The following is a 57671-nucleotide window of genomic DNA, read 5'->3' on the forward strand; positions in this document are numbered from 1 at the left end:
TGCGCGAGGACCGGCTCGCCCGGCGAGCCGGGCTGCAGGAGCGGCTGCTGCCGCTGGTCGACGTCACCGCGGACGGGGACCGGGGCGCCGACGGTGCGGTCGAGGTCGACGACGCGCTGACCTCGGCCGAGGCCTTCGGAGTGCTGCAGCAGCGGGCGCGGCACTGGTTGTCGACCGCCGGCGCGGAGCTGGAGCGGCTGACCACCGAGCGCGACGAGGTGCTGCGCAGGGGCTTCCCGCTGAGCGAGCGGCAGAGCGAGCTGAGGCGCGAGCGCGCCTCGCTCGAGGGCCGTGCCGGTCGGATGCCCTCCCGGATGCACGAGCTGCGGGCCGAGGTGGCCGCGGCCAGCGGCGTGGACGTCGACGACCTCCCGTTCGTCGCCGAGCTGCTCGACGTGGCCCCGCACGAGGCGCGCTGGCGCACGGCGGTCGAGACGGTCCTGGGTGCCTCCGCGCGCGTGATGCTGGTGCCGCTCGAGCGGCTCGAGGCGTTCTCCGCGGCCATCGACGGGTTGCGGCTGCGCGGTCGGCTGACCTTCGAGGGCGTGCCGCTCGACCTGCCCGAGCGCCCGACGGGGGACCCCGATCGGATCGCCGGCAAGCTGCTCTTCAAGCCCGGTCCCTTCACGGGGTGGGTCCAGGCCCACGTCGAGGAGCCCGCCCGCAACGCGCTGTGCGTCGAGGACGCCGCCGGGCTGCGCGGCGACGGGCTGCGGGTCACCTCGGCGGGTCAGACCCGCAGCGGGCGCCGCGGTACGCACGGTCGCAACGACGCCCGCGACATCATCGGCTTCTCCAACGAGGACGCCGTCGCCGACCTCGACCTCGAGCTCGCGTCGGTGGCCGATGCCCTCGACGCGCTCGAGGGCGAGCGCCGTGAGGTCGACCGCCGCCGCGCCGTGCACGAGCGGCTGCGCGGCTGCTACGACACCCTGGCCACCGTCCGCTTCGAGGACGTCGACGTCGCCAGCAGCGAGCGCCGGATCGCCGAGCTCGAGGCCCGCCGCGAGGCGATCCTGGCCGCTGACGACCGGCTGCAGGTGCTCCAGGCCCAGATCGACGACCTGTCGGCCCAGCTCGGCGAGGCGCAGCGGCGCCGCTTCGAGCTCGACCGCCGCCGACGCGAGCTCAACGAGCGTCACGGCGAGCTCGTCGAGTCCGAGGACGTCGTCAACGACCGGATGCAGGCCGTCGAGGACGCCGGCACCGTCGTGCTCACCGCCGAGCAGGAGAGCGACCTCGCCGCCGAGCTCGCGGCTGCGGTGGCCCCGGACGACCCCGACGACCTGGACCGCTTCCCCGTCAGCTCGCAGCGGCTCTCCGAGCGGCTGCGCGGCGCGGTCGCCGACGCCGAGACCGAGCTGCGCCGCGTCGAGGACGAGCTCAGCCAGATCTTCCGCGTCTACACCTTCCAGTGGGACTCGCCCAACCTCACCGCGACGCCCGACGCCTACCCCGACTTCGCGCGCATCCTCGAGGAGATCCGCGGCAAGGGGCTCGCCGACCGACGCGCGGAGTGGCGTCGGCGGCTGACCGAGTGGAGCGGTCAGGACCTCGTGCCGCTCGTCGGCGCGATGGCGGCCTCCGTCGAGGAGATCGAGGACCGCCTCGAGCCGATCAACGCGATCCTGCGGCGTCTGGAGTTCGGCGCCTCGGGCCACCGGCTGCGGATCCGGCTGCGCCGGCTCTCGCCCGCCCACGTCCAGGTGTTCACGCGCGACCTGCGGGCCCTGGCCTCGGGGTCGACCGCCGAGCTGGGCGAGGCCGAGCTCGAGAAGCGGTTCACCCAGCTCAGCGCCTTCATGCAGCAGCTGCGCGGACCGGCGCAGAGCGGCGAGGCGCCGGCCGGCACCTCCGAGCGCGACCGCCTGCTCGACGTACGTCGCCACGTGGAGATCAGCGCGGAGCGCTACGACCACACCACCGGCGAGCTCAAGGCGACCTACCGCACGCTGGGGGAGAAGAGCGGTGGCGAGAGCCAGGAGCTCGTCGCCTTCATCGTCGGCTCCGCCCTGCGCTTCCGCCTCGGCGACGAGATGCGCTCGCGGCCGCGCTTCGCGCCGGTCTTCCTCGACGAGGGGTTCGTCAAGGCCGACTCGGAGTTCGCCGGGCGCGCGGTCGAGGCGTGGAAGGGGCTCGGCTTCCAGCTCATCGTCGGCGTGCCGCTCGACAAGGTGACCGGCCTCGAGCCCCACATGGACGAGCTGCTCGCGATCACCAAGAACCCCACGACCCACCAGGCCTGGATCACGCCGATCTCCGACGCAGGACGACTCGCCGAGCAGCGAGGCTGAGCCGGTGAAGACCCCCGCGCTGGCTCTCGCCGAGCTCGAACGGCGGGTTGCGCGGAGCTGGAGCCAGGTGGTGGCGGGGGCACCGTGGTCCGCGGCGCTGCACCTCGGCACCGCCTCGCTCGCCTCCTCGGCGGCGGAGGCCCGCTGGCCCGAGCTGCACCGAGGTGCGCTCGCGTGGGACGTGTGGGAGCGGACGGCTCCCGACGGGGTGCGGCTGACGCGTCGCACGGTGCGGGTCCACCGCACCGACCAGCCGCTGCCGGCCACGCTGCACGTCGCCTCCCTCGAGGCGGCTGCGAACCTGCTGGGCGAGGGGTGGGCCCGACGGGTCGCTCGGGCTCGCGCACGGCACGTGCAGCTCGTCGAGTGCTTCCCCGACGTCGAGGACCCGGCCGGTGTCCTGCGGGCCGTCGACACCTGGAGCGACGTCGACGTCGACGTGCTGTGGCGCACGGCGTCGTGGTTCGCCGGCCCGCACCCCTCGGGCCTCACGGCCCGGCAGGTGCCGGTCGAGGGGCTCGGGACCAGGGCGTGTTGTTCAATCGCCCGTGGGAGCAGGCGTGGGGTCGCGCGGAGCTGGCAAGGCGGAGGAGCCCGCCGTGGCGGAGTCACGGCGGGCGACGACAACGCCGTCCAGGTCCGATGCGACGCCGCGCGGGCGACTGCGGGAGATTGATCAGCACGCCCTTAGTGGCTCGCGTCGCACGAAGGCGTCGTACGCCGGCTCGCCGGGCTGGATGCGCTCGACCTCGAGCCGGGGCGGCCGGCACGCGTGCACCTCACCTACCTCGACCACGACCACCTCGCTGCGGCCGGACGCCGTCACGACGTCGTCACCGCTGGCGACCGTGACTGCGTCGTCTACCGTCCCCGGCTCGTCGTGGTGTCGGAGAACCGGGACACGGCCCAGCTGTTCCCGACCGTGCCGGGTGGCATCGCGGTGGAGGGCGGAGGCCGGGCGGTGGGCTCCGTCGCCGACGTCGCCTGGGTGCGGGAGGCGGCCCACGTCGTCTACTGGGGCGACATGGACGCCGACGGACTGGAGATCCTGCACGGCCTGCGGGCCCGGGGTCTGCGCGTGCGCTCGCTGTTCATGGACGTCGATGCCTACGAGCGGTGGGACCGTTTCGGCGTCGACGTCGACCACCACGGGGGTGCGCTGGGTCCGCGGACGCCGCGCGAGGTGTCGTTGCTCGAGCCGGCGGAGCGCGAGCTCTACCTCCGGCTGTGCTCGCCGGGCTGGACGCGGCACCGCCGCGTCGAGCAGGAGCGGATCCCGCTCGACGCGGCGGCCGAGGTGGTGCGAGGGCTGGGCGTCACACCCGGAAGACGCTGACGGCCTCCCGCAGGTCGCCGGCCATGGTCGAGACGTCGTCGATAGCGGTCCGCGCCCGGGCGAGGGCCTGGGTGGTGTCGCCCGCGGCGTCGGACACCCCGGAGATGTTCATCGCGATCTCGGACGAGGACGTGGAGGCTTCGGCGACGTTGCGCGACATCTCGTTGGTGGTGGCGGTCTGCTCCTCCACCGCCGAGGCGATGGTGAGCTGGTAGTCGTTGATCGAGGTGATGATGGTGGAGATCTGACCGATGGCGTCGACGGCGCCGGTGGTGTCGCCCTGGATGGCTTCGACGCGGGCGGCGATGTCCTTGGTGGCCTGGGCGGTCTCTTGTGCGAGTTCCTTGACCTCGTTGGCGACGACGGCGAAGCCCTTGCCGGCCTCGCCGGCGCGGGCGGCCTCGATGGTGGCGTTCAACGCCAGCAGGTTGGTCTGCTCGGCGATGGAGGTGATGACCTTGACGACGTTGCCGATCTCCTGGCTCGAGGTCCCCAGCCGCGACACGGTCTCGTTGGTGGTCTCCACCATCGACACCGCCTGGGCCGCCACCCGGGCGGCCTCGTTGGCGGAGTGGGCGATCTCGCGGATCGAGGCGCCCATCTGCTCGGCACCCGCGGCGACGGTGTGGACGTTGCGGGAGACCTCTTCGGCGGCGCCGGTGACGACGCCGGCTTGGACAGAGGTCTCCTCGGCGCCGGCGGCGATCTGCTGGGAGGACGCCGACAGCTCCTGCGCGGCGGTGGCCATCGACGACGACGAGGCGTTGATCGTCGTCAGCAGGTGACGCAGGTTGGCGACGGCGGTGTCGACGCTGTGGCCCATCCGGCCGATCTCGTCGGTCGTGGTGACGCCGCTGCTGCCGGTCAGGTCACCCTCGGCGAGGCCCTCCGCCACCCGCTGCACCCCGGCGACCCCGCGGGCGATCCCGCGGGCGATGAGCAGGCCGACGAGGACGACCGCGAGCGAGCCGATGACGAGCGTCACGATCGAGACGGTGCGGGCGGCGCTCGCCGACGAGGCGGCGCTCGCGGCGGCCTCCTCGGCCTGGGCCGCCTCGGAGTCGCTCAGGGCGCCGAGCTCGGCGCTGATCTGCTCGGCGATCGGGGCGACGCTGTCGTTGTTGGCGGCGAGCCAACCGGCCAGGTCCTGTGCCTGGGCGAACGGGCCGAGCACGTCGTCCACGGCGGCGACGTACGTCGGCAGGAGGCTGCGGACCTGGTCGGCCCGCTCCTGGTCGGCGCGGGTCAGGCCGGTCGCCTGGTAGGCGTCGAGCTGGTCGAGGAACTGCTGCTGCAGCCCTTCGTACTCGTCGATGACGTCGGCCCGGTCGGGGCCGTTGCCGACGAGGAGGATGTCGCGGGCGCTCAGCGAGATGCTCTTGCGGGTCACCGCGATCTCGCCGAGCGAGCGCACCGCGGCCAGGTTGTTCTCGTAGATGCTCTGGCTGGTCTCGGCCGCCCGGGCGAGCTGCACCAGCCCGACGATGCCGACCACGAGGGCGGCGAGGACGCCGAAGACCGCCGGGGCGAGCACCTTCGTGCGGATGGGGCGTCCACCCCACCACCGGGCGGGACCGGAGGCGCGGGCGGGACCCGGCGGCGGTGTGGACACGGGTGCGGACGCGGGTGCGGACGCGGGTGCGGACAAGGGGTTCCCCCAGGAGCTCGGCGGACGCCGCTCGTCGCGGCGTTGCCGGACCATCGGGTCGCGGGGGCCCACCCTGAGCGGTCATGCCGAACTTGTCGGTGTGGGGGCCGCAGGTCTGGACCGGCGCTCGGACCCGCGCCTAGGCCAGGTGCGTCCAGCCCAGCATCGTCGCGACCTGGCTCCCGAGGGTCATCGGGTCGTAGGGCTTGCCGATCACTCCGGCCAGCGGGTGGTCGTCCCACGGCTGCCGGTCGCCGACCGTCCCCTTGGCGGTGAAGAGGATGACCGGGATGTCGCTGGTGGAGGCCTCGGCCCGGAGGTGCTCGAACGTCGTGAGCCCGTCCATGTCGGGCATCATCATGTCCAGCAGGACGGCGTCGGGATGCTCGGCCCGGGCGACCTCGATCGCTGCGTGGCCCCCGTCGGCCGTCAGCACGCGCCAGCCCGCGACCGTCTCCAGCGAGATCTGGGTGAGCTCACGGATCATCTCGTCGTCGTCGACGACGAGGACGGTGGGGACGTCGGGGACATCGGCCGCGCTCACGGCTGCTCCTCGAGCTCGGGGCCGACGTACCGCGCGGCGTAGTAGGTCTGGGTGTCGATCGGCTCGACGACGACCTCGCCGTGCTGCGCGAACAGCTGCGGGTAGACGCGGGCGAAGCCGCGGTCGTTGTTGAGCCCGCACAGGTCCCAGGCCCCCACGCCGCCGTTGCGCACGACCGTCAGCGTCATCGGCTCGAGGAGGGCGTGGAGCACCTTCGCCCCCTGCCGGTCGGGGTGGACCAGCGCGAGACCGAAGTAGTAGATCGCGTGGCGGGCGTACTGCTCGGGGTAGTGCTCGGCGAACCAGGCCGCGCTGATCCACGGCACGGTCTCGAGGTCGGTGGTGAGGGTCGTCAGTCCGACGGCGACGTCCTCGTCGTCCCAGGCGACGTACTTCTGCACCCGGGGGTCGAGCATCTCCTCGAGGAACTCCGACTCGTGGAGGACGTGACGGGCGACGGCCTGGGTCGCGAGCTGCTCGAAGCTGGCGCGGTAGAGGCGGTAGAACGTGCGCGCGGTCGTGTAGTCGACCTCGCTCTCGATCGTGACCCGGGCGACGGCGCCGCGGCACACCTCGGGCACCGGCAGCTCGACCGAGCCGTGGCTCGCCGGCGGCGGCGGCAGCCGGGAAGAGGAGGGAGCGACGACGGACGCCTCCGACGGCTCGGAGGAGCCCGCGGGGTGCGTCGGGTCGTCGAGGTCGGACAGGCTGCCCGTCACCGGTGCGCGGTGGTGCGTCGCCGCGGCGTACGGCGCGTCGTACGTCGCGGACGGCGCCTCGGCCTGCGGCTCGTCGTCCCACGTCGAGACGCGGTAGGCCGCGAGCGCGAGCGCGCAGACCGGGTCGTCGAAGCACTCGGCGGAGGTGAGCGCCATCTGCACCGGGCCGTAGTCGGCCCGTCGGTAGGAGCGCATGTCGGCGAGGCTGGCCTCGATCAGGCCGACGACCTCGTCCTCGGAGCTGCCGTGGTGCTCCACGAACAGACCTCCGCCCGTCTCGTCGGTGACCCAGCCGAGCCCCGCCCAGGCGACGTCGCCCGGACGCTCGGCGAACGCCTCGGCGCGCACGCAGAACAGCAGGTCGCCGTGGCCGCCGGGCAGGGGAGCGTCGACGTGGCGCAGCCGCGCCCCGGTCGGGATGACGGAGGAGAGCGTGACCAGGTTGAAGTCGGCCACGCCCGCGAGGTGCAGCGCGTGGTCGAACGCCGAGATGCGCGTGCGGCCGGTGCCGGACCCGGTGCGGATCGTGATGTCGAGACCGGACGTGGGGCGGGCGGCGTCCCGTCGTTGGGCGGAGGGGGCGAGCGACATCGTGGGGGCTCCTAGGTCGTCGTCCTGCGGGGGGCGGTGGTGACAGCGCGGACCAGGGAGAGGACCTGGTCCCGCAGGGACTCAGGAGTCGTCTCACCCTTGGTCAGGAATACTGTCGGACCCAGGGTCAGGCCGTCACGCCGGGTGCGGTCGAGGTCCACGGCGCTGTAGACCACGAGCGGGGTGCGGGCGAGCGGCCAGCGTCGGGTGAACGCCGCGACGACGTCCTCGCCGGTCCCGTCGGGCAGGCGCATGTCGAGGACCAGGACGTCGGGGCGGACCTCCGGACCCAGCGCGACCGCGCCCGAGACGGAGGCGGCGTGCTGCACGGTGAGTCCGGCGTCGGCCAGGGTCGCGCCCAGCACCTCGGCGAGCTCCTCGTCGTCCTCGACGAGCAGGACGGTGCCGGCCGCCGGGGCGGCCGGGGAGGCCGGGGAGCGGTCACCGGCCGACGCGCCGGCCGCGACGGCGCTCCCGACGCGCTCCGCGACCCGTCCGGCGACCGCGAGCGAGACGGCGTTGACGAGCCGCGTCTCGCTCACCGGCTTGACCAGCCACTCCGTCGTCGCCTGGGCGGCCTCGCGGTCGGCCTCGGGGCCCATGCCGGAGATGACGACGACGGGGACGTCGTGGGTCTCCTCCTCGGCGCGCAGCGCGCGCAGGACCTCGGCTCCCGTGGTGCCCGGCATCATCAGGTCGAGCACGACCGCCCGCGGCCGCTCCGAGCGCACGAGCTCGAGAGCGCGCTCGCCGTCGGTGACGCCGACGGCCCGGAAGCCGTGCAGGCGCAGGAGCGCGCAGAACTGCTCGACGACCGTCGCGTCGTCGTCGCAGATCAGGACGGTCGCCGCGTCGGACGGGCCGGGCGGCGTCTCGGCGCCACTGCTCAGCCGGGCGGCGGCCGGCAGGGTGACGTGGACGGTCGTGCCGACCCCGAGCTCGCTCTCGGCCCAGATGCGCCCGCCGTGCTTCTCCACGATCCCGCGGCTGATCGTGAGACCGAGGCCGGTCCCGCCCTTCTGACGCGTGTCGGAGGAGTCGACCTGCTGGAACCGCTCGAAGACCGACTCGAGCTTCTCGGCCGGGATGCCGCGTCCGTCGTCGCTCACCCGCAGGTGCACCTCGGGGCCGTCGACGTGGGCGTCGAGCCGCACCTCGCCGCCGCGCTCGGAGAACTTGATCGCGTTGCCGAGCAGGTTGAGGAGGGTCTGGATCATCCGGTCCTCGTCGACCATGGCGCGGCCCTCGGCCCGGCCCACGACGACGCGCACGCCGGCCTGACCGGCCATCCCCTCGATCTGGTCGGCGGCGCTCTCGAGCAGCGGCCGCACGTCGGTGGGGTGCAGCTCCATCGGCTTGGTGCCCGACTCCATCCGCTCGATGTCGAGCAGGTCGTTGATGAGCCGGGTGAGCCGTTCGCTGCTCTGCAGCGCGACATTGACCAGCGTGAGCGCCTTGGGGGGCAGGTCGCCCATCCGGCCGCCACCGAGGAGCCCCAGCGAGCCGCGGATGGAGGTCAGCGGGGTGCGCAGCTCGTGGCTGACGACGGAGAGGAACTCGTTCTTCATCCGGTCGACCTCGCGGCGCTGGGTCACGTCGCGGAAGGTCACCACGGCACCGCGCACGTTGCCGTCGTCGACGAGGGGGGAGGCGGTGATCTCGACCGGGAAGCGCGAGCCGTCGGCGCGGAGGTACTCGTCCTCCTCGGCGGTGGCGAGGTCGCCGTGGACGATCGCCTCGTGGACGTAGCAGCCGGCCCAGGGGTACGGCGCGCCCTCGTCGTCCGGGGCGTGGAAGAACTCGTGCGCCCGGCGCCCGATCAGCTCCTCGGTGCTCCACCCGAGCAGGTGCGAGGCGGACGGGTTGACGAACGTCACCCGCCCCTCGTGGTCGACGCCGTAGACCCCGTCGCCGACGGAGGTGACCAGCACCTCGTTCTGCCGGGCGAGGCGGCGAAGGTCGGCCGTCTGCTCGGCGACGCGGCGCTCGAGACCGCGGCGCAGCGCGTGGTTGTCGAGCGTGAGCACGAGTTGGCGCGCCCCGGCGGCCACGACCACCGCGACCCACAGCACGGACTGCAGCGTCTGCAGGCGGCCGGTGCCACCGGCGAGCACCTGGACGGCGGTCGCGACGGCGAGGGCGCCGAAGACGATGGAGGTGCCGACGACGTCGGTGAGGCGTACGACGTCGCGACGCGAGCCCTCGGCGGGCGCGGGGGGCGGCGGCGGCATCACGGCCGCCAGGGCCAGGGTGAGCCAGCCCAGGATCCACCCGAGGTCGAGCCAGGTGCCGAACTCGAAGGAGCCGCGCGCGGCCTCGACGGCGAAGGCCAGGTCGGAGAAGGCGTAGAGGGGGTAGGCCGCGGCGATCAGCCCGAAGCGCCAGCGATCGCCCTTGCGCGCGCGCAGCGCCAGCATCACCGCCACCGTCACCAGCACGACGTCGAGGGCCGGGAAGGCGAGGTTGAGCGCCTGGTTGAGCGTGCCGCCGGTCGAGCGCGCGTCGCTGCTCAGCAGCTCGGAGTAGACGACGGCGGAGGTGATCAGCAGCAGCGCGCCCCCCGCGACGACCCCGTCGAGGGCCATGACGACCAGGTCCGAGCCCCGCCTGCGCACGCCGGGGAAGGAGATGATGCCCAGGGTCGAGAAGACCAGGGCGACCGCGATGCAGACGTTGACGTAGAGACCCGAGTCCGACAGCGGGTCCGCTCCGCTCACCGAGGACCACGTGTTGGCGACGAGCATGAGCCCGCTGCCGGCGACCACCCAGCGCCACGGCCGGGCCTCGCGCGGCGAGCTCAGCCGGGCCCGACGCAGCGCGGTGGCCATGGCGAGGAGACCCCCGCAGGTCAGGCCCACCGCGCTCGTGGCCTGCCGGACCTGGGGCCCGGCCGCAGGGGAGAGCAGCGCGACCACGACGACGACGAGGACAGCCCAGACGGCGAGGACCGGCCACGGCGGGAGCCGGCGAGCGGGCGCGACGGCGCTCACGGGTGCCCCCGCCGCGGGGCCGGGCGCGACCGCGAGGGCGTGGGCGTCCGACCGAAGCATGACGGTGGTGTCCTCCTCGCCGGGGCCGGACGGCGTCGTCCCCACTCCACCACGCGCGCGTGGGGGGCCGGGCTGGACCGGTGAGGCTGTGACCCGATCGTGGCCAAGTTGTGCACCGCCGGAGCAGTTGCGGTCCGGCTCGCCGGGTGCGGCCGGGTCACGGCGCGACCTCCCGCCCGGCGTACGACGGTCCGACGGTCGTGCGCGCGGTGCGCAGTCGCGGGAGGCGGACCGTGAAGGTCGAGCCCTCGCCGGCCTCGGAGGCGACGCTGATCGTGCCGCCGTGCTGGGCGACGACGCCCGCCGCGATCGAGAGCCCGAGGCCGCTGCCGGGCACGGCGTGCAGCTGGGCCAGGGAGGAGCGGAAGAAGCGGTCGAAGAGCCGGTCCTGCTCGTGACGGGGGACCCCGATCCCGGTGTCGCGGACCGTGATCACGCAGACGTCGTCGCCAGCGTCACCCGCGTCACCCGCGTCGGCGCCGAAGTCGAGGCGGAGGTCGACGCGTCCGCCCGGTGGGGTGAACTTGACGGCGTTGTCGCCGAGGTTGAGCACGACGCGCTCGAGCTGGTGGAGGTCGCCGAGCACGTGCGGACGCGCGCGCCGCGCCTCGCAGGCGACCTCGAGCTCCAGTCGGACCTCGCGGCGCTCGGCCACGGGCGCGAGCACGCCGGCCGCCGTCTCGACCACGGCGAGCAGGTCGACGGGCTCGGTGACCGCGTCGGCGCCGCGGTCCTCGACGTGCGAGAGCGTGAGCAGCTCCGAGATCAGGGCGAGCAGCCGGTCGCTGTTGGCGCGGATGCGCGAGAGCACCTCGAGCTGATGTGGCTCGAGCGAGCCGTAGCCGCCGTCGGTGAGCACCTCGAGGTAGCCGAGGATGGAGGTGAGCGGCGTGCGCAGCTCGTGGCTGACGCTGGAGACGAAGGCGTCCTTGACCCGGTCGACCTCCTGGAGGCGCTCGACGGCCTCGCGCTCGGTCGCGAGAGCGGCCACGAGCCGGGCCTCCGCCTCGAGCCGGTCGGTGACGTCCTCGGACGTGCTGACGAACCCCGTGGGGCGTCCGCGGTCGTCGCGCACGTGGTTGAGCGTCATCTCGTGGACCCGGACGACGCCGTCGCGACGTCGGAACGACATCTCGGTCGGACCGGCGCCGGCGAGGGCCTGCGCCACCGCGGCGAAGTCGTGTGCCACCCCCAGCTCCGCAGCCTTCGCGGCGACGCTCTCGGGCGGGTGGAGGATGCGGGTCGACAGGCCGCGCACCTCGCGCTCGGAGTAGCCGAGCAGCCGCTCGGCGCCCCGGTTGAACAGCGTGATCCGACCCCTCAGGTCGCCGCCGATGATCGCCACGGGCGTGACTCCGTCGACGATGGCCCGCACGCGGTCGCGCTCGGCCGCGACCTGCGCGGCACCCTCGCGCTGCTCGCCCACCGTCATGCTGACGACGAGGGCGACGAGCGCGCAGACGGCGCCGAACGTCGCGAGCAGGACGCCCTGCAGGTCGACGGGCAGTCCCGAGCGCAGGTCGGGGCGCGCGAACGGCCCCACGCCGTAGGTCGTCAGGACCATGGTGAGCGCGAAGACGACGGCGACCTGCGCCATCGACTCGTTGGACCCGTTGCGCAGCGCGCCCCACATCAGCGCGGGGAGGGTCAGCATGACCAGCGAGGGCATGTCGGGGGAGACGAAGACCGCGAGGGTGACGGCCAGCAGCGCCGCCCACTGGGCCGAGCGCTCGACGGGGCCCGCCAGCGGCGGGTGGTCGCGGAACCGGCAGAAGAACGGCAGCAGGCTCACCTGGGCGGCGACGCCCGAGCTCCCCACCGACAGGGCGAGCAGCCCGGGGTCACCCCAGCCGGTCACGAGGCTGGCCACCGCCGCGACGCTCGCCGCCGCCAGAGCGCCGGCGCCCACCGCGCCCAGGAACCGGGCGAGGTCGCCGCTGGTCGCGAGCGAGGCCCGACCCGGTCGTCCCCGGGTCAGCACCCGCCAGGTGACGAGCGCCTCCAGCCCGAGCCCGACGCCGAGCCACACGGCGACCTCGAGCGGTCGACCGCCGACGAGCAGGCTCGCGACGGCGAGCACGCCGACGAGCGGTGCGAGCAGCGTCCGGGCCGGGGGACCGGCCAGCATCAGGGCCGACGTGGCCAGCGCGACCGGCCAGATGCCGACCGCTCGGCCGCCGTCGGGCGTCGCGGAGACCGCCTGGCAGCCGAAGGCCGTCATGGCGAGCAGCAGCGACGTCACCACCGCCGTCGTGCGCGCCCGAGACCCGCTCACTCCACCCGACCCTCGTCGTACCGATCGACGCGCCGCGCCCCCGCGTCGCTGGCGTCGACCAGCGAGTCCCGCGAGCGATCAGCGCCCTCTGGCGCACCATATGTCACGCGCCGGGTGCCCGCAGGGGTATCGGAAGGCTGCCCGGCCGGGTCGCTCAGACGGGCCGGTAGCGACGCTCCGGACGGCCCGCGCCGCCGTAGCGCAGCCGCACCGTCGCGCGGCCCTCGGCGACGAAGTGCTCGAGGTAGCGCCGGGCGCTCACCCGGGAGACCCCGACGGCGTCGGCGGCCTCGGCGGCCGACAGCTCGTCGGAGCCGCGCAGGGCCTCGAGCACCGCCGCCGCCGTCTCCGGACTGAGCCCCTTGGGCAGCGCCGTGCGGCCGCGCCCGAGCGGGGCGAACACCGCGTCGATCTCCTCCTGCCCGGCCCGGTCGACCCCGCGCAGGGCGCCGTGGGCCTGGCGGAACGCCGTCAGGCGGGTGGCGAGGTCGTCGAACTCGAACGGCTTGACGAGGTAGTGCGCGGCGCCGCCCGCCGCCGCCGCGCGGACGGTCTCGGCCTCGCGGGCCGCGGTGACCATCACGACCCCGACGTCGTCGCCGCGCGCCCGCAGCCGTCGCAGCACCTCGATCCCGGAGAGGTCGGGCAGGTGGACGTCGAGCAGCACGAGGTCGGGCTCCAACCGGGCGACCTCGGCGAGCGCGGTCTCGCCGGTCGCGGCCTGACCGACCACGACGAACCCGTCGACCCGGTCGACGAAGCGGGTGTGGATCGAGGCGACCATGAAGTCGTCGTCGACGACGAGGACCCGCAGGTCGCGGGCGGCGTCGGGACCGGGGGCGGTCACGACGGGGTCCCCGGCTGGTCGTGGGCCTCGTGCGGGACGGTGCACGGCAGCACCGCGGTGAAGACGGCGCCGCCCCCGGGACGGGCGCCGACCGAGACCCTCCCGCCGCGGCGCTCGCACACCACCTGCACCAGGGCCAGGCCGAATCCACGACCGGTCTCGTCGCTGGGCTTGGTGCTGAACCCCCGGCCGAAGATGCGCGCCTCGAGGTCGGGGGGCACCCCGGGACCCGTGTCGGCGACCTCGAGGACGACCGCACCCTCCCGCGTCCCCTCCAGCGCGTCGTCGGGGCGCACGGCCAGTCGCACCTCGACGTGCGGCTCGTCCCCGGGGGCGCCGTGGCCGGAGGCGGCGTCGACGGCGTTGTCGACCAGGTTGCCGACCACGGTGGTGAGGTCGGCGGACAGCTCCGGGTCGAGGCGGGGGACGGCGCTGTCGTCGCTCAGCGTCAGTCGCACCCGGCGCTCGGCCGCGACGCTCGTCTTGGCGATCAGCAGGGCGGCCACGGCAGCATCCTCCACCCGGGAGCCGACGGCGTCGCTGATCTCGGCCCGGCGTCGCGTGAGGGTGCCGATGAGCCGCCCCACCTCGGCGTACTCCTCGAGCTGGACGAGCCCGGAGATGGTGTGGAGCTGGTTGCTGAACTCGTGGGTCTGCGCGCGCAGGGTGTCGGTCACGCTGCGGCGCACCTGCAGCTCGCTCTGCAGCGCCAGGAGCTCGGTGCGGTCGCGCAGCGTCGTGACGGTGCCGGCCGGGCGGCCCTCGTGCTCGACCCGGCTCCGGTTGACGACGACCGCGCGACCGGCCACCACGAGGACGGCGTCGTGGACCTCGTCGGCCCCGGCCAGGAGCGTGCCGACGCGTTCGGGCAGGCCGAGCTCGTCGAGGCGGCGCCCGGCGGCGTCGTCGGGCAGCCCGAGCAGCTCGCGCGCCGCGTCGCTGACGACGGTGAGCCGGCCCGCGGCGTCGACGGCGACGACCCCCTCGCGGATCGAGGTGAGCAGGGCCTCGCGCTGGTCGGCGAGCGCGGCGATCTCGGCCGGCTCCAGCCCGCGGGTGCGCCGCTTGATGAGCCGGGCCAGCAGCCAGGAGCCGATGACCCCGAGCATCAGGCCCAGGCTCAGGAAGACGGCGATGTCGTCGAGCGCGTCGCGCAGCTGCTCGGCCAGCGGCGGGTAGTCCTCGGCGACGACGGCGGCTCCGACGAGCGTGCCCGCGGGCGGGGTGGTGGCGTCGCCGTCGACCTCGTTGTTGGAGAAGACGGGCACAGCGGCCGCGATGGCCCGGTCCCCGCCGATGGTGATGTCGCCGGTCCACGTGCGCCCCTGCAGCACGGTGCGCGGACCCAGGTCGACCCGGCTGTCGTACGACGTCGGGTCGGTGCTGGCGAAGACCACGCCGTCGGCGTCGGTGAGGTAGACCGCGGTCGCGCCGACGGTGTCGGCCCGCTGCTGGGCGTAGAACGACAGCGCGGTGCGCACGTCGGGCTGCTCGAGGCCGTCCTGCACCGCCTGGGTCGAGGCCAGCGACTCCGCGGCCGCGCGCAGTCGGGCGCCCCGGGTGTCGCTGAAGTCGCTCTGGGTCTGGCGGAACGACACCACGCCGGTGACCGCCACGACCGCGCACAGCACGGCTACCTGGAGGAGCAGGAACTGCGAGGCCAGGGTGAGCCGCGGACGGGTGCGTGAACGCAAGTTCCACAACCTCCTTTGCCTTCGCAAGAGTGACGCCGAACACATGGGCCTGAGACGGTCACCACATGATCCCCGATCTCTCCCGGCGCACGTTCCTCGCGGGCGCCCTCGGCCTGGGTGCGGCCGCCGCGGCCTCGGGCTGCGGCGTCACCCGCGGTGAGGACAACCGCGACCTGTCCATGTGGATCCCCAACAGTCCCGGTGGCGGCTACGACCAGACCGGCCGCGCCGCGGTCGGGGTCATGGAGGCCGACGACGTCACCGGTGGCTCGTTCGAGGTCACCAACATCCTCGGTGCGGGCGGCTCGGTCGCGCTGACCCGGCTGATGGGCGCCTCCGGCGACGAGCACACCCTGATGACGATGGGGCTCGGCGTCGTCGGCTCGGCGTACTCCTTCGGCCTGCCGTTCAAGGTCACCGACGCCACGCCGATCGCCCAGCTCATCGAGGACCAGGAGGGCGTGCTGGTCCCGGCCGACAGTCCCTACGAGACCATCGACGACCTGGTGGCGGCCTGGAAGGCCAGCCCGCGCTCGGTCGCCATCGGGGGCGGCTCGAGCCCGGGAGGCCCCGACCACCTGTTCCCGATGCAGCTCGCATCGACGGTGGGCGTCTCGCCCAGCGACGTGCTCTACGTGCCCTACGACGGCGGCGGCCCGCTGACGACGGCGCTGCTCGGCAACAAGATCCAGGTCGGCTTCTCCGGTCTGGGCGAGTTCGAGGGCCAGCTCAAGAGCGGCGACCTGCGCGCCCTCGCGGTCTCCGGCGAGGAGCGCCTCGACGGGCTCGTCGCCGACGTCCCGACCCTCACGGAGGCGGGCATCGACCTGACCTTCGCCAACTGGCGCGGCGTCCTCGCCCCGCCGGACATCTCCGACGAGCGCCGCGGCGAGCTGGTCGCCTACCTCCAGGAGATGCACGACTCCCAGCAGTGGCAGGAGGCCCTGGTCACCAACGGCTGGACCGACAAGTTCATCACCGGCGACGAGTACGGCCAGTTCCTCGAGGAGCAGGACCAGCGCGTCGCCACCACCCTCGAGGAGGTCGGTCTGCTGTGACCGAGACCCGCACACCCCCCGCTGCCGCGGAGCCGCACGACGGCGTGCACCAGGACCGGGCGCAGCTCGGGCTGGCCGCCGCCCTGTTCCTCGGCGGCGCCTACACCGTCTACGACGCGACCACGCTCGAGGTCGGCTTCGCCGACCCGGTCGGACCCCGCGTCTTCCCCTACGTCGTCGGCTCCGTGCTCGTGGTCCTCGCCGTGCTGCTGGCGGTGGCCACCCTGCGCGGGTCGCGCCCCGAGGCCGACGCGGGTGAGGACATCGACCTCACCACCCCGGCCGACTGGACGACCGTGGCCAAGCTCGTCGGCATCCTGCTCTTCACCATCGCCACCGTCGACCTGCTCGGCTGGGCGATCTCGGGCGCCGTGCTCTTCGCCGGCGCGGCGTGGTCGCTCGGCTCCGGCACGCTCGTGCGCGACGTCATCGCCGGCCTCGTGCTCTCGGTGCTCAGCTGGTACGGCTTCTGGGTCGGCCTCGGCATCCCGCTGACCCCCGGCATCCTGGACGGGATCCTCTGATGGACAGTCTTTCCCTGCTCGGTGACGGCCTCGCCAGCGCGATCAGCCCCGAGAACCTCCTCTACGCCGCGATCGGCGTCCTCCTGGGCACCTTCGTCGGCGTCCTGCCCGGCATCGGGCCCGCGATGGCGGTGGCGCTGCTGCTGCCCGTGACGGCCGGTCTCGAGGCCACCCAGGCCTTCATCATGTTCGCCGGCATCTACTACGGCGGCATGTACGGCGGCTCGACGACCTCGATCCTGCTCAACACCCCGGGTGAGTCCGCGTCGGTGATGACGGCCATCGAGGGCAACAAGATGGCCAAGAAGGGGCGAGCCGCCCAGGCGCTCGCCACGGCCGCGGTCGGCTCCTTCATCGCCGGCACGCTGGGCACTCTCGGCGTCGTCTTCTTCGCCCCCGCTCTCGCCTCGATCGCCGTGGACATCGGTGCTCCGTCGTACTTCGCGATCGCGCTGATGTCGGTCGTGCTCGTCACCGCGGTGCTGGGTGCGTCCAAGCTGCGCGGCTTCATCGCGCTCTTCCTCGGCCTGACCATCGGTCTGGTCGGGCTCGACCTCAACACCGGTCAGCCCCGCCTGGACCTCGGGATGACCCAGCTCGCCGACCCGCTCAACGTCGTGGTCGTCGCCGTCGGCATCTTCGCCCTGGGCGAGGCGCTGTGGGTCGCCGCGCACCTGCGCCGCACTCCGCTGCAGATCACCCCGGTCGGCCAGCCCTTCCTCGGCCGCGACGACTGGCGGCGCTCGTGGGGCCCGTGGCTGCGCGGCACCGCGCTCGGCTTCCCGTTCGGTGCGATCCCCGCCGGCGGCGCCGAGACCCCGACGTTCCTGTCCTACATCGCCGAGAAGAAGCTGACCAAGCACCCCGAGGAGTTCGGTCACGGCGCCATCGAGGGCGTGGCCGGTCCGGAGGCCGCCAACAACGCCTCGGCGGCCGGCACCCTGGTGCCGCTGCTCGCCCTAGGCCTGCCGGTGACGGCGACCGCCTCGATCATGCTGGCGGCGTTCCGCAGCTACGGCATCGTCCCGGGTCCGCAGCTCATGGACGAGCAGCCCGACCTCGTCTGGACGCTGCTGGCCAGCCTGCTCATCGGCAACACGCTGCTGCTGATCATCAACCTGCCGCTGGCCCCGGCCTGGGCGCGCCTGCTGCGCATCCCGCGCCCGCAGCTCTACGCCGGCATCCTGTTCTTCGCCACGCTGGGCGCCTACGCGACCAACGTCGACCCGTTCGACATCCTCCTGCTGCTCGTCTTCGGTCTGCTCGGCCTGGCGATGCGCCGCTTCGGGATCCCGGTGCTGCCGTTGATCCTGGGTGTCATCCTGGGTCCGCTCATGGAGATGAAGCTGCGTGAGGCCCTGACCATCTCCGACGGCTCGCCGTCGGCGCTGGTGAGCGAGCCGCTCGCGGTCGTGGTCTACGTCTTCATCGTCCTCGCCGTCGCGGGACCGCCGCTGGTGCGGCGCCTGCGGGGCGGCGGCAGTGACCGCAACACCCCCGAACGCGAGAAGGAGCTGGTGTGATGAGTGCAGGCTGGGTCGTCGTCGGCTGGACGCCCGACGAGTACGGCGAGGTCGCCCTCGACCACGCCCTGGCCGAGGTCGCCCACCGCCCCTCCGGCGTGGTGGTCGTCAACGGGACCAAGGGTGACTCGCTCGTCGACACGCGCTACGCCGGGTCGGACGCGATGCAGGAGCTCGAGCGGCGCCTCGGTGCCGCCGGGGTCGAGTGGTCGGTGCGCCAGCCGGTCGGCGGCGACGTCGCCGACCAGGTGCTCGCCGTCGCCACCGAGCTCGGCGCCCGCCTGATCGTGCTCGGTCTGCGCAAGCGCACCCCGGTCGGCAAGCTGCTCATGGGCAGCGTCGCCCAGCGCGTCATCCTCGACGCGTCCTGCCCCGTCCTCTGTGTGAAGCCGGGCTCCGAGCCCCGCTGAGCGAGACCACGGGAGTGGTTTCGAGCCAGGACTTCGTCCTTCCGCAACCACCGGAACCGGTGGTTGAGGAGGCCCGCTGGGGCCGTCTCGAAACCACTCTCGTGGTGGGGTGGTTTCGAGACAGGACTTCGTCCTTCCTCAACCACCGGGAGCTCGACTGCGGCGGTCTGGACGACGCTCGGCTAGAGCCGGGCGAGCATCCCCAGCACCCGCTCGACGACCAGGTCGGTCGCGGCGGCGTCGTACGACGGCAGGGAGCTGTCGACGAACAGGTGGCCCGAGCCGGGGTAGGTGAACAGCTCGGCGTCGGAGGCCGTGGCGACGAGCTCGCGGGCGGCGTCGAGGTCGCCCTCGTGGGCGAAGAACTCGTCGTCGTCCATCCCGTGGACCTGCACGGGCACCCCGTCGGGCCACGGGCCGATCGCCCACTCGCCGCTCACCGGCAGGCAGGCCTCGAGCAGCACCGCGCCCGCGGCGCCGGGCCGGGTCTGGGCGAGCCGCTGGGCCGACATGACGCCGGAGGAGATGCCGGCGTGGACGAGTGACTCCGGCAGGTCGGCCACCAGGCGGTCGACGACCTCGTCGCGGTCGGTCTGCGCACGAGCGAAGGCCGCACCCTCCGACATCTCGGTGAAGGTGCGACCGTCGTAGAGGTCGGGCGTGTGCACGGTGTGACCGCCGGAGCGCAGCCGCTCGGCGAGCTCGTGGACACCGGGCGTGAGCCCCTGGACGTGGTGGAAGAGGAGGATCTCGGCCATGGCCCGACGTTAGGGGCCACCACCGACACCCGCCAGGGTCGGCGCGTCAGCCGCGCACGCGCACGCGCACCGCGACCATCGCCACGTCGTCGTCGCCGCGATGGGGGTCGAGCCGCTCGAGCACGGCATCGCACAGGGTCTCCGGGTCGGTGCCGGCGAGGTCGGAGAGCGCCTCGCGCAGGTCCCGCAGGCCGCGGTCGAGGTCGGCCTCGCGCCGCTCGACCAGCCCGTCGGTGTAGAGCAGCAGCGTGTCACCGGGGCCGAGGTCGGTCGCGAGGTTGGTGCGCGGGGTGTTCGGCTCGACGCCGAGGATGAGGTCGGAGCGCTCGCCCTCGAGGAGCACGACGGAGCCGTCCGCGCGCAGCAGGGCGGGCGGGGGGTTGCCGGCGTTGCTCCAGGCGACGGGGCGGCGACCGTCGGCTCCGGTGGTGCCGATGCGCACGAGCACCGCGGTGCTGAGCTGGTCGGAGCCCAGCCCCCGTGAGACGCGCTCGAGCCGGGTCAGCACGGCCGCGGGGGAGTCGGGCACCGTCATGCGGTCGTCGTAGGCCAGGCCGCGCAGGAGTCCGCGCACCTGGCCCATCCGGCCCGCGGCGACGTCGTCGTGACCCGAGACGTCGCCGATCACCACCACGAGGTCGCCCCGGGGCTGGACGAACGCGTCGTACCAGTCGCCGCCGACGCGGGCGATGTCGCTGGCGGTGCGGTAGCGCACGGCGATGTCAACGTCCTCGAGCGTCGGCAGAGCGGTGACCATCGCGCTCTGCAGGGCGTCGGCGAGGGCGGTGATCTGCTCGGCGCTGCGGCGGCGGCGCTCGGCCTGCTCCGCGCGGTCGACGGCCGTCGCGCACTGTGCGGCGAGGCCCTCCATCAGCTCGAGCTCGGCGGCCGAGAAGTCGCGCTCCGCGTCCCAGGACAGCTGCAGGCAGCCGACCGGCCGGCCCTGGGAGACCATCGGCAGGCAGACGAACGCCTGGCGGTCGGTGATCTCGAAGATCTCGGCCATGGTCGCGCTGAAGGCGAGGGACTCGGCCTCGGTGCGCAGCACCACGCGCTGGCCCGTGCGCGCGGCGACGGCGGCGGGGAACTCGCTGTCGACGGGCAGCTCCGGGTAGCGACGCTGAAGCTCGGTCGTGGCCGACGCGCTGGCCGTGACCCGCCACGCGCCGCCGTCGGTCGCGGTGAGCAGGCACCCGCCGCTCGCACCGACCGCGCTCAGCCCGGCCCCGATGGCGGCGGCCTCGACGTCGGCGAGGCTCTCGGCCCGGGCGAGGTCGAGGGCGACCTCGGCGAGCCGGGCGAGCTGGGCCGTGGTGGTGCGCTCGGCCTCCTCGGCCCGCGTCAGCTCGCCGCGGGTGCGCCGCAGCTCGGTGACCTCGTGGACCGCGTGGAGCAGCAGGGCCACCCGGCCCTCGGCATCGCGCAACGGGGTCTCCGTGAAGGTCCACCAGCGCTGCTCGAAGCCGTCGGCGCCCGCGATGTCGTAGCGCAGCTCGTGGATCGTCTCCGCGACGCCGCTCGCGATCACGCGGTCGAAGATGGCGCGCGCGCTGGTGACCTGGTCGTCGGTGCGCATCGGGCTGTCGGGGAAGACGTCGAAGACGGCCCGACCGACGACGTCCTCGCGGGCGAGTCCGACCGCGTCCAGGTAGGCCTGGTTGGCCTCGACCATCAGCAGGTCCGAGGCGCGGAACACCACCATCGCGACAGGCGCGGCGAGGAACAGCTCGCGGTGCTCCCAGGGGTGGGCCAGGGAGGCCGTCGAGCCCTGCGCGGGGGGCACCTGGGGACGCTAGCACGCGCTTACGGCGTACGGGCGGCGCTCTGGTCAGCCCTGGGGTGCTCCCGGTGGTCGTCCAGGACGAGCTCGTCCCAGTCGACCCGGGCGAGCCGCTGGTGGTACTCCGCCACGCGTCCGGGCCAGTTGGTCGGGACCGTGGTGCCCCGGCGGTACCAGCTGTCGCAGCGGGCCCACACGGTGTCGGCGAGGCGCTCGTCCATCTCCTGCTCCCACCGCCGCGCGACCGTCGCGTCGACCTCCGCCGAGCGCGCGCCGGTCGCGGCGAGGCGCCGGGCGACCTGGGCGATCCAGCGGGCCTGGGCCTCGAGCATGCCGATGATCGAGCTGCCGCCGAGATTGGTGTGGGGGCCGTAGACGCAGAACAGGTTGGGGAAGCCGGGCACCGTGACGCCGAGGTGCGCCGAGGCGCCCTCGGACCACGTCTCGCTCAGCACCCGGCCCTCGCGACCGACGACCCGGATGCTGCGCAGGAAGTCGGTGGCGGCGAAGCCGGTGCCCCAGATCAGCACGTCGGCCTCGTGCAGCCGGCCGTCCTCGGTGCGGACGCCGCCCGGCTCCACGGCTCCGACCGGCTGGGTGACCAGCTCGACGTGCTCGCGGGCGAGGGCGGGGTACCACTCGTCGGCGAACAGCAGCCGCTTGCAGCCGACCGGGTCGGTCGGCGTCAGGGCGCGGCGCAGGGCCGGGTCGGCGACGTGGCGGCGCAGGTGGGCCCGGGCGGCGGTGCGGATCAGTGCCGACAGCGGTCGGGTCACGACCGAGCGACCGGACAGCGCCCGGTTGTAGAGCTCGGTGAGGCGGAACGTCGCGCGCCGCTCGGCGGCGAGCAGCGCGGGGAGGCGGCGCAGCAGCCGGTGGTGCCGTGCGCCGTAGACGGTGTCGGGACGGGGCAGCACCCAGGTGGGGGAGCGCTGGAAGACCGTCATCGACGCGACGTCGTCGACGATGCCGGGGACCAGCTGCACGGCGCTCGCACCGGTGCCGACCACCGCGACCCGGCATCCGGTCAGGTCGACGTCGTGGCGCCACTGCGCGGAGTGGAACGCCGGCCCGGCGAACGTCTCGACCCCCGGGATCCGCGGCACGGCCGGCTCGCTCAGCTGCCCGACGGCGGAGACGACCACGTCGGCGTCGTACGTCGTGCCGTCGGTGGTCGTGAGCCGCCACGACGCGCGCTCGTCGTCCCAGACCGCCTCGCAGACCGACTGTCCGGTCCGCACCAGGTCGCGCAGCCCCTCGTCGCGCGCGACACGGCGGATGTAGTCGAGGATCTCGGGCTGGTCGGCGTACCTCCGGCTCCAGGCGGGGTTGGGCGCCCACGACCAGGAGTAGAGCGGGGACGGCACGTCGCAGGCAGCGCCGGGGTAGGTGTTGTCGCGCCACACCCCACCGACGTCGTCCCCGCGCTCGAGCACCACGACGTCGTCGACGCCGGCTCCGAGCAGCTCTCGTGCCGCGCCCAGACCGCCGAACCCTGCCCCGATGACCACCACACGCACGTCTCGACGCTAGAGCTGCCTGAGCGCAATCGACTTGATGATTCCGGCCACGTCTTCGAGGCTTGGTCGGGTGGGTGAGCTCCTGACGCGTTCGCCGCTCGGTGTCTCGCACCTCGTCGCGTACGCCGAGACGCTCGGCGTGCCGGCCGCTCGCGTCCTGGCCGGCTCGGGCCTCGAGGGCGCCGACCTCGCTGTCGCCGGGCTCGAGGTCGCGCCGGCCCAGGAGCTGCGGGTCCTCGCGAACCTGATGGCGGTCGTCGGCCCGGACGGTGGGGGCGAGCTCGGCCGCAGCTACCGCCTCACGACCTACGGTGCGCTGGGCTTCGCGGTCCTGGCCAGCCGCAGCGTGGGTGAGGCGGTCGCGCTGGCGCTGCGCTTCTTCGACCTGAGCTTCGCCTTCGTCACCCCGCGGGTCTCGCTGGTCGACGACCGCGTGGTCGCCGACCTCACGGGGCCGGCGGTGCCCGGCGGGCTGCGCCGCTTCGTCGTCGACCGCGACGTCGAGGCGGTGCGCGCCGCGCTGCGCGAGCTGCTGCCCGTCGGCGCCGTCGTCGAGCGCACGGCCCCCGGCCGCCGGGCCGCGCCGTCCGCGGACGCGCGACTGACCTTCGACGCCGCCCTGCTCGCCCTGGAGCCGCCGACCCGGCGCGCCGACCTCGAGCTGTGCACCCGGCTGTGCGAGGAGCTGCTCGACCGGCGCCGCGCCCACACCGGCCTCGTCGCCGAGGCGCGTGCGCTCGTCGTGCAGCGCCTGCCCGACGGCGCCCCGATGCCGGACGTCGCCGCCGGCCTGGGGCTCAGTGAGCGCACGTTGCGTCGCCGCCTCGAGGCCGCCGGCACGTCGTACCGCACCCTGCTCGACGAGGTCCGCTCCGGCCTCGCCGCGGTCCTCCTGGAGGCTGGCCTCGGTGCCGCCGAGGTCTCGGCGCGGCTGGGGTACGCCGAGCCCGCGGCGTTCTCCCACGCCCGCACCCGCTGGAGGACGCGCGCCGACCCGGCGTGAAGTGCTGTCAGACGGACGCCGACCCGGCGCGAAGTGCTGTCGGACGGACGCCGACCCGGCGCAGAGTGCTGTCGGACGGACGCCGACCCGGCGCAGAGTGCTGTCGGACGGACGCCGACCCGGCGCAGAGTGCTGTCACTTCACGCCGGGTCGGCGTTCATGGGCGACACTTCGCGCCGGGTCGGCGTTCATGGGCGACACTTCGCGCCGGGTCGGCGTTCATGGGCGACACTTCGCGCCGGGTCGGCGTTCATGGGGCGACATTCTGCGCCGGGTCGGCGCTCCTGCAACGACACTTTGCGCCGGGTCGGCGTTCCTGGGGCCGCGGAGCTCAGGCGATCGTGAACCCGCCGTCGACGGCGATCGTCTGGCCGGTGACGTAGCCGGCGGCGTCGGAGGCGAGGAAGACGAGCGCGGCGGCGAGCTCGGCCGGGTCGCCCTTGCGGCCGGCGGGGACGCGGGGGAGCAGCCCCTCGAGGTAGCCGGGCGGGTACTCGTCGGTCATCTCGGAGGTGAAGAACCCGGGCGCGATGGCATTGACGCGGATGCCCTTGCGCCCGGTCCACTGCTGGGCCAGGTCGCGGGTGAGGCCGACGAGGGCCGCCTTGCTCGCGGAGTACGCCGCCTGGGGGAGTCCGGCGGTGGTGAGCCCGAGGACGGAGGAGATGTTGACGATGCTCGAGCCGGGCTGCATGACCCGACCGCACGCCTGCGCCATCCAGTAGCAGCCGTTGAGGTTGACGTCGACGACGGAGCGGAACTGCTCGGGGGTCTCGCGGGTGGCCGGCACCGCGGTGCCGAGACCGGCGTTGTTGACGAGCACGTCGACCCGACCGAACTCCTCCATCGCCGCCTGCACCAGCGCGGTGCACGAGTCGGGGTCGGAGACGTCGGTCGCCCGCGAGACCGCCCGGCGCCCGGCCGCCTCGACCAGCGAGGCGGTGTCGGCGAGCCGCTCGACCCGGCGCGCGCCGAGCGCGACGTCGGCGCCGGCCTGCGCCAGCGCCTCGGCGAAGGCGACCCCGAGGCCGCTCGAGGCTCCCGTGACGACGGCGACCTTGCCGTCGAGGCGGAACATGTCCAGGACCGGCTGCGCGCTCATGGGCCGACCTTAGGGCGTGGCTCCCCAACCCGCGCGGTCGCCCGCGCGGCGTCGCATCGGACCTGGACGGCGTTGTCGTCGCCCGCCGTGACTCCGCCACGGCGGGCTCCTCCGCCTTGCCAGCTCCGCGCGACCCCACGCCTGCTCCCACGGGGGTGGGAGGCCACGCCCTAGGGTCTCGTCGTCCTTGACGGGAGGATGGCCCCGTGAGTCGCCTCGTGCCCGAGCCCGGTCAGGTCGTCACGGTGTTCCGCTCGCGGCTGCGCCCCGACGCCGATGCGTACGCCGACCACGCGGCGCGGATGAGCGAGCTGGCCCGCACGATGCCGGGCTACGTCGAGCACAAGGTCTTCACCGCGCCCGACGGGGAGCGGGTGACGCTGGTGACCTTCGCCGACCGGGCGAGCCACGACGCGTGGGGCCGCCACCCCGAGCACCGCGCCGCCCAGCGGGCCGGGCTGAGCGACTACTACGAGGAGTACTCCATCGCCGTCGCCGAGGTCGACCGCGCGAGCTCGTGGAGCCGATCAGCCCAGGAGTGAGGCCTTGATCTCGGCCTTCAGCACCTTGCCGACCTTGGAGCGGGGCAGGTCGGGCCAGACCTCGACCTGCTTGGGCGCCTTGACCGGCCCGATCCGTTCCTTCACGAACGCCGCCAGATTGGCGCCCGGCACCTCCGAGCCGCCCCTCAGCTGCACCACCGCGGTGACCCGCTCGCCCCACTTCTCGTCGGGCAGCCCGATGACCGCGCAGTCCTGGACGGCCGGGTGCTGCATGAGGGCCTGCTCGACCTCGGTGGAGTACACGTTGAACCCGCCGGTGATCACCATGTCCTTGGCCCGGTCGACGATGAAGAGGTAGCCGTCGTCGTCGAGGTAGCCGATGTCGCCGGTGTGGTGCCAGCCGTGCGCGGACGCCGCGGCCGTCGCCTCCGGGTCGCGGTGGTAGCCCGCCATGACCAGCGAGCTGCGCACGACGATCTCCCCGCGCTCGCCGCGCGCCAGGAGCGCCCCGTCCTCACCCATGATCTGGACCGTCACGAGCGGTGCGGGTCGACCGGCCGAGGAGAGCCGCTCCCGGGCGAGCGTGCCGTCGGCGCGGAAGTGCTCGCGCGGCGCCAGCGTCGAGATCATCATCGGCGCCTCGGTCTGGCCGAACAGCTGACCCAGCACCGGCCCGATCCGCTCGATCGCCTCCTCGAGCCGGGCTGCCGACATCGGCGCGGCGCCGTACCAGAGGCACTGCAGGCTGCTCAGGTCGCGCCGCTCCAGATCGGGATGGGCCAGCACCATGTAGACCAGCGTGGGCGGCAGGAACGTGTGGGTGACCCGGTGCGCCTCGACGTGCTCCAGGAACGAGCCGACCTCGGGGGTGCGCATCACGACGACCTCGCCCCCGAGCGCCAGCACCGGGAAGCAGAGCACGCCGGCGGCGTGGGTGAGCGGGGCGAGGGCGAGGTAGACCGGGCGCCCCTCGAACGGGTAGCTCATCAACGTGATGGCGCTCATCGTCTCGAGGTTGGTGCCGGTGAGCTCCACCCCCTTCGGGCGCCCCGTCGTGCCGCCGGTGCCGACGACCATGGCGAGGTCGTCGACCGCCGGCAGGTCGGCCTCACGACCCGCACCCGCCGCGAGGAACGCCGACCAGCCCAGCGCGCCCGAGACCCCGTGGGTGTCGTCGTCGAGGCTGACCAGCGTGGTGAGCTGCGGCAGGTCGGGACGGATCCGCTCCACGAGGCCGGCGTACGCCGCCTGGTAGACGACGGCGACGCACCCGGCCAGCTCGAGCAGCTCGCGGTTCTCGGCCGCCTCGTTGCGCGGGTTGACCGGGCACCACACCGCTCCCGCGCGGCTGATGCCGAACACGCAGGTGAAGGCGCGCGGGTCGTTGGCCGAGATGACCGCGACCCGCTCACCCGGAGCCACTCCCCGCGCGGCCAGCGCCGCCGAGATGCGCGAGCTGAGCTCGCGCACCTCGGCGTACGTCGCCGTCCACCGGTCCGCACCCGGGTCCGCACCCGGGTCCGCACCCGGCCCCGTGGTCAGGCACGGGGCGTCGGGGTCGATCGAGACCCCCTTGTCGAGGTAGTCGCACAGGCGCACCGGTCTGTTCCTCCTCTGTGAGATCTGCGCTGGTGAGATCAGCGCTCGACGGTGACCACGGGCTCGGACACGAGCCCGAAGCTCCGCAGCACGCCGAGCAGCTCGCGGTGCCCGAACGCCTGGCAGCCCGAGGCGAACCCGACCCGTCTCGGCGGCTGCTGGAGCAGGGAGTACGCCGCGTAGGCCTGCAGCAGGCCGGTCTGCTTGTAGTTCTGGTTGCCGTGGATGACGACGTGGGCGCGCCCGAGCGGGCCGGAGGCGTGCACCGAGTCGACCGACTTGTTGAGGCGGGGGTTCTCCCGCGGCGGCATCTCGCTCATCACCTGAGCGGCCGTGGCCGTGAGCGCGGCGTAGCGCTCGTCGTCGGGGAGGTCCTTGGTCGACTCGACGGCGGCCGCCACGATCTGGGGCACCCCGGTCATGAGCGCCTTGTTGAAGACCCCGCCGAGCACCTTGCAGTTGGCGACCCGCGGGTCGCGCTTGAACCACACCGGGTGCGACGTGCCGCCCCACGGCAGGGCGAGCGCCAGCTCGTGCTGGCCGGGGATCGCGAGCTGGTAGAGCCCGGCCTCGGGGTCCCAGGGGACGTACTCGTTCTGCTCGAGGTGGAAGGCGCCGGCCAGTGCGGCGTTGACCAGGATGGTGAGGGTGGAGGCGACGGTCGGGCTGCCGCCCCAGAACACCGCGATGTCGAGGGTGTCGAGCCCGGGCTGCTCGAGCGCGATCTGCGCCGCGATCTCGCCGGTGGTGTACATGTGCGCGATGCCGGGGGCCAGCAGCAGCCCCTTCTCGGCGTACGCCGCGCCCCAGGTCTCGTCGCAGGTGATGAGCCAGTCCTGCTCGCCCGTGGTGTCGGTGTAGTGGACGCCGGCGGCGAGGGCCGCCTGGACCACGGCGGGCCCGAGCTGGGAGAAGGGGCCGACGGTGTTGAGGACCACCTCGGCGCCGTCGAGCAGGTCGGCGAGCGACTCGGGGCTGCCGTCGACCTCGACGATCTCGTAGTCGGCCGTCTCGATCCCGGGGACGTGGGCGTCCATGGAGCTCGTGAGCCGGTCCGCGCTGCGGCCGGCGGCGACGAACGGGACGCCGTACTCGCGGAGGTACTCGCAGATCAGCCGGCCGGTGTAGCCGGAGGCGCCGTAGACGACGACCTTCCTGGTGCTGGCCACGGCGCTCACATCCCCATCCCGCCGTCGACCGGCAGGCCGACGCCGTTGACGAACCGGGCCGCGTCGGAGGCCAGGAAGACCACCGCGTCGGCCATGTCGGCGACCTCGCCGAGGCGCCCGGACGGGGTCAGCTCGATGACCGCCCCGACGGCCTCCTCGGGCGAGCCGAAGAGCCCGATCTCGGCGACGTCGTTGGCCAGGCCCGCGCCCATCGCGGTCGGCACGAGGCCGGGGTAGATGCAGTTGACGCGGACGCCGTAGCCGAGCTTGCCCGACTCCATCGCCGCGACCCGGGTGAGCCGGTCGACGCCGGACTTGGTCGCGGAGTAGACCGAGATGCCCGGGAAGGCGATGGTCGCGGCGACCGAGGCGACGTTGACGACGACCCCGCCGGCGCCTGCGGCACCACCGGGGCGCATCGCGCGGAACGCGTGCTTGAGGCCCAGGGCGGTGCCGAGCAGGTTGACGTCGAGCTGCTTGCGCACGGTGTCCGGGTCGAGGTCGACGATGAGGCTGGTGATCTCGACGCCGGCGTTGTTGACGACGACGTCGAGGCCGCCGAGCAGGTCGACGGTCTCGGCGACCGCGGACTCCCAGCCGGCGTCGTCGGTGGTGTCGAGGCGCACCGAGCCGTGGCCCTCGCCGAGCGAGCTCGCCACCTCGGCGCCGAGCTCGTGCTGCAGGTCGGCGACGACGACCTTCGCTCCGGCGGCCGCGAGCGCGCGGGCCATGCCTTCTCCGAGCCCCTGGGCTCCTCCGGTGACCAGGGCCTTGCGGCCGGTGAGGTCGAGTGCGGTCATGCCGTTCTCCTCGCTGAGTGGCTGGGTGGTGGTGGTGAGTGGTGCCGGTCACACGGTGCTCGCCTTCTTGACGACTGTCAAGAGTTCTCTGGACAGTCGTCAAGACGGCACTCGGCGTGCGAGAGTGGGCCCGTGAGCGTCAAGCACGAGGAGCGCCGCGACCAGCTCGCCGAGTCCGCGCTGCGGACCCTCGGCGAGCGCGGCTACGCCCGCACCTCGCTGCGCGAGATCGCCCAGCACTCCGAGTTCAGCCACGGCGTCGTGCACTACTACTTCCACGACAAGACCGAGCTGGTCGTCCACGCGGTGCGCTACTACAAGGCCCGCTGCGTCACCCGCTACGACGGCGTCGTCGCCGACTCGAGCACCGCGCAGGAGCTCCTCGACGCCTTCGCCGCCAAGCTCGTCGAGACCGTGCTCGACGAGGCCCCCATGCACTGCCTGTGGTACGACGTGCGCGCCCAGAGCATGTTCGAGCCCGCACTGCGCGAGGCCGTCACCCTCATCGACCGCACGCTCGAGGAGATGATCTGGCGCGTCGTCTCGCGCTACGCCGAGCTCGCCGCTCGCCCGACGGCGCTCGACCCCGCGGCGGCGTACGGCGTGCTCGACGGGGTGTTCCAGCAGGCGCTGCTGGCCCACGTCGCCGGCGACGAGACCGCGCTGCCGCGGCTGGTCGACCAGGTGCACGGGCTGATGCCGCTGGTCCTGGCCTGAGTGATGGTCTGAGTGCTGGTCTGAGTGCTGGCCTGAGCCTGCCGGTCCTCGTCCGGTAGCCTGGGCCCGTGCACAGCCGCCTGCTTCTCTAGCCGCGTCGACACGCACGACTCGACGCGGCCGCCCCTCCTGCCCGAGGGGCTTTTTCGTGCCCCGGGTCCGACCAGCACACACCAGGAAGAGATCGATGGACGAGCACGAGCAGCCCACCACCTACGACGTCCACGCCGTGCAGAGCAAGTGGCGAGCCGTCTGGGACGAGCTGGAGCCGTTCCGGGCCGGCAGCGCCGCCCCGGGCCCCGACGGGCAGCCGGCCGAGAAGCGCTACGCGCTCACGATGTTCCCCTACCCGAGCGGTGACCTGCACATGGGTCACGCCGAGGTGACCGCGCTGCACGACGTGATCGCGCGCTACTGGTGGCAGAAGGGCTACGACGTCCTCAACCCGATGGGCTGGGACTCCTTCGGCCTGCCGGCCGAGAACGCCGCGTTCCGCAACGACGAGCACCCGGCGACCTACACCTACGCCAACATCGCGACCCAGCTGGACTCCTTCCGCAACTACGCCATCAGCTTCGACTGGTCGCGCCGGTTCAACACCAGCGACCCGGAGTACTACCGCTGGACCCAGTGGCTGTTCCTGAAGTTCCGCGAGCGCGGGCTGGCCTACCGCAAGAACAGCCCGGTCAACTGGTGCCCGCACGACCAGACCGTGCTGGCCAACGAGCAGGTCGTCGACGGCCGCTGCGAGCGCTGCGGCGCCGAGGTCACCAAGCGCGAGCTGACGCAGTGGTACTTCAAGATCACCGACTACGCCCAGGAGCTGCTCGACGGCCTGGACGAGCTGGAGGCCACCTGGCCGGCCCGCGTCGTGACCGCCCAGCGCAACTGGATCGGGCGCTCCGAGGGTGCGCACGTCACCTTCGAGATCGCCGGCCACGACCCCGTCACGGTCTTCACCACGCGACCCGACACGCTGTACGGCGCGACGTTCATGGTCGTGGCCGCCGACGCGCCGCTGGCCGCGTCGCTGGTCACCGACGAGCAGCGCCCGGCGCTGGAGGCCTACCTCGACGAGGTCCGCAAGGCCTCCGACATCGACCGCCTGGCCACCGACCGGCCCAAGAGCGGCGTCCCGCTGGGTGTCACCGCGACCAACCCCGTCAACGGCGAGCAGCTGCCGGTGTGGGCCTCGGACTACGTGCTGGCCGACTACGGCACCGGCGCGATCATGGCGGTGCCCGCCCACGACCAGCGCGACCTCGACTTCGCGAAGGCCTTCGACCTGCCCGTGCGCATGGTCGTCGACACCGGCGAGGACGACCCGGCCGCGACGTACGTCGCCACGACCGGCGACGGCACCTACGTCAACTCCGGACCGCTCGACGGGCTGCGCGACAAGGCCGCCGGCATCCGCACGATCATCGAGCGGCTGGAGGCCGACGGCTCCGGCACCGGCACGGTCAACTTCCGCCTGCGCGACTGGCTGCTGAGCCGCCAGCGCTACTGGGGCTGCCCGATCCCGATCGTGCACTGCGAGAAGGACGGCGAGGTCGCCGTGCCCGAGGACCAGCTGCCGGTGCTGCTGCCCGAGCTGCGCGGCGCCGACCTGAAGCCCCAGGGCGTCTCGCCGCTGGCCGCGGCCACCGACTGGGTCGAGGTCGAGTGCCCGACCTGCGGCGGACCCGCCACCCGCGACAGCGACACGATGGACACCTTCGTCGACTCGTCGTGGTACTTCCTGCGCTACTGCTCCCCGCAGTACACCGACGGTCCGTTCGACGTCGAGGCCGTGCGTCAGTGGATGCCGGCCGACATCTACGTCGGCGGCGTCGAGCACGCCGTGCTGCACCTGCTCTACGCCCGGTTCTTCACCAAGGTCCTGCGCGACATGGGCATGCTCGACTTCTCCGAGCCGTTCGCCGCCCAGCTCAACCAGGGCCAGGTGATCAACGAGGGCAAGAAGATGTCGAAGTCGCTGGGCAACGGCGTGCAGCTGGGCAGCCAGCTCGAGGAGTTCGGTGTCGACGCCGTGCGCCTGACGCTGGTCTTCGCCGGCCCGCCCGAGGACGACATCGACTGGGCCGACGTCTCGCCCGGTGGCTCGCTGCGCTTCCTGCAGCGCGCCTGGCGCCTGAGCGGCGACGTCACCTCGGAGCCCGGGGTCGACGTCGGCACCGGTGACGTCGCGCTGCGCCGGGTCACCGCCCGCACCGTGCACGACGCCGACGAGCTGCTGGCCTCGTTCCGGTTCAACGTCGTGGTCGCCCGCGTCATGGAGCTGGTCAACGCCACCCGCAAGGCCATCGACTCCGGCTGCGGCCCCGCCGACCCCGCCGTCCGCGAGGCCGTCGAGGCCGTCGCCGTCCTGCTGTCCCTCGTGGCGCCGTACACCGCGGAGGAGATGTGGAGCCGCCTGGGCCACGAGCCGACGGTGGCCCGCGCCGGCTGGCCGAGCGTCGACCCCGCCCTGCTGGTCACCGAGTCGGTCACCGCGGTGGTGCAGGTCAAGGGCAAGGTCAAGGCGCGGCTCGAGGTCAGCCCCGACGTCAGCGCCGCCGACCTGGAGGCCCTCGCGCTGACCGACGAGGCCGTCGTGCGGGCGATCGAGGGTCAGCAGGTGCGCCGCGTGATCGTGCGCGAGCCCAACCTGGTCAACATCGTCGTCTGAGGGGTCGTCTGAGGGGTCGTCGGGGTCGCCGGGGTCCTACGCTGCGTGGTCGTGACCACACCCACGACGACGACCACCAGCACCGTCGGCGAGGGCGACGCCCTCGTGACCTGGGACCTGCACGACGGGCCGGCCGGGCGGACACCCCTGGTGCTCCTCGGCTCGCCGATGGACGCCTCGGGGTTCACGGCGCTGGTGCCGCTGCTCGACGACCGGCCCGTCGTGACGCTCGACCCGCGTGGCGCGGGGCGCAACCCCCGCGCGACGTCGTCGCTCACGCCCGAGCTGCACGCCGAGGACGTGCACCGGGTGGTGGCGGCTGCAGACCTCGGGCCTGTGGACCTGTTCGCGACCAGCGGGGGAGCGGTGGTGGCGTGCGCGCTGCTCGCCGAGCACCCCGGAGACGTGCGCCGCGTCGTGCTCCACGAGCCGCCGACGGGCGCGTTCCTGCCCGACCGCGCCGTGTTGGAGGCGCTCTCGGCCGACCTGCGGGCGACGTACGACGAGCAGGGCCGCGGCCCGGCGATGGCGAAGTTCATCGAGATGGTGGTGCACTCCGGCGAGCTGACCCCCCGACTGGCTCGACCGTCCGGCGCCCGACCCGGCGCGCTACGGCCAGCCGGTCGACGACGACGGCGACCGCACCGACCCCCTCATGCGCAACTCGCCGGCGGTGCAGGACTTCGTCCCCGACCTCGAGGCGCTGCGCGCCCTCGGCGACCGGCTCGTGGTCGCCTGCGGCGCCGACTCGGGCGAGACCTGGGCGGCCCGGGGCGCGCGCAGCATCGCCGCGCAGATCGGCGTCGAGGTGGTCGAGCTCCCGGGCGGGCACACCGGATTCGCGCCGCCCGGCCACGGCGGACCGGGTGGCGACCCGGCGGGGTTCGCAGCGCTGCTGCGCGCGCTGCTGCCCTGACACCTCCGCAGCTCCAGCACCGGATCGGCTACCGTCCCCGCATGGCTGTGGTGGTGGTCACCGACTCGACGGCCTGCCTCCCGTCCGAGCTGGCAGCCGACCGCGGCATCGTCGTCGTGCCGCTGCAGGTGGTCATCGGGGCCGACGTCTTCGACGAGGGGGCCGACGGCGCGACCCCCGCGGCGATCGCGACCGCGCTGAAGGAGCGCCGAGCGGTGTCGACGTCGCGACCGACGCCCGCCGCGCTCGCGGCGGTCTACGACCGCTGCGCTGCCGAGGGGGCCACCGCGATCGTCTCGGTGCACCTGTCCTCGCAGGTCAGCGGCACGTTCGAGTCGGCCCAGCTCGCCTCCCGCGAGGCGGCGGTGCCGGTCGTCGCGGTCGACACCCGCCAGGTCGGCACGGCCACGGGCTTCGCCGCCCTGGCCGCCGCGGACGCCGTGGCGGCCGGTGGCAGCGCCGAGGAGGCGGCCGAGGTGGCCCGCCGGCGCGCCGAGCGCACCGACTCGCTCTTCTACGTCGACACGCTCGAGCACCTGCGCCGCGGCGGTCGCATCGGCGCGGCCGCCGCGCTCGTCGGCGGCGCCCTCGCGGTCAAGCCGCTGCTGGAGATCGCCGACGGCCGCGTCGCCTCGCTCGAGCGGGTCCGCACCTCCGCGCGCGCCCTCGCCCGGCTCGAGGAGCTCGCGGTGACCCGGGCCGGGTCCGCCCCGGCCGACATCGCGGTCGCCCACCTCGACTCCCCGGAGCGCGCGGAGCAGCTGACCGCCCGCCTCACCGAGCGCCTCGCGGCCAACCTGCAGGGACGTGACGTGCTGTGCGGCGAGCTCGGCGCCGTGCTGGGGGCCCACGTCGGCCCCGGCATGCTCGCGGTCTGCGTCGCGCCCGTCGTCTGACCACGCGACCGCCCGACCGTCCACCAGTCGTCCACAGGGACGGCCCGAGGTCGGGTCGTCCACAGGTCGCGCGGCGGCCCGTCGCGCTGGGTCGTGAACTCTCCTACGTTCTCAGCCATGCGCTCCCGCCGGTCCGACCTCGAGCACCAGGAGGCGGTCTCCCGACGTCTCGCCCTGCTCGGCGACGAGCTCGCCGGGGTGCGGCCGGCGCGGGTCTCCGCGCTCCCGGCGCCGCCGTCGGGGCCGGTGCTCGGGCCACCGGACGACGGGCCCGACCACGGGTCGGACCACGGGTCGGACCACGGGTCGGACCACGGGTTGGACGAGGGGCCGGCGTGGTACGACGAGCACACCCGCGTGGCGCCGCACCGGCACCCTCCGGCGCCGCGTCACCCGAGCCCGCCCCCGCCCTCGCCCTCACCGGAGCCCGTCCCGGTGCCCGGTCGCCACGCGGCCCGGCGTCCGGGTCCCGTCGTGCCGCTGCCGAGCGTGGTCGCCGATGGGCTGCCCGGCCGGCTCGGCGGGCTGGCGTTCGGCGCGCCTCAGGTCGCCGTGGTCGCGGTGCTGGTGGCGCTGGGGCTGGCGGTCACCTGCTGGTGGCTGGTGCGCTCGGGCTCGGACACCGTCGAGGGGCAGCTCAGCGCGGCTCCGGCCGTCGGTCTCGTGACACCGTCGGGCGCGGTCTCCGCCGACGAGGGTGCCGACGAGGGTGCCGACGAGGGTGCCGTCGAGGGCGCCGTCGAGGCGGCGGGGGCCGGTGCTGGAGCGACCGGGTCCGCCGCGACGGCCGACGCGGCGCCTACGACGGTCACGGTCGACGTGGCCGGCAAGGTGCGGCGGCCGGGCATCGCGGTCCTGGGAGCCGGTGCCCGGGTGGTCGACGCGCTCACCGCCGCCGGAGGAGCCCGGCCGGGCGTCGACCTGACGACGCTCAACCTCGCCCGGGTGCTCGTCGACGGCGAGCAGATCCTGGTCGGCGTCGACCCGCCCACGGGGGCGGCGGCCGCGGCCGGGCAGGCCCCCGCGACCGGGGCGGCGTCCTCGGCCGGTGGGGGATCGGCGCCCGGCGCTCTCGTCGACCTCAACACCGCGACCGTCGACCAGCTCGACGCCCTCCCCGAGGTCGGCCCGGTGACGGCCCAGGCGATCCTGGCGTGGCGCACCGAGCACGGCGCCTTCACCTCCGTCGACGAGCTGCTCGAGGTCGACGGCATCGGCGAGGTCACGCTGGGCAAGATCGCGCCCTACGTGACGGTGTGAGGCTCGAGCCCGCCTCGGCCGACGACGAGCAGCTCCCCGAGAGGGACCGGACCGACCTGCGGATGCCGCTGGTCGGCGCGGCTGCCTGGCTCGGCGCACTGGGCGCGACCGTGCTCGCCGGCCGAGCGCTCGTCGGCGCCACTGCGGTGCTGGTCCTCGTCGGAGGTGGCGCAGCGCTGGTCCTGCGCGGACGGCGCCTCGCGCCACTGGTGGCCGCCCTGGTGCTCGTGGCCCTGGCCGCGGGCGGGGGAGCGGCGCTGCGCATCGCACGGGTGAGCGACAACCCCGTCGCCGACCTGGCGCACGAGGGGGCCGCGGTGAGCGTCGTCGGCACCGTGACGTCCGACGTGCGTCGGGTGCACGGCGGGTTCGCCGACCAGCAGCTGTGGCGCCTCGAGGTGCGCACGGTGACCGGGCGCGGCCGCACGGTGGAGCTCGCGGCTCCGGTGCTGGTGCTCGACGACGTCGGCGAGGAGGGCGCCGAGGGACCTCTACTCGGTGCGGAGGTGCAGCTGCGGGGCCGGCTCCTGGCGGCCGACGACCCCGACACCGCCGCCCTGCTCCGGCCGAGCGGGCCGATCAGCGTGGTCGAGGGCCCCGACGTCTGGTGGCGGGCGGCGGGCGCGGTGCGCTCGGCCCTGCGGGAGTCGGTCGCCCACCGCCCCGCCGACCAGCGCGCGCTCGTGCCCGCCCTCGTGGCGGGCGACGACGGGGACGTCTCGTCCGAGGTCCAGGAGGCGTTCCGCACGACCGGCCTGACCCACCTCCTCGCGGTGTCCGGCACCAACCTCACGCTGATCGTGGGCTTCCTGCTGGTCCTGGCCCGCTGGGGCGGCGTGCGCGGGCGCTGGCTGGTGGTGGTCGCGGCAGCCGGGATCGTCGGCTTCGTGCTGGTGGCGCGCACCGAGCCGAGCGTGCTGCGCGCGGCGGTGATGGGCACCATCGGTCTGGTCGCGATGAGCGCCAACGGGCGGCACCGGGCGCTGCGCGGGCTGGGCCTGGCGGTCCTGGTGCTCGTGCTCGTGCAGCCGAGCCTCGCGGTCTCGGCGGGGTTCGCCCTGTCGGTCCTCGCGACCGGCGGCATCCTCCTGCTCGGACCACCGTGGCGCGACGCGCTCGGCCGCTGGCTGCCGCGCTGGCTGGCCGAGGCCGTGGCGGTCCCGACCGCCGCTCAGCTCGCGTGCACCCCGCTCGTGGCGGCGATCTCCGGGCAGGTGAGCCTGGTCGCGGTGGTCGCCAACCTGCTGGCGGCCCCGGCCGTCGGTCCCGCCACCGTGCTCGGTCTGGCGGGCGGTCTCGTGACGCTGGTCTGGGCGCCGCTCGGACGCCTGCTCGGCACCCTCGCCTCGTGGTGCGTCGCCTGGCTCGTCACCGTCGCCGAGCACGGCGCGACGCTGCCGGCTGCCGCGGTGTCCTGGGGCACGGGTGCCGGCTCGCTCGTGGCCCTCACCGCCCTCACGCTGGCGATCGCGCTCCTCGGTCCGCGGGTCGTGCGTCGACCGCTCCTCGGTGCCGTCGTGGTGCTGGTCCTGGTCGCCGCCGTGCTGGTGCGCCCGCCCGCCCTCGGCTGGCCACCGGGCGACTGGGTCGCCGTCGCCTGTGACGTCGGGCAGGGCGACGCCCTCGTGCTCCGCGCTGCTCCGGGCCAGGCGGTGGTCGTCGACGCCGGCCCCGACCCGGGTCAGGTCGACCGGTGCCTCGACCGGCTGGGCGTGCACCGCGTGCCCCTGCTCGTGCTCACCCACTTCCACGCCGACCACGTCGACGGCACCAGCGGTGTGGCCGACGGCCGGCCGGTCGACGCGGTGGAGACGACCCGGCTGCTCGACCCGCCCGGCGGCGTCGCGGCGGTCGCAGACGGCCTCGCGGCGGAGGGGTCGGGGAGCGCCCCGACCGCCTCCGCGGCGTACGCCGAGACCCGGCGGGTCGGCGCCGTGACCCTGCAGGTGCTGTGGCCGCTGCCCGACTCGCCGACGCAGGGCCCGGGGGACGGGTCGACGGCCAACGAGGCGAGCGTGGTGCTGCTCGCCGAGGTCGGGGGCCTGCGCCTGCTGCTCACCGGCGACCTCGAGCCCGAGGGGCAGGCCGCGCTGGCGCGGCTGCTGCCCGGGCTGCGGGTCGACGTGCTGAAGATGCCCCACCACGGCAGCCCGCACCAGGACGAGGACTGGCTCGTCTCGCTCGAGGCGTCGGTGGTCCTCGTCTCCGTGGGTGCCGACAACGACTACGGCCACCCGGCCGCCTCGGCCCTCGACCCGTTGCGCGCCGCGGGCGCCGAGGTGCACCGCACCGACCAGGAGGGGGACCTCGCCGTGCTGGCCTCGGGTGAGGTCGCCACGGGGAGGTGAGCCGTCGGTGCCGTGTGCCAGGGTGGTGCCATGGACGTCCTCGGCCGGGTCACGCTCGTCACCGGCAAGGAGGAGTTCCTCGGTGAGCGCACGGTGCAGGCCGTGCGGGCGGCGGTGCGCCGGGTCGACCCGGAGGCGGAGTTCTCTGAGGCCCAGGCCTCGGGGCTCACGCTCGCCACCCTGGGCGAGCTGTCGGCGCCGTCGCTGTTCAGCTCGGTGCGGTGCGTCGTGGTGCGCAAGCTCGAGGACCTGCCAGAGGAGTCCGTCGCCGGCCTGCTCGACTACGCCGCGGCCCCCGCCGAGGACGTCGCGCTCGTGCTCGTGCACTCCGGCGGCACCAAGGGCAGCGGGGTGCTGACCAAGCTCCGCAAGCTGTCCGGCGTCGACGAGTCGAAGTCGGGCGAGGTCAAGACCTGGGAGCTGGCCGGGTTCGTGGCCGCCGAGGTCAAGAGCCACGGCGGCCGCATCGACAAGGTCGCCGCCCAGGCCCTCGTGCAGGCCGTCGGGCAGGACCTCCGCGCGCTCGCCGCCGCCAGCGACCAGCTCGTCTCCGACGCCGAGGGCCGTCCGATCACCGAGGAGCTCGTGCGCCGCTACTTCGGCGGTCGCGCCGAGGGCAAGTCGTTCGTCATCGCCGACGCGGCGTTCGCCGGCCGCCGCCAGGCTGCCCTCGAGGAGCTGCGCTGGGCGCTGGCCTCCGGGGTGCCGTCGACCTTCGTGACGTCGGCGTTCGCGGGCTCCGCGCGCGGCCTGGCCCGGTACGCCTCGGCCAGCCGCGGCACGGGCGAGTCCGACCTGGCGCGCGAGGTCGGCGTGCCGCCGTGGAAGCTCAAGGAGCTGCGCAGCCAGTCGCAGGCGTGGACCGAGCCGGGGCTCTCCCGCGCCATCCGCGCGGTCGCCCAGGCCGACGCCGACATCAAGGGCGCCGCCAGCGACGCGCACTACACGCTCGAGCGGCTGGTCCTCACGATCACCGCCCTGCGCGAGCCGCGCTGAGCTGAGCTGAGCCGCACCGAGCAGAGCCGGGGAGACGCACGAAGGCCCGCCCCCACCGGGACGGGCCTGCGCGAAGATCAGAGAAGGGCGAGCCTCAGAGCGAGGCGGCCTTCTTGGCGATCGCGGACTTGCGGTTCGCGGCCTGGTTCTTGTGGATGACGCCCTTGGAGGCGGCCTTGTCGAGCTTCTTCGAGGCGTCGGCGGCGAGCGCCTTGGCGGCGGCGGTGTCGTCGCCCTCGGCGGCCTCGCGGAACTTGCGGATCGCGGTCTTCAGACCGGTCTTCACGGCCTTGTTGCGCTCGTGACGCTTCTCGTTCTGCTTGTTCCGCTTGATCTGGGACTTGATGTTGGCCACAGGTGTGAACTCTCGATTACGTCGGTGGGTGGAAGATCTCGGAGCGCGCGGCACGGGCCGCAGCGCGACGGACAACGTTAACAGCGGGGCGCCTGAGCCCTCAAATCCAGCCGCGCCGCTGCGCGAGCCACGTCCAGGCGACCTCCCCCTGCCACCGCTGCAGGTCGCGCAGGTACGGCGAGGCGGTCGGTGCGGGAAGCCCGGACTGGCGCAGGCTCCAGCCTGCCACGAGGGCGAGCAGTGCGTCGACGTGCGCGACCGGCACCTCGCGGGTCAGCGGCCTCGTCGCCAGCAGGGCGTCGGCGTCGTGCCCGTCGCCGCGCGGGCCGAGGAGCGCGAGCACCGTGTCGATCCACGCCGCCCCGCGCACCGGGCAGTCCCAGCCCGCCAGGAGCACGGTGCCGTCCGGGCGCACGAGGATCTGGTCGTCGCGCAGGTCGAAGTGCACGAGGGTGTCGCCCGTGGTCGCCTCGGCGCAGCTCGCCGCGAGGTCGACGGCCTCGTCGAGGTGCTCGGCCATGCCCGGGAGCAGCACGCGCACGTCGTCCCACAGCTCGGGCCAGCCAGCGATCTCGTCGCCGATCCCGGGGGCGGCTGGCGCGGACGGGGCCGGTGTGAGCAGGGCGGCGGCGCGCTCCAGGGAGTCGAGGGCGGACCCCACCTCGCGCAGGTCCCAGGGGCGCAGCGGCATCCGGCCCTCGTGGTGCTCGGTCTCGAGCACGACCCACTCGGCGGTCGGGCGTCCCGTCGCGTCCGCGCCGTCGACCCACCGCAGGCGCGGGGCCGGTACGCCGGCCGGCAGGGTCGCGAGGGTGGCGGCACGGCCGCCGAGCGCGCCGGCGAAGGCGCGCTGCGCGGTGACCGAGGCCGCGTGCACGTCGTGGCGGGTGCCGGCCGCGGTGGTCAGGACGGAGGAGAACTCCGGGGTGTAGCCCGCGGTGCGCGTGCGCGCACCGACGACGGGGGAGCCGAGCCGGGCCTCGACGAGCGCCCGCACGTGCGGCGGCAGGTGCACCCACTCGAGGCGGCGCGCCGTGCGACCGGTGGGCAGACTGCTCAGCACGGGGACGGGCGGCACGGTCCCATGCTCCCCGAGGCGCCCCGCGGATCTGGCGAATGGGGGGTGCCGGGGCGGCGTGGGATGATCGGACCTCCACCCGATGAGCCCCGCACGAGCCCGAGAGTGAGCCCGTTGTCCCGCACCAGCGCGCCGGAGCCCGGTCACACCGACCCGGCGACCATCCGCAACTTCTGCATCATCGCCCACATCGACCACGGCAAGTCGACGCTGGCCGACCGGATGCTGCAGCTGACCGGGGTCGTCGACGAGCGGGCGGCCCGCGCGCAGTACCTCGACCGCATGGACATCGAGCGTGAGCGCGGCATCACGATCAAGAGCCAGGCCGTGCGCATGCCGTGGACGGTCGAGGCCGGCAACGAGACGGGCGCCGAGCCGGGCACCTACGTCCTCAACATGATCGACACCCCGGGCCACGTCGACTTCACCTACGAGGTCTCGCGCAGCCTCGAGGCCTGCGAGGCCGCGATCCTGCTGGTCGACGCCGCCCAGGGCATCGAGGCGCAGACCCTGGCCAACCTCTACCTCGCCCTCGGCGCCGACCTGCACGTCATCCCGGTGCTCAACAAGATCGACCTGCCGAGCGCCAACGTCGAGAAGTACGCCGCCGAGCTGGCCGGGCTGGTCGGCTGCGAGGTCGAGGACGTGCTGCTCACCAGCGCCAAGACCGGGCTCGGCGTCGCGGCGCTGCTCGACGAGATCGTGAAACAGACCCCGCCGCCGGTGGGCCGCGCCGACGCCCCGGCGCGCGCGCTGATCTTCGACTCCGTCTACGACACCTACCGCGGCGTCGTCACCTACGTCCGCGTCGTCGACGGGTCGCTGACCCACCGCGACCGGATCAAGATGATGTCGTCCGGGACCACCCACGAGCTGCTCGAGCTCGGCGTCATCAGCCCCGAGCAGGTCAAGGCCGGTGAGATCGGGGTGGGCGAGGTGGGCTACCTCATCACCGGCGTGAAGGACGTGCGCCAGTCGCGCGTCGGTGACACGATCACCACCCAGAGCGCCCCGGCCTCCGACCCGCTCGGCGGCTACAAGCACCCCAACCCGATGGTCTACGCCGGGCTCTACCCGATCGACGGCGACCAGTTCGGCGACCTGCGCGAGGCGCTGGAGAAGCTGCAGCTCAACGACGCCGCGCTGACCTACGAGCCCGAGACCTCCGGCGCGCTCGGCTTCGGCTTCCGCATCGGCTTCCTGGGCCTGCTGCACATGGAGATCACCCGCGACCGCCTCGAGCGGGAGTTCGGGCTCGACCTGATCTCGACGGCTCCCAACGTCGTCTACGAGGTGACGATGGAGGACGGCTCCCGGCACGCCGTCACCAACCCCAGCGAGTTCCCCGAGGGCAAGATCGCCGAGGTCCGCGAGCCGGTGGTGCGCGCGACCATCCTCAGCCCCTCGGACTACATCGGCACGATCATGGAGCTGTGCCAGACCAAGCGCGGTCTGCTGCAGGGCATGGACTACCTCTCCGAGGACCGCGTCGAGATGCGCTACACGCTGCCGATGGGCGAGATCGTCTTCGACTTCTTCGACCAGCTCAAGTCGCGCACCAAGGGCTACGCCTCCCTCGACTACGAGCGCTCGGGCGAGCAGGCCGCCGACCTGGTGAAGGTCGACATCCTGCTCCAGGGCGAGCCCGTCGACGCGTTCAGTGCGATCGTGCACGAGGACGCCGCGTACTCCTACGGCGTGATGATGGCCGGCAAGCTCAAGGAGCTGATCCCGCGCCAGCAGTTCGAGGTGCCGATCCAGGCCGCGATCGGTGCGCGGGTGATCGCGCGCGAGAACATCCGCGCGATCCGCAAGGACGTCCTCGCCAAGTGCTACGGCGGTGACATCTCCCGCAAGCGCAAGCTCCTCGAGAAGCAGAAGGAGGGCAAGAAGCGGATGAAGATGGTCGGTCGCGTCGAGGTCCCCCAGGAGGCGTTCGTCGCCGCGCTCTCGACCTCGGAGAAGTCCGGCAAGTAGTCGCCGCGCGGCTGCACGCCATCTGGACCGGTGCGGGTCCGGAGGGTCGGGTGGGTCGGTGCGTCGGGTTATCCTCCCGGTGGGGGGTGCGTCCCGGACGGTGGGAACCGTCGGCACGGGGCGTTCTCGGACGCGGTTTCGTGGGGGAGCCGCGCCAGCCACTCGAGGGGAACGTGGCATGGAGTCGTACGACGCCAGCGGCAGCCCGAGCGCGCGAGCAGCCGAGCTGCGCGCGAGCCTGGGCACACGCCGCGAGGCCGAGAGCCTGCTGGCGGAGGCGAGCGCCGCGCGGCGCGCCGCCGCCGCCGACGCCGACGCGCTCGTCGAGGAGGCCCAGCAGCTGTCCGCCGAGCTCCTCGCGGAGGCCCGCGCCTCCGCCGAGCGTCTGCTCGCCGAGGCCGGGGTGCGCGCGGAGGCCGTCGTCGCCAGGGCGCGCGAGGAGGCGGACGCCGTCGCTCGTGAGGCGCGGGCCGCGGCCGACGCGGTGCGCGCGCGTGCCGAGGCCGAGGTCGAGGAGCACCGCCGTCGCGTGCGGGCCGAGGTCACCGCCCAGGTCACCCGCGAGCTCGAGGAGCGCAACCAGGCCGAGCTCGCCCGTCAGCAGGACCGGCAGCAGGCGGTGGTCGGCGACCTGGAGGCGTCGGTGCGGATCCTGGGGGTCTCGCTCGACTCGGCGGCCGCCAACGTCACCGAGATGCTGAGCGCGCTCGCCGAGCTGCGCACGCACACCGACGACTCCCTGGCCGCGCTCTCCGGCCACGTCGCGAGCAGCGCCGCGGCGGAGCCAGCGACGGTCGAGCCCGTCGCGGAGTCGGCCGAGGCGACGTCCGCGTCGCGGACCGCCGGTGCGGACGACCTGTTCCGCTCCACGGCACCGCGGCGCCGGGCGGTGCCCGAGGTGCCGATCCCGCCCGACCCGGTCACCTCGACCGACGACGACCCGTGGGACGGGCAGGCGCCACCGCGCACGGCCACCGAGGCCTTCCTCCGCTCGGCGCACCTCGACCACGGCGACCCGCCGCTGCCCCCGATGGACGACGCCGAGGTGAGCGCTCGCTACGCCCGCGACGCGATGCGCGCGGCGGCCCGCTCGCGTTCGCGGCGGGACTCCGAGACGCTCGGCGTCGACCCGGAGCGGGCGGCCCCGGCTCGACCAGGCCCGGACGAGCGGGCGCGCGACAGCGACGGGGGGTCGGCGGAGGAGCGCACCGGTGACCAGGCCGGCAAGCCGCTCGGCTGGCTCTTCCGCTCCCCGTGACCGGACGCGCGAGCACGCGGGCTCGCGCCGGTGACGCCACGGCCGGTGAGGAGTCGTCGGGAGGTGGCGATGGCCGCGCGTGACGTGCTCGCCGCGGCCTGGCGCCGCCGGCTGCCGGTGGTGCTCGTCGTGGTCGTCGCCGCGGTCGCGGCGCTCATCGGAGCTCAGCTCGCGCCGCAGCGCTGGACGGCCACGGCCCTGGTCCAGGTGGTCGTGGCCGAGCCTGACGGGAGCAGCGAGGTCCGAGTGCGGCCCGACGACCTCGCGGCGAGCCTCGCGGCCGCGTCACCCGCCGACGTCCGGCCGGGTGCGCCGGCGGCCGAGCTGTCGTCCGAGGGCGCGTTCGTGCGGGTCGAGGTGGAGGCAGGTGAGGCCCGCACGGCGGCCGCGCGGGCCGACGCCGTCGCCGCTGCGCTCACGCGGGCCCGGATCGGTGAGGAGCTCGGCCCGGGTGGGCCGGCGCAGGTGGTGCTCGTGGCTCCCGCGGGCGCTCCCAGCGCGACGTCGAGTCCCTGGCTCGGGCTGCTCACCGCTCTCGCGGCGCTGGTGGCCGCGGGTCTGACGGCGGTGGCCGCCGGAGCACCCGACCGGCGGGTGCTTCGCCTCGACGACGTGGCCGAGGTCGAGGCTGCGGTCGCCGCTCCGCTCCTGGCCCGGTTCGACGCGCCGCGCGACCTCACGGAGCTGCCCGCACTCACCCCCGGGACCGCCGCCGCGGAGGCGTTCCGCCACCTGGCCTGGACGGTCCGCGGCCGCGGCGCCGACGCGGCGCCACCGACCACCCGCACCGTGGCCGCCGACGTCGTCGACGGTGACGACCACGTGTGGGTCGGGGCCAACCTCGCCATCTCGCTGGCCCAGGCGGGCCGACGGGTGCTGCTCGCCGACGGACGGATGGGCGAGCGGTTCGGCGTGCCGGGCCGCCGTGCCCCGGACACCCCCGGGCTCTACGACGTCCTCGGCGGGGCCGACCTCGGGGCGGCCGTGACCCCGGGGCCGGTCTCCGGCCTGCAGGTGCTGCCGTCCGGCACGTGGGGCGACGAGCCGGTCGGCACCCTGCTCGCGCGCCGGTTCGCGGCGTTCCTCGACTCGGCCACGTCGTCGTACGACGACGTGGTGGTGCTGGGCCCGCCGCTGGAGGACAGCGACGACAGCCGGGTCATGGCCGAGGCTGCCGACCTCGTGCTCACGGTCGCGGGCGGCGCGGTGACGTTCCCGACGCTGCGGGGCCACGCGGAGCGGCTGCGCGCCGCCGGGGCGCGGGTCCTCGGCACCGTCGTCATCTCCCGGCCCTAGGGGGCTCCTAGGTGCCGCGTCCGGGGACGTCGGGCACGATCGACCGGGTGCCGTCCCTGCCCGCCCTGCCGCGCGACCTCCCTCCCGGGGTGCGCGCCATGGCCGCGCGCGGAGAGGCGTGGGCGGCGTACGTCGACGCGCTGCCGCGGCTCCTGCGCGAGCTGAGCGAGGAGTGGGGCCTGACCGCCGAGCCTGACGAGCCCGGTGGGGAGGTCGCCCACGGGTTCGCCTCGGTGGTCGTGCCCGTACGGCGCGAGGGCGAGCCCGCGGTGCTCAAGCTCGGCTTCCCCGACGAGGAGAGCGAGCACGAGGCGCTGGCCCTGCAGCGCTGGGGCGGCGAGGGGGCCGTGCGGCTGCTCGCCGCGGACCCGCGGCGCCGCGCCCTGCTGCTCGAGCGGCTCGAGCCCACGGACCTCGGGGAGCTCTGGGACGTCGAGGCGTGCGAGGTCGTCGCCGGGCTCTACGCACGACTGCACCGACCGGCACCTCCGCAGCTGCGGCGGCTCACCGACGTCGTCGACCGCGCCGTGCCCGGCCTGCGTGCCCTGCCGCGCGACGCGCCGCTGCCGCACCGGCTCGTGGAGCAGGCCCTGTCCCTGATCGACCAGCTGCGGGCCGACGACCCGGGCCGGCTGCTCCACACCGACCTGCACTACGCCAACGTGCTGGGCAGCGTCGACACGGCCGGGCGCGGGCCGTGGCTCGCGATCGACCCGAAACCGCTGGCGGGCGACCCGCACGCCGAGCTCGCGCCCATGCTGTGGAACCGCTGGGACGAGCTCGTGGAGTCCTGGGACGGCGTCCGCGGCGCCGTCCGTCGCCGGTTCCACACCCTCGTGGACGCAGCCGGCCTCGACGAGGACCGCGCCCGCGGCTGGGTGGTGGTGCGGATGGTCCTCAACGCGTTCTGGGAGTGCCAGCAGGCGGCGCCCGACCGCGGCTGGATCACGCGGTGCGTGACGCTGGCCAAGGCGGTCCAGGACTGATCCGTGAATGATTCTGCGCCCACGCCCGCCAGGCGCATCATGGGGCGCGTGGACAGCGCGGTGGGTCGGGTCAGGTCGGTCAACGTCGGCACCCCGCGTGAGGCGCCGTGGGCCGGCATCGGCCGCACCTCGATCGACAAGGCCCCGGTGGCCGGCCCCGTCGAGGTCGGTCCGCGGGGGCTGGCCGGCGACCAGGTCTCCGACACCCGGCACCACGGCGGGCGCGACAAGGCCGTCTACGCCTTCGCCCGCGAGCAGCTCGACTGGTGGACCGAGCAGCTCGGCGACCCGCTGCGCGACGGGGAGTTCGGCGAGAACCTCACCGTCGAGGGCTACGACGTCGACGCGGCCGAGATCGGCGAGCGGTGGCAGATCGGGTCGGTGCTGCTCGAGGTGGCCTCGGTCCGCACGCCGTGCAACGACTTCCGCACCTGGATGGGGCGCGGCGGCCACGACAACCGGGGCTGGGTCAAGCGGTTCGCCCAGCACGCGCACCCGGGTCCCTACCTGCGGGTCCTCGAGCCGGGCACGCTCAGCGCCGGCGACGACCTCGTGGTCGTGCACCGCCCGGGCCACGGCGTCAGCGTCGAGGTGATGTTCCGGGCGCTGGTCGGGGAGCCCGAGCTGCTGCCGCGGCTGCTCGCCGTCGACGGGCTCGTCGAGGAGGCGCGCCAGCGGGCGGAGGCGTTCGCCGCCGGCCCCGGGATGATCCGTTAGTCCGCGCCGTCCCGCACGTCGGTCGGTCGGTGTACGACGGTGTGGAACGTCGCGTACTACCGGCCGGTAGCCGCGGCTTGTGGCTGTGAACTAGGTTACTCCGCACCGACCGACCCGACCGGCCCGCTGCCCGGGCCAGCCAGGAGAAGCCATGCCCCGCACCGTCGACCCGAGCTTCGTCGATCTCCTCACGCCGAGCTTCGCCCAGCTCTTCCTCGACCGGGTCGCCGCGTCGTCGCCGCGCGAGGCCTTCCGCTACCCGGTGGACGGGGGCCAGGGGGACGGCTGGGAGTCGGTGACCTGGGCCGAGGCGGGCGAGCGGGTCACCCGGCTCGCCGCGGGCCTGCTGTCGCTGGGCATCGAGCCCGAGCAGCGCGTCGGCATCGTCTCCTCGACCCGCTACGAGTGGGTGCTGGCCGACCTCGCGATCATGTGCGCCGGGGGCGCGACCACCACGGTCTACCCCTCGACCAACACCGAGGACACGGCGTTCATCCTGACCGACTCCGACTCCCAGGTGGTCTTCGCCGAGGACGACGAGCAGGTGAAGAAGCTCCTCGAGCGCCGCGGCGACCTCGGCTCGGTCCGCAAGGTCGTGACGCTCACGCCCGTCACCAGTGACGCGGGGGACTGGCTGATCAGCCTGGAGGAGCTCGCTGAGCTCGGTGACGCCCACCTCGCCGAGCACCCCGACGCCGTGACGAGCACCGTCGCGGCGATCGGCCCCGACCGTCTCGCGACGCTCATCTACACCTCCGGCACCACCGGGCGCCCCAAGGGCGTGCGGCTCAAGCACTCCTCGTGGGTCTACGAGGGCGAGGTCATCAAGGCGCAGGGCATCCTCGGCGAGGACGACCTGCAGTTCCTGTGGCTGCCGATGGCCCACTCCTTCGGCAAGGTGCTGCTCTCCTCGCAGCTCGCCTGCGGCTTCGCCACCGCCATCGACGGCCGCGTCGACAAGATCGTCGACAACCTCGGCGTCGTGAAGCCGACCTTCATGGGTGCCGCCCCCCGCATCTTCGAGAAGGCCCACGCGCGGATCGTGACGATGCAGGCCGCCGAGGGCGGGGCCAAGGAGAAGATCTTCACCCAGGCCTTCAAGGTCGGCCTCGAGGTCGACCGCCTCAAGCTCGCGGGCAAGTCCGTCCCGCTGCCGCTCAGGGTGCAGCACGCGCTGTTCGACAAGCTCGTCTTCAGCAAGGTCCGCGAGCGCTTCGGTGGTCGCGTGCGGTTCTTCATCTCCGGCTCCGCCGCGCTCAACTCTGAGATCGCGCAGTGGTTCCACGCCGCAGGCATCCTGATCCTCGAGGGCTACGGCATGACCGAGAACGCCGCCGGCGCCACGGTCAACCACCCCGACGACTACAAGATGGGCACCGTCGGGCCCGCCATGCCGGGCAGCGAGATCAAGCTCGGTGAGGGCGACGAGGTGATGCTGCGCGGACCCCACATCATGGACGGCTACCACAACCTGCCCGAGGAGACCGCCAAGGCGCTCACCCCCGACGGCTGGCTGCACACCGGCGACAAGGGCAGCATCGACGCCGACGGCTTCCTCACGATCACCGGGCGGATCAAGGAGCTGTTCAAGACCTCGGGCGGCAAGTACATCGCCCCGCCGGCCATCGAGTCGAAGTTCAAGGCCATCTGCCCCTACGCCAGCCAGTTCATGGTCTTCGGCGAGGAGCGCAACTTCGTCGTCGCGCTCGTCACCCTCGACCCCGACGCCATCGCCGGTTGGGCGGCCGAGAACGGTCTGGACGGCAAGTCCTACACCGAGATCGTCCGCGCGCCCGCCACCCGCGAGATGGTCGGCGGCTACGTCGAGCAGCTCAACGAGCGCCTCAACCGGTGGGAGACGGTCAAGAAGTGGGAGCTGCTCGACCACGACCTCACCATCGAGAGCGGTGAGCTCACCCCGTCGATGAAGGTCAAGCGCAACGTCGTCGCCGCCAACAACAAGGACCGGCTCGAGGCGTTCTACTCCTGAGCCACGCCTGACGGCCGTCCGCCGGCTCCGCGCGGGCTCGTCGGCTGCTCGCAGTTCCCGCACAGGGAACGCACAGTCGACGAGCCCACGCTGGAGCCATGAGCGCACACGAGCACGACCACGACCACGACGAGCACCGCGAGGGACTGTCCTACGACCTGCCCCAGATGCAGGAGCGCGGGATGGTGCGCCGCACGATGGGCCGTCGCGGTCTGCTCGGGGTGTTCGGCGGGCTCGGCGCGGCGGCCGCGCTGGCGGCGTGCGGCTCCGACGACACCGTCGACCTCAGCTCGTCCTCGACCTCGTCCTCCGCGTCGAGCGGCGCCGGCCCCGGCGGCACCCCGCCCGACGGCGGCCAGGGTGGCGGCGGCTCGGTGTCCCAGGAGGGCCTCGACGACGGCGACATCCCCGAGGAGACCGCCGGTCCCTACCCCGGCGACGGCAGCAACGGCGTCGACGTGCTGAGCGAGTCGGGCATCGTGCGCCAGGACATCCGCTCGAGCTTCGGCGACGCGACCGGTGTCGCCGAGGGCGTGCCGATGACGATCAACCTGGCGGTCTACGACAACAGCAGCGCGGGCATGTCGGCGTACGCCGGCGCCGCGGTCTACCTGTGGCACTGCGACCGCGACGGCAACTACTCGCTCTACTCCGACGGCATCACCGAGGAGAACTACCTGCGCGGGGTGCAGGAGGTCGCGGCCGACGGCACCGTGAGCTTCACCAGCATCTTCCCGGCCTGCTACTCCGGGCGCTGGCCGCACCTGCACTTCGAGGTCTACCCCTCGATCGACGACGCCACGAGCGCCTCCGGCAAGCTGCGCACCTCCCAGATCGCGATGCCGCAGGATGTCTGCGACACCGTCTACGGCACCGCCGAGGGCTACGAGCAGTCGGTCTCCAACTTCGCCCAGGTGAGCCTCGACTCCGACAACGTGTTCAGCGACGGCCACTCGCTCCAGATGGCGACGCTGACCGGCTCGGTCGACGAGGGCTACACCCTGGCCCTCAACGTGCCCGTCTGAGGTCCCGCCCGGATACTGGTCGGGTGCCCTCCGCCCCACCTGTCGGCGTCCCCGCGCCGTCCGACGGGAGCCTCCCGGCGCCCGCCCTGGCCGAGTTGGGGGAGCGCCCGTTCGGGGTCTACGTCCACGTCCCGTTCTGCACGGTCCGGTGCGGCTACTGCGACTTCAACACCTACACCGTCGCCGACCTCGGCACCGCCGGAGGTGTGCCGGGCGCTTCGCGCGCGACGTACGCCGACGCGGCGGTGCGGGAGGTCGCCCTGGCCCGCGAGGTGCTGGGCGGGCCGGTGCCGGTCGAGACGGTGTTCGTGGGCGGCGGCACCCCGACCCTGCTCGCCCCTGACGACCTCGCCTCGGTGCTCCGCGCGGTCGACGACGAGCTCGGCCTGGTACCCGGCGCGGAGGTGACCACCGAGGCCAACCCCGACAGCGTCACGCTCGCCGGGCTCGAGACGCTGCGCGAGGCGGGGTTCACCCGCATCTCCTTCGGCATGCAGTCGGCGGTGCCGCGGGTGCTCGCCGTCCTCGACCGCACCCACGACCCCGAGCGGGTGCCCCAGGCGGTGGCCTGGGCGCGCGATGCGGGCTTCGACCAGGTCAGCCTCGACCTCATCTACGGCACACCGGGCGAGAGCACCGCCGACTGGGAGACCTCGCTCGACGCGGCGCTGGCCTGCGAGCCCGACCACGTCTCGGCGTACTCCCTCATCGTCGAGGACGGCACGGCGCTCGCCCGCCGGGTCCGTCGCGGCGAGCTGCCGATGCCCGACGAGGACGACCTCGCCGACAAGTACGCCGTCGCCGACGAGCGGCTCACGGCCGCCGGGCTCGGGTGGTACGAGGTGTCGAACTGGGCCCGCCCCGGGTCGCAGTGCCGCCACAACGTCCTCTACTGGACCGGCGCCGACTGGTGGGGTGTCGGCCCCGGCGCGCACAGCCACGTCGGCGGCGTCCGCTGGTGGAACGTCCGCCACCCCGCGGCGTACGCCGAGCGGATCGCGGGCGGGCTCAGCCCCGCCCACGAGCGCGAGCTGCTCGAGCCCGAGGACCGGCGCGTCGAGCGCGTCCTGCTCGAGCTGCGGCTGCGCGACGGACTGCCCCTCTCGGTGCTCGACGAGGTCGGCCGCTCGGCGGTGCCCGAGCAGGTCGACCGCGGTCTCGTCGACGTGGTCGGCAACCGGCTGGTGCTCACCGACCGCGGCCGGCTGCTGGCCGACGGAGTGGTCCGCGACCTGCTTCCCTGAGACTCCCTGGCCCTCCCTGGACCCGACCCCGACCCTTCCCTGAGAGAGCGCCGATCGGGGCCCTCCGCTGCCTAGGGTGGGGCCATGACCACCGGTCCCGACGAGTCCCGACCCGAGCACCAGCCCGGACAGCAGCCCGAGCCGACCCAGCCCTACGGCTCGGTCCCGCCGCCGCCCCCGCCGCCGCCCGCGCCCGGCCAGGTGCCCTACGGCGCGCCCGTGGCCGGTGCGCCCTACGGCGCGGCACCGGGCGCGCCGTACGGCATCCACCCGGGCACGGGCATCCCGTACTCCGACAAGTCCAAGATCATCGCCGGCATCCTGCAGATCCTGCTGCCGTTCGGCATCGGCCGGTTCTACATCGGCGACACCAGGCTGGGCGTCATCCAGCTGATCGTGACGCTGGTGACCTGCGGCATCGGCAGCCTGTGGCCGATCATCGACGGCATCATCATGCTCGTCACCGACAGCAAGGACGCCCGCGGCTACGTGCTCCGCAGCTGAGGTCGGCTCACTCCTCGGCGCACACGAAGTCGATGAGCTCCTCGACCCGCCCGAGCAGGGCGGGCTCGAGGTCGCCGTACGACGAGACGCGGCTGAGGATCTGCTGCCAGGCGCGGGCGATGTCGGTCTGCGTCGCGTGGGGCCATCCGAGGTGGGCGCAGACGCCCTTCTTCCACTCGACCGAGCGGGGGATCGTGGGCCAGGCGGCGAGGCCGAGGCGGTCGGGCTTGACCGCCTGCCAGACGTCGACGAACGGGTGCCCGACGACGAGCACGTGCTCGCCTAGGGGCGAGCGGGCGATCTCGTCGGCGATCCGGCTCTCCTTGGAGCCGGCGACCAGGTGGTCGACCAGCACGCCGACCCGCCGACCGGGGCCGGGGGAGAAGTCGCGCAGGTGGCCGGCGAGGTCGTCGACGCCGCCGAGGTACTCCACGACGACACCCTCGATGCGCAGGTCCTCGCCCCACACCCGCTCGACGAGCTCGGCGTCGTGGCGGCCCTCGACGTAGATCCGGCTCGCGCGGGCGACCCGCGCCCGGACGTCGTGGACGGCGATGGAGCCGGACGCGGTGCGGGTCGGCTTCGCGGGCGCGGTGGTGCGCGTCGGCGCGACGAGGATGACCGGCTTGCCCTCGAGCAGGAACCCCGGCCCGAGCGGGAAGGTGCGCCGTCGCCCGCGGCGGTCCTCCAGCGTCACCGTGTGCAGGTCGCGCTCGACGGCCACGATCTCGCCGACCCAGTCGGCGGTGACCTCCTCGACGACCGCGCCGAGCTCGGCGGGTGCCTCGACGGCGCGCCCGCGCTTGGGCGCGCGCCAGTCGGTCGAGAGGACGTCGGCCCCGTAGCGATCAGCCATGGCCACGACCCTAGGCAGCGCCGCCGACAGCCCCCGGCAGCACACGCCGCCGCGCGGGCTACTCCGTCCCGGACTGCTCCTGGCCGCCGGTGTCGTCGCTGGTGTCGTCGCTGGGAGCCTCGTCGCCGTCCCACTGGTCAGGCGTCTTGCCCTCCTCCAGCAGCTCGCCGGGGGCGAGGTCGCCCGCCGTCTCGGCGTCGTCGAGGCCCTCGGCCAGCGGGTTGTCCTCGCCGGGGCGGACGTCCTCGGGCAGGACGGAGTCGTCGACCTCGCCGGGGGTGGGCTCGTCGGCGTGGTCGGCGGGGCTCTCGGCAGCGTTCTCGCTCATGGACGTGAGGTACCCCACCCGTCTCAGACGAGCGGCAGCCGCTTCTGGCTGCGGGGCAGGTGCTCGTAGCCGCGTCGTACGGCGTCCGCCAGGTGCTCGGCGGGGAACGGCCACTCGGCGGCGCCCAGCGCCTCGCCCACCGGTACGCCGCGCGAGGCGAGGTCGCGGATCGTCTCGGCGACGATGCCGATCTCGTTGCGCTGCTGCTCGACGAAGTCACGGTCGACGGGGCGCCCGTGCCCGGGCACGACCACCGAGGAGGTGGTGAGCAGCCCGATCACCAGGTCGAGCGCGAGCGGCCACTCCATCGGCCAGCAGTCGGGGCCGAACCCGGGCACGTCGCCGCGCTCGGACTGCTCGACGAGGTCGCCGGCCAGCACCACGTCGGCGTCGGGCACCCGCGCCACGAGGTCGCCCGAGGTGTGGGCGCGCCCGGGGTGGACCAGCTCGACGGCCCGGTCGCCCAGGTCGAGCGTGGTCACGCTGGAGAAGGTGTGGTCGGCGGGCACGATCTCGGTCGCCTGCACCTCGGCGCGGTGCGGGTCGTCGGCGTTGTCGGGCTCGTCGTAGAGCGCCTGGATGCGCCGCCCCGCCGGCACGGTGGCCTCGGCGGCCGCCTCGTGGGCGTGGATCGGCACGGCGCCGTACGCCGTGCGGAAGGCGCCGTTGCCGAAGGTGTGGTCGAAGTGCTCGTGGGTGTTGACGATCCCGACCACGGTCCCGGCCCCCAGTGCGCGGACCTCCTCGACCACGCCTCGGGCCGCGAGGTCCGAGGCGTGGGTGTCGACCACGAGCAGCCCCGCCTCGCCGCCGACCACCGAGACGTTGACGTCGAACCACGCGTGACGCGCGACCCAGACCCTGTCGGCGACCTCGACGAACGGCGCGGTGAACGGCACCCGGCCACACTAAGGCGCAAGCCCGCTCAGCAGATGCCGGCGTGCAGCTCGTGGCGCAGCAGCAGCCCGAGCTCCTCCGCGGTGCGTGCGGGGCGTGAGAACCACAGGCTGGTGCGGTGCGCGCCGCGGGTGTCGATCCAGCCGAGCTCGGCGCCGTGGGCGGTGAGGTCGGTGAGCGAGACGTCGAGCAGCTGCTCGACCGGGGTGCCGGTGGTCCGCGCGACGACCTGCGCGAGGTCCTCGCGGTGGCAGTCGTTGGCGTGCTCCATCGAGCGCTGGAGGTAGCCGCGGTTGAGCACGAGATCGGGGGAGCGGAACGCGCGGAGCGGCACGCGAACCTGTGCCCCGTCGCGCTGCAGCACCACGAAGTCGAGGTCGAGGCCGACGTCGAGGCGCAGCTCGCCGCAGCAGGCGCAGGCCGCGGTGTCGCGGCTGCTGAGCCGCCCGGCCACGGTGAGCGTGGCGCGGCGTTCGGGCGAGCCCGCCGGGCCGACGCCGCTCGCGAAGGTGACCAGGGCGCTGCTGCCCTCGGCGGCGGCCTGCGCCATCAGCGAGCCGGGACGGCACCAGAACGTCGGGGTGCCGGCGTCGTCGCGCAGGCCGAGGCGGGAGTCGGCGCCGACGTGGGGGTGTCCGTCGACGACGAGCTCCACCTCCGCGGGACAGGCGAGGATGCTGCGGGCCAGCTCGAGGTCGTCGGCGGTGCAGGTGGTCACGCCGACCAAGGTAAGGCAAACCTAAGTGACGTCGCAAGAGCCGGCCGGGTGAGGGCGCGCGGCTCGTCGGGGGTGGCCCGACGACTGGACGCGAGTAGCATTGGCACTCGGCTCGGGTGAGTGCCAGGGCTGCGGGACCGCGGGAGGTGGGACGTGCAGGAGGAGCGCCGTCTGGCCGTGCTCCGGGCGATCGTCGAGGACTACGTCGCGACCGAGGAGCCGGTCGGCTCCAAGGCCCTGGTCGAGCGCCACGGGCTGGGCGTGTCGCCCGCGACCGTGCGCAACGACATGGCCGCGCTCGAGGACGAGGGCTACATCACCCAGCCCCACACCAGCGCCGGTCGGGTGCCCACCGACAAGGGCTACCGGCTCTTCGTCGACCGGCTGAGCACGGTCAAGCCGATGAGCGCGGCCGAGCGCAAGGCGATCGCTACGTTCCTCGACGGGGCTGTGGACCTCGACGACGTCGTCTCTCGGTCCGTGCGCGTGCTCTCCCAGCTCACGCGCCAGGTGGCGATGGTGCAGTACCCCACCCTGTCGCGCTCGACGGTGCGCCACGTCGAGCTGGTCGCCCTGGCGCCCACCCGACTGCTGGTGGTGCTGATCCTGAGCACGGGCCGGGTCGAGCAGCGCGTCGTCGAGCTCGGCTCCGAACTCACCGACGAGGTGCTCGCCGACCTGCGCGCGCGGGTGCTCGGCGCGGCCGTCGGCCAGATCATCGCCACGGCCGTCGACCAGCTGCGCGCGGCGGTGCCCCCGGTCGACGGGGACGACGTCGCCAGGGTCGTCGACGTGCTGGTCGAGGCGATGGTCGACGAGCGCTCGAGCGAGCGGATCGTGGTCGGGGGAGCGGCCAACCTCGCGCGCTACGGCGACAGCTTCGACTCCGCCGTGCGTCCGCTGCTCGAGGCGATCGAGGAGCACGTCGTCCTGCTCAAGCTGCTCGGCGAGGCCACCGGCTCGAGCGGCGGCGGGGTCACGGTGCGCATCGGCGCCGAGGGCCCCTACGAGCAGCTGTCCTCCACCAGCGTCGTGACCACCGGCTACGGCCCGCGCGACGAGGCGGTCGCCATGCTCGGCATCGTGGGACCGACCCGCATGGACTACCCGGGCACGATGGCTGCGGTGCGTGCCGTGGCCCGCTACGTCTCCCGCATCCTCGACGAGGGCTGATCGCCGGCTCCCGGACGCCCCCGCACGACTTCGCACCACCCTCGCTCCACCCTGCACCTCCCGAGAGGAACCATGAGCCAGGACCTGTACGGCCTCCTCGGCGTCAGCCGTGACGCGGATGCCGAGACGATCAAGAAGGCCTACCGCAAGGCCGCGCGCAAGCTGCACCCCGACGTCAACCCCGACCCGGAGGCCAACGCGCAGTTCCAGGAGGTCGGGCGCGCCTACGAGGTGCTCAGCGACCCGCAGAAGCGCGCGGCGTACGACCGCGGCGGGGACCCGTTCGGCCAGGGCGGCGCCGGGGGCTTCGGACAGGGTGCGGGCTTCTCCTTCACCGACATCATGGACGCCTTCTTCGGCGGGCAGGCCGGCGGCTCGGGCCAGGGACGCGGCCCGCGCCCGCGCCAGCGCCGCGGCCAGGACGCGCTGATCCGGCTCGAGGTCGAGCTGGCCGAGGCGGCGTTCGGCGTCTCGCGCGAGCTCAAGGTCGACACCGCGGTCGTCTGCGGCACCTGCACCGGCGAGGGCACCGCCCCCGGCACCCACCCGCAGGTCTGCGAGACCTGCCGCGGTGCCGGCGAGGTCGCGCAGGTGCAGCGCTCCTTCCTCGGCGAGATCCGCACGCTGCGCCCGTGCGCGGCGTGCCGCGGCTTCGGCACGACCATCCCCGACCCCTGCCGCGAGTGCGGCGGCGACGGCCGGGTGCGCTCGCGTCGCACGCTCACCATCAAGATCCCCGCGGGCGTCGACACCGGCACCCGGGTGCAGCTCGCCGACGAGGGCGAGGTCGGCCCCGGCGGCGGCCCCGCCGGTGACCTGTACGTCGAGATCCACGTCGCCAAGCACGAGACCTTCACCCGCCACGGCGACGACCTGCACTGCACGGTCACCGTCCCGATGACCGCGGCGGCGCTCGGCACCAGCTTCGAGCTGCCGACCCTCGAGGCGGACGTCGTCTCGGCGGAGGAGGCGACCACCGACCTCGAGCGGTCCTTCCAGCTCGAGGTGCCGGCGGGCACGCAGTCGGGCACGGAGCAGGTGCTCCGCGGGCGCGGTGTGCCCGGCCTGCGGGGCGGCCGCGGCGACCTGATCGTCAGCATCGCGGTCGAGACCCCCACCCGGCTCGACGCGCGCCAGGAGGAGCTGCTGCGCGAGCTCGCCGAGCTGCGCGCCGAGGAGCAGCCGACCGGTCGGGTGCGCCCGGGCAAGAAGTCGGCGTTCGGCCGGCTGCGCGACGCGTTCCACTAGGGCGGCTCGGTGACCTCGCACGTCCACCTCGTCCCGACCCTGGCCGGGGCCGCCGCCGGATCCGAGGTGGTCGTCGAGGGCGCGGAGGCCCACCACGCGGTCGCCGTACGCCGGATCGCGGTCGGCGAGGAGCTCGTGCTGACCGACGGTGCCGGCGCCTGGGCGCGCTGCGAGGTCGCGGCCACCGGCAAGCAGCGCCTGGTCGCCACGGTGCTGGAGCTCGAGGGGACCCCCGAGCCGTCCCCGGTCCTCGAGGTCGTCCAGGCTCTGCCCAAGGGCGACCGCGGGGAGCTCGCTGTCGAGGTGCTGACCGAGATCGGGGTGGCGAGGGTCGTGCCGTGGGCGGCCGCCCGCTCGGTCGCCGTCTGGCGCGGAGAGCGGGCGGCCAAGTCGCTCGCCAAGTGGCGCGCGACCGCCCGCGAGGCGGCCAAGCAGGCCCGCCGCGCCTGGCACCCGCAGGTCGACGAGCTGGCCTCGACCGACCAGGTCACCGCCCACCTCGCCGCCGCGCCGCTCGCTCTGGTGCTCCACGAGGAGGCCACCGCGTCCTTGGCCGAGGCGCTCGACGGCGGGGTGCCGGAGCGCGTCGTGCTCGTCGTCGGCCCCGAGGGCGGTCTCGCGCCGGAGGAGCTGGCGGCGTTCGAGGCCGCCGGTGCCCGCAGCGTGCGGCTCGGCACCGAGGTGCTGCGCACCTCCACCGCCGGTCTCGCCGCGGCGAGTGCCGTCCTTTCCCGGACCGGCCGCTGGGGCTGACCGGCCCCGGTGCAGGTCAGGGTCAGCGCGCGAGCAGTGCGTCGACCCGGGCGGTCTCCTCCTCGAGCTCGTCACGCTCGGGCGGGGTGAGGTCGCGGAACAGCTGCACGACGCTGACGCGACCGTCGACCACGCGCCACAGACCGTTGAGCCAGCCGTCGACGAAGACCGTGTGCGCGACCGCGCCGTTGGCGCCCTGCCAGTTGCCGCGGCTCCCGGTCGTGGTGACGCGGTCACGCTGGGCGTGGGCGAGCCAGAGCTCGTCGTAGGTGCCGAGCAGGCGCACGGGCGCGTGCTCGTCGCCCTCGGCGAGGACCCCGTCGGGGACGTCGAACAGCGTCGCGCCGAGCTCGTCCTCGTGGCGCACCAGGTCGTCCATCCGGGTCATCACCGGCCGCAGCCCCGTGACCCCGGACCACACCGAGACGTCGGCCGCGGTCGCCGGCCCGAACGCGCGCAGGTAGCGCCGCACCGCTTCCTCCGCACTCACGCCCTCGAGGGGGTGACCCGTCCAGCGCTCGAGGTGCTCGAGGACGATGCCGCCGCTGCCGCGCCACGTGCCGCGCGGGGGCAGCTGCACCAACGGCATCGTCGTGCGGGCCACCACGCCGAGGTCCGCGGCCGGGGCGCCGAGCCGAGCGGCCAGCTGCTCGGTGAGGTCGCGCTGCTCGACCGGTCCGTCGGCCAGCACCTCCTCGGCTGCGGCCCACACCTCGG

At 74.0% G+C, this 57671-nt stretch carries 49 protein-coding genes and 1 pseudogene (2 of these 50 cut by a window edge); 29 read left to right on the forward strand and 21 right to left on the reverse strand.

All coding sequences use genetic code 11. From position 1 onward, the window contains the following. From GRQ65_RS15845 to GRQ65_RS15855, 3 genes are all read left to right on the forward strand, one after another. On the forward strand, positions 1-2294 hold the 3' portion of the coding sequence (locus GRQ65_RS15845) for an ATP-binding protein (protein WP_160878964.1). The gene continues 1207 nt to the left of window position 1, outside the view; the window shows 2294 of its 3501 coding nt (coding positions 1208-3501); its start codon lies beyond the left edge, outside the window; the stop codon is at positions 2292-2294. Positions 2295-2298: 4 nt separating this feature from the next. Next, positions 2299-2970: a DUF3322 domain-containing protein gene (locus GRQ65_RS15850; RefSeq protein ID WP_160878965.1), complete on the forward strand. Its 672-nt coding sequence runs from the start codon at positions 2299-2301 to the stop codon at positions 2968-2970. A 96-nt stretch (positions 2971-3066) separates the two neighbouring features. Beyond that, positions 3067-3630, forward strand: coding sequence for a Wadjet anti-phage system protein JetD domain-containing protein (locus GRQ65_RS15855; protein WP_160878966.1), 564 nt, complete (start codon positions 3067-3069; stop codon positions 3628-3630). Here GRQ65_RS15855 and GRQ65_RS15860 read toward each other — a convergent pair. The 7 genes from GRQ65_RS15860 to GRQ65_RS15890 form a co-directional block, all read right to left on the reverse strand. Beyond that, complete coding sequence (locus GRQ65_RS15860) at positions 3611-5164, reverse strand: methyl-accepting chemotaxis protein (protein WP_202388217.1); 1554 nt, start codon at positions 5162-5164, stop codon at positions 3611-3613. The genes GRQ65_RS15855 and GRQ65_RS15860 overlap by 20 nt on opposite strands. 253 nt (positions 5165-5417) lie before the next feature. Continuing rightward, positions 5418-5822, reverse strand: coding sequence for a response regulator (locus tag GRQ65_RS15865; protein ID WP_202388218.1), 405 nt, complete (start codon positions 5820-5822; stop codon positions 5418-5420). Beyond that, positions 5819-7132: a pyruvoyl-dependent arginine decarboxylase gene (locus GRQ65_RS15870; protein ID WP_160878968.1), complete on the reverse strand. Its 1314-nt coding sequence runs from the start codon at positions 7130-7132 to the stop codon at positions 5819-5821. Before GRQ65_RS15870 ends, GRQ65_RS15865 begins: the two co-directional genes overlap by 4 nt. Positions 7133-7143: 11 nt before the next feature. Then, positions 7144-10182, reverse strand: coding sequence for a response regulator (locus GRQ65_RS15875; protein ID WP_160878969.1), 3039 nt, complete (start codon positions 10180-10182; stop codon positions 7144-7146). A gap of 157 nt (positions 10183-10339) precedes the next feature. Then, positions 10340-12457 carry an ATP-binding protein gene (locus tag GRQ65_RS15880; protein WP_160878970.1) on the reverse strand — a complete coding sequence of 706 codons (2118 nt, stop codon included), beginning with the start codon at positions 12455-12457 and terminating at the stop codon, positions 10340-10342. Positions 12458-12611: 154 nt separating this feature from the next. Beyond that, the gene (locus GRQ65_RS15885) at positions 12612-13304 is read right to left on the reverse strand and encodes a response regulator (RefSeq protein WP_337191782.1); all 693 of its coding nucleotides are present in this window, start codon (positions 13302-13304) and stop codon (positions 12612-12614) included. Beyond that, complete coding sequence (locus GRQ65_RS15890; protein ID WP_202388219.1) at positions 13301-14998, reverse strand: sensor histidine kinase; 1698 nt, start codon at positions 14996-14998, stop codon at positions 13301-13303. The genes GRQ65_RS15885 and GRQ65_RS15890 overlap by 4 nt, the downstream gene beginning before the upstream one ends. A gap of 65 nt (positions 14999-15063) precedes the next feature. On the opposite strand from GRQ65_RS15890, the gene GRQ65_RS15895 reads away from it, so the two are divergent. From GRQ65_RS15895 to GRQ65_RS15910, 4 genes are read left to right on the forward strand one after another with little or no spacing between them, the layout of a single operon-like run. Further along, positions 15064-16056 (forward strand): Bug family tripartite tricarboxylate transporter substrate binding protein, encoded by a 993-nt coding sequence (locus GRQ65_RS15895; RefSeq protein WP_160878972.1) that lies wholly within the window; start codon positions 15064-15066, stop codon positions 16054-16056. After that, the gene (locus GRQ65_RS15900; protein ID WP_337191783.1) at positions 16053-16580 is read left to right on the forward strand and encodes a tripartite tricarboxylate transporter TctB family protein; all 528 of its coding nucleotides are present in this window, start codon (positions 16053-16055) and stop codon (positions 16578-16580) included. The genes GRQ65_RS15895 and GRQ65_RS15900 overlap by 4 nt, the downstream gene beginning before the upstream one ends. Continuing rightward, positions 16580-18103, forward strand: a complete 1524-nt coding sequence (locus tag GRQ65_RS15905) for a tripartite tricarboxylate transporter permease (protein ID WP_160878973.1) — start codon at positions 16580-16582, stop codon at positions 18101-18103. The genes GRQ65_RS15900 and GRQ65_RS15905 overlap by 1 nt, the downstream gene beginning before the upstream one ends. Continuing rightward, entirely contained in the window at positions 18103-18513 is a 411-nt protein-coding gene (locus tag GRQ65_RS15910; protein ID WP_160878974.1) for a universal stress protein, read from the forward strand. The genes GRQ65_RS15905 and GRQ65_RS15910 overlap by 1 nt, the downstream gene beginning before the upstream one ends. Positions 18514-18695: 182 nt before the next feature. Here GRQ65_RS15910 and GRQ65_RS15915 read toward each other — a convergent pair whose 3' ends face one another. Genes GRQ65_RS15915 through GRQ65_RS15925 form a run of 3 tightly spaced genes read right to left on the reverse strand, consistent with a single transcriptional unit; the run spans position 18696 to position 22571 of the window. Continuing rightward, entirely contained in the window at positions 18696-19271 is a 576-nt protein-coding gene (locus GRQ65_RS15915) for a dienelactone hydrolase family protein (protein ID WP_160878975.1), read from the reverse strand. Between the two features lie 46 nt (positions 19272-19317). Next, positions 19318-21054: a SpoIIE family protein phosphatase gene (locus GRQ65_RS15920; RefSeq protein ID WP_160878976.1), complete on the reverse strand. Its 1737-nt coding sequence runs from the start codon at positions 21052-21054 to the stop codon at positions 19318-19320. Between the two features lie 20 nt (positions 21055-21074). Next, the gene (locus GRQ65_RS15925) at positions 21075-22571 is read right to left on the reverse strand and encodes an NAD(P)-binding domain-containing protein (protein ID WP_160878977.1); all 1497 of its coding nucleotides are present in this window, start codon (positions 22569-22571) and stop codon (positions 21075-21077) included. Between the two features lie 70 nt (positions 22572-22641). Between GRQ65_RS15925 and GRQ65_RS15930 the strand changes: the two genes are divergently transcribed. Continuing rightward, on the forward strand, positions 22642-23574 hold the full coding sequence (locus GRQ65_RS15930; protein WP_160878978.1) for an AraC family transcriptional regulator ligand-binding domain-containing protein: 933 nt from the start codon (positions 22642-22644) through the stop codon (positions 23572-23574). A gap of 331 nt (positions 23575-23905) precedes the next feature. On the opposite strand, the gene GRQ65_RS15935 is transcribed toward GRQ65_RS15930, so the two are convergent. Next, entirely contained in the window at positions 23906-24676 is a 771-nt protein-coding gene (locus tag GRQ65_RS15935) for an SDR family NAD(P)-dependent oxidoreductase (RefSeq protein WP_160878979.1), read from the reverse strand. Positions 24677-24882: 206 nt separating this feature from the next. Here GRQ65_RS15935 and GRQ65_RS15940 point away from each other — a divergent pair, with 206 nt between their 5' ends. Continuing rightward, on the forward strand, positions 24883-25218 hold the full coding sequence (locus tag GRQ65_RS15940; protein WP_202388220.1) for an antibiotic biosynthesis monooxygenase: 336 nt from the start codon (positions 24883-24885) through the stop codon (positions 25216-25218). Here GRQ65_RS15940 and GRQ65_RS15945 read toward each other — a convergent pair. From GRQ65_RS15945 to GRQ65_RS15955, 3 genes are read right to left on the reverse strand one after another with little or no spacing between them, the layout of a single operon-like run. Next, on the reverse strand, positions 25204-26778 hold the full coding sequence (locus GRQ65_RS15945; RefSeq protein WP_160878980.1) for an AMP-binding protein: 1575 nt from the start codon (positions 26776-26778) through the stop codon (positions 25204-25206). The genes GRQ65_RS15940 and GRQ65_RS15945 overlap by 15 nt on opposite strands. Positions 26779-26816: 38 nt before the next feature. Continuing rightward, complete coding sequence (locus tag GRQ65_RS24085; protein WP_160878981.1) at positions 26817-27947, reverse strand: DUF5938 domain-containing protein; 1131 nt, start codon at positions 27945-27947, stop codon at positions 26817-26819. 5 nt (positions 27948-27952) lie between these two features. Then, entirely contained in the window at positions 27953-28747 is a 795-nt protein-coding gene (locus GRQ65_RS15955) for an SDR family NAD(P)-dependent oxidoreductase (RefSeq protein WP_160878982.1), read from the reverse strand. Positions 28748-28879: 132 nt separating this feature from the next. On the opposite strand from GRQ65_RS15955, the gene GRQ65_RS15960 reads away from it, so the two are divergent. The 8 genes and pseudogenes from GRQ65_RS15960 (at position 28880) to holA (ending at position 38551) form a co-directional block, all read left to right on the forward strand. Beyond that, positions 28880-29464, forward strand: coding sequence for a TetR family transcriptional regulator (locus GRQ65_RS15960; RefSeq protein ID WP_160878983.1), 585 nt, complete (start codon positions 28880-28882; stop codon positions 29462-29464). A gap of 187 nt (positions 29465-29651) precedes the next feature. Continuing rightward, on the forward strand, positions 29652-32135 hold the full coding sequence (gene leuS / locus GRQ65_RS15965; protein WP_160878984.1) for a leucine--tRNA ligase: 2484 nt from the start codon (positions 29652-29654) through the stop codon (positions 32133-32135). A gap of 168 nt (positions 32136-32303) precedes the next feature. Then, positions 32304-32543 (forward strand): annotated as a pseudogene (locus GRQ65_RS24285) (alpha/beta fold hydrolase); the annotation flags it as partial. Positions 32544-32790: 247 nt separating this feature from the next. Then, positions 32791-33051: a hypothetical protein gene (locus tag GRQ65_RS22880; protein WP_237448372.1), complete on the forward strand. Its 261-nt coding sequence runs from the start codon at positions 32791-32793 to the stop codon at positions 33049-33051. Positions 33052-33092: 41 nt separating this feature from the next. After that, positions 33093-33947 carry a DegV family protein gene (locus GRQ65_RS22885; RefSeq protein WP_160878985.1) on the forward strand — a complete coding sequence of 285 codons (855 nt, stop codon included), beginning with the start codon at positions 33093-33095 and terminating at the stop codon, positions 33945-33947. A gap of 117 nt (positions 33948-34064) precedes the next feature. Beyond that, positions 34065-35207 carry a ComEA family DNA-binding protein gene (locus tag GRQ65_RS15980; RefSeq protein ID WP_202388222.1) on the forward strand — a complete coding sequence of 381 codons (1143 nt, stop codon included), beginning with the start codon at positions 34065-34067 and terminating at the stop codon, positions 35205-35207. Further along, a complete protein-coding gene (locus GRQ65_RS15985; RefSeq protein ID WP_337191784.1) occupies positions 35204-37555 on the forward strand; it encodes a ComEC/Rec2 family competence protein in 2352 nt (783 codons plus the stop codon). The genes GRQ65_RS15980 and GRQ65_RS15985 overlap by 4 nt, the downstream gene beginning before the upstream one ends. Positions 37556-37585: 30 nt before the next feature. After that, entirely contained in the window at positions 37586-38551 is a 966-nt protein-coding gene (gene holA / locus GRQ65_RS15990) for a DNA polymerase III subunit delta (protein ID WP_160878986.1), read from the forward strand. Positions 38552-38645: 94 nt separating this feature from the next. Here the strand turns inward: holA and rpsT are convergent, their stop codons facing one another. Together rpsT and GRQ65_RS16000 are read right to left on the reverse strand one after the other, a co-directional pair. Then, a complete protein-coding gene (gene rpsT, locus GRQ65_RS15995; RefSeq protein ID WP_160878987.1) occupies positions 38646-38906 on the reverse strand; it encodes a 30S ribosomal protein S20 in 261 nt (86 codons plus the stop codon). A 100-nt stretch (positions 38907-39006) separates the two neighbouring features. Next, complete coding sequence (locus GRQ65_RS16000) at positions 39007-39984, reverse strand: hypothetical protein (protein WP_337191785.1); 978 nt, start codon at positions 39982-39984, stop codon at positions 39007-39009. 63 nt (positions 39985-40047) lie between these two features. On the opposite strand from GRQ65_RS16000, the gene lepA reads away from it, so the two are divergent. The 9 genes from lepA (at position 40048) to GRQ65_RS16045 (ending at position 50981) form a co-directional block, all read left to right on the forward strand. Further along, positions 40048-41961, forward strand: coding sequence for a translation elongation factor 4 (lepA, locus tag GRQ65_RS16005; RefSeq protein WP_439331868.1), 1914 nt, complete (start codon positions 40048-40050; stop codon positions 41959-41961). Between the two features lie 178 nt (positions 41962-42139). After that, the gene (locus tag GRQ65_RS16010; RefSeq protein WP_160878989.1) at positions 42140-43219 is read left to right on the forward strand and encodes a coiled-coil domain-containing protein; all 1080 of its coding nucleotides are present in this window, start codon (positions 42140-42142) and stop codon (positions 43217-43219) included. Positions 43220-43264: 45 nt separating this feature from the next. Next, positions 43265-44515, forward strand: coding sequence for a Wzz/FepE/Etk N-terminal domain-containing protein (locus GRQ65_RS16015; RefSeq protein ID WP_337191786.1), 1251 nt, complete (start codon positions 43265-43267; stop codon positions 44513-44515). A gap of 11 nt (positions 44516-44526) precedes the next feature. Next, the gene (locus GRQ65_RS16020) at positions 44527-45501 is read left to right on the forward strand and encodes an aminoglycoside phosphotransferase family protein (RefSeq protein ID WP_337191787.1); all 975 of its coding nucleotides are present in this window, start codon (positions 44527-44529) and stop codon (positions 45499-45501) included. Positions 45502-45549: 48 nt separating this feature from the next. Further along, the gene (locus GRQ65_RS16025) at positions 45550-46218 is read left to right on the forward strand and encodes an MOSC domain-containing protein (RefSeq protein WP_337191788.1); all 669 of its coding nucleotides are present in this window, start codon (positions 45550-45552) and stop codon (positions 46216-46218) included. Positions 46219-46369: 151 nt separating this feature from the next. Beyond that, positions 46370-48208 (forward strand): AMP-dependent synthetase/ligase, encoded by a 1839-nt coding sequence (locus GRQ65_RS16030; RefSeq protein WP_160878992.1) that lies wholly within the window; start codon positions 46370-46372, stop codon positions 48206-48208. Positions 48209-48306: 98 nt separating this feature from the next. Further along, positions 48307-49233 (forward strand): peptidase associated/transthyretin-like domain-containing protein, encoded by a 927-nt coding sequence (locus tag GRQ65_RS16035; protein WP_160878993.1) that lies wholly within the window; start codon positions 48307-48309, stop codon positions 49231-49233. A gap of 23 nt (positions 49234-49256) precedes the next feature. Next, positions 49257-50477, forward strand: coding sequence for a radical SAM family heme chaperone HemW (gene hemW / locus GRQ65_RS16040; protein WP_160878994.1), 1221 nt, complete (start codon positions 49257-49259; stop codon positions 50475-50477). A gap of 84 nt (positions 50478-50561) precedes the next feature. After that, positions 50562-50981, forward strand: coding sequence for a TM2 domain-containing protein (locus tag GRQ65_RS16045; RefSeq protein ID WP_160878995.1), 420 nt, complete (start codon positions 50562-50564; stop codon positions 50979-50981). Between the two features lie 7 nt (positions 50982-50988). Here GRQ65_RS16045 and GRQ65_RS16050 read toward each other — a convergent pair whose 3' ends face one another. Genes GRQ65_RS16050 through GRQ65_RS16065 form a run of 4 tightly spaced genes read right to left on the reverse strand, consistent with a single transcriptional unit; the run spans position 50989 to position 53780 of the window. Continuing rightward, on the reverse strand, positions 50989-51837 hold the full coding sequence (locus tag GRQ65_RS16050) for a DUF3097 domain-containing protein (RefSeq protein ID WP_160878996.1): 849 nt from the start codon (positions 51835-51837) through the stop codon (positions 50989-50991). Between the two features lie 58 nt (positions 51838-51895). Then, positions 51896-52165, reverse strand: a complete 270-nt coding sequence (locus GRQ65_RS16055) for a hypothetical protein (protein WP_160878997.1) — start codon at positions 52163-52165, stop codon at positions 51896-51898. 23 nt (positions 52166-52188) lie between these two features. Beyond that, entirely contained in the window at positions 52189-53064 is an 876-nt protein-coding gene (locus tag GRQ65_RS16060) for an MBL fold metallo-hydrolase (protein ID WP_160878998.1), read from the reverse strand. Between the two features lie 26 nt (positions 53065-53090). Continuing rightward, positions 53091-53780: a hypothetical protein gene (locus GRQ65_RS16065; RefSeq protein WP_160878999.1), complete on the reverse strand. Its 690-nt coding sequence runs from the start codon at positions 53778-53780 to the stop codon at positions 53091-53093. 153 nt (positions 53781-53933) lie between these two features. Here GRQ65_RS16065 and hrcA point away from each other — a divergent pair, with 153 nt between their 5' ends. The 3 genes from hrcA to GRQ65_RS16080 all read left to right on the forward strand — a co-directional run bounded on the left by hrcA (position 53934) and on the right by GRQ65_RS16080 (position 56954). Then, a complete protein-coding gene (hrcA, locus tag GRQ65_RS16070) occupies positions 53934-54953 on the forward strand; it encodes a heat-inducible transcriptional repressor HrcA (protein WP_160879075.1) in 1020 nt (339 codons plus the stop codon). 72 nt (positions 54954-55025) lie between these two features. Beyond that, positions 55026-56201, forward strand: coding sequence for a molecular chaperone DnaJ (gene dnaJ, locus GRQ65_RS16075; RefSeq protein ID WP_160879000.1), 1176 nt, complete (start codon positions 55026-55028; stop codon positions 56199-56201). A gap of 9 nt (positions 56202-56210) precedes the next feature. Continuing rightward, entirely contained in the window at positions 56211-56954 is a 744-nt protein-coding gene (locus GRQ65_RS16080; RefSeq protein ID WP_160879001.1) for a 16S rRNA (uracil(1498)-N(3))-methyltransferase, read from the forward strand. 22 nt (positions 56955-56976) lie between these two features. On the opposite strand, the gene GRQ65_RS16085 is transcribed toward GRQ65_RS16080, so the two are convergent. Then, on the reverse strand, positions 56977-57671 hold the 3' portion of the coding sequence (locus GRQ65_RS16085) for a DNA glycosylase AlkZ-like family protein (protein ID WP_160879002.1). It continues 331 nt past the right edge of the window; the window shows 695 of its 1026 coding nt (coding positions 332-1026); the start codon falls outside the window, past its right edge; it ends in the stop codon at positions 56977-56979.

It is taken from the genome of Nocardioides flavescens (genome assembly GCF_009823805.1).
Lineage (GTDB): Bacteria > Actinomycetota > Actinomycetes > Propionibacteriales > Nocardioidaceae > Nocardioides > Nocardioides flavescens.

Coding starts and splice junctions, on each gene's coding strand:
- GRQ65_RS15870 (WP_160878968.1), bottom strand. CDS start 7,132: ATGTCGCTCGCCCCCTCCGCCCAACGACGGGACGCCGCCCGCCCCACG.
- GRQ65_RS15875 (WP_160878969.1), bottom strand. CDS start 10,182: ATGCTTCGGTCGGACGCCCACGCCCTCGCGGTCGCGCCCGGCCCCGCG.
- GRQ65_RS15895 (WP_160878972.1), top strand. CDS start 15,064: ATGATCCCCGATCTCTCCCGGCGCACGTTCCTCGCGGGCGCCCTCGGC.
- GRQ65_RS15905 (WP_160878973.1), top strand. CDS start 16,580: ATGGACAGTCTTTCCCTGCTCGGTGACGGCCTCGCCAGCGCGATCAGC.
- GRQ65_RS15910 (WP_160878974.1), top strand. CDS start 18,103: ATGAGTGCAGGCTGGGTCGTCGTCGGCTGGACGCCCGACGAGTACGGC.
- GRQ65_RS15915 (WP_160878975.1), bottom strand. CDS start 19,271: ATGGCCGAGATCCTCCTCTTCCACCACGTCCAGGGGCTCACGCCCGGT.
- GRQ65_RS15935 (WP_160878979.1), bottom strand. CDS start 24,676: ATGAGCGCGCAGCCGGTCCTGGACATGTTCCGCCTCGACGGCAAGGTC.
- GRQ65_RS15955 (WP_160878982.1), bottom strand. CDS start 28,747: ATGACCGCACTCGACCTCACCGGCCGCAAGGCCCTGGTCACCGGAGGA.
- leuS (WP_160878984.1), top strand. CDS start 29,652: ATGGACGAGCACGAGCAGCCCACCACCTACGACGTCCACGCCGTGCAG.
- GRQ65_RS22880 (WP_237448372.1), top strand. CDS start 32,791: ATGCGCAACTCGCCGGCGGTGCAGGACTTCGTCCCCGACCTCGAGGCG.
- GRQ65_RS22885 (WP_160878985.1), top strand. CDS start 33,093: ATGGCTGTGGTGGTGGTCACCGACTCGACGGCCTGCCTCCCGTCCGAG.
- GRQ65_RS15980 (WP_202388222.1), top strand. CDS start 34,065: ATGCGCTCCCGCCGGTCCGACCTCGAGCACCAGGAGGCGGTCTCCCGA.
- holA (WP_160878986.1), top strand. CDS start 37,586: ATGGACGTCCTCGGCCGGGTCACGCTCGTCACCGGCAAGGAGGAGTTC.
- lepA (WP_439331868.1), top strand. CDS start 40,048: ATGATCGGACCTCCACCCGATGAGCCCCGCACGAGCCCGAGAGTGAGC.
- GRQ65_RS16010 (WP_160878989.1), top strand. CDS start 42,140: ATGGAGTCGTACGACGCCAGCGGCAGCCCGAGCGCGCGAGCAGCCGAG.
- GRQ65_RS16030 (WP_160878992.1), top strand. CDS start 46,370: ATGCCCCGCACCGTCGACCCGAGCTTCGTCGATCTCCTCACGCCGAGC.
- GRQ65_RS16035 (WP_160878993.1), top strand. CDS start 48,307: ATGAGCGCACACGAGCACGACCACGACCACGACGAGCACCGCGAGGGA.
- GRQ65_RS16045 (WP_160878995.1), top strand. CDS start 50,562: ATGACCACCGGTCCCGACGAGTCCCGACCCGAGCACCAGCCCGGACAG.
- GRQ65_RS16050 (WP_160878996.1), bottom strand. CDS start 51,837: ATGGCTGATCGCTACGGGGCCGACGTCCTCTCGACCGACTGGCGCGCG.
- GRQ65_RS16055 (WP_160878997.1), bottom strand. CDS start 52,165: ATGAGCGAGAACGCTGCCGAGAGCCCCGCCGACCACGCCGACGAGCCC.
- dnaJ (WP_160879000.1), top strand. CDS start 55,026: ATGAGCCAGGACCTGTACGGCCTCCTCGGCGTCAGCCGTGACGCGGAT.